Below are 54,142 nucleotides of genomic sequence, written 5' to 3'. Positions count from 1 at the left end.
GGGCGGCGACGACCGACCGTACGTCCTGGGCGGTGAAGCGGTGGCCCTTGGCGTGCGAGCCGTCGCGCAGGGAGGAGTCGGTGATCCGGACGTCCAGGGTGTCGGAGTACGTCTTCACAGGTGGAGGCCCTTCGCGAACTCCTCGCCGACCTTGGTGGCGGCGGCGGTCATGATGTCGAGGTTCCCGGCGTAGGGCGGCAGGTAGTCGCCCGCGCCCTCCACCTCCAGGAAGACCGCCACCCGCGCGTGTCCGCCGGTCGCGGGCGAGGGGTCGTCGAACTGCGGCTCGGCGCGCAGCCGGTAGCCGGGCACGTACGCGGCGACGTCCTCGGCGACCTGCTTGACGGAGGCGCTCACGGCCTCGCGGTCGGCGTCCTCGGGGATGGCGCAGAAGACGGTGTCGCGCATGACGACGGGCGGCTCGGCCGGGTTGAGGATGATGATCGCCTTGCCGCGGGCGGCGCCGCCGATCTCCTCGATGCCCCGGGAGGTGGTACGGGTGAACTCGTCGATGTTGGCGCGGGTGCCGGGCCCGGCCGACACGGAGGCCACCGAGGCGACGATCTCCGCGTAGGCCACCGGGACCACGCGGGAGACGGCGTGGACGACGGGGATGGTGGCCTGGCCGCCGCAGGTGATCATGTTGACGTTGGCCGCGTCGAGGTGGGCGGTCAGGTTCGCGGGCGGGACGACGGCCGGGCCGACGGCGGCGGGGGTCAGGTCGACGGCCTTGATGCCGAGTGCGGCGTAGCGCGGGGCGTTGGCCCGGTGCACGTACGCCGAGGTGGCCTCGAAGACCAGGTCGGGGAGTTCGGCGCGCTCCAGGAGCCGGTCGACGCCCTCGTGGGTGACGTCGAGTCCGGCCCGGCGGGCGCGGGCGAGGCCCTCGCTGTCCGGGTCGACGCCGACCATCCAGCGGGGTTCGACGTACGGGGAGCGCAGCAGTTTGTAGAGCAGGTCGGTGCCGATGTTGCCGGAGCCGACGATGGCTGCGGTGGCTTTCTTCGTCACGTGCGGGTACACCTCAGCAGAAGGAGAGGGAGACCGGGCCGAGCCCGGTGAAGTCGGCGGTGTAGGTCCGCCCGGCGGTCACGTCGACGGCGCGGGTGCAGGACCCGGGCAGGATCAGGTGCCCCTTGCGCAGCGGTACGCCGAAGCGGGCGACGGTACGGGCCAGCCAGGCGACGGCCGTGGTGGGATCGCCCAGGACGGCGTCGGAGCGGCCGGTGGCGAGGACCTCGGAACCGGTGGTGAGGCGGGCCTCGACGGCCCTCAGGTCGAGCTCGCGGGGGTCGCGGCCCTCGCCGATGACGTAGCCGGCCGAGGAGGCGTTGTCGGCGATGGTGTCCGCGATGGTGATCCGCCAGTCCGCGATGCGGCTGTCGATCAGTTCCAGGGCGGGGACGACGCGCTCCGTGGCGGCGAGCACGTCGGCCCCGGTGCATCCCTCCCCCGGCAGGTCGTCGCCGAGCACGAAGCCGACCTCGACCTCGATGCGGGGCGCGCAGTAGGCGGCGGCCGGGACGGGGGTGTCCGGGCGCAGCTCCATGGTGTCGAGGAGGTGCCCGTAGTCGGGCTCGTCGACGCCCATCATGGCCTGCATGACCGGGGACGACAGTCCGACCTTGTGGCCGGTGACGCGGGCGCCGTCGGCCAGGGACCGTTCGATGTTGATCAGCTGGATCCCGTACGCGTCCTCGGCGTCGATCCCCGCGAACAGCTCGGTCAGCGGCCGTACGGGGACCCGCTCGCGCTCCGCCGCGCGCAGCAGTGCGGCGGCCTCGCGCCGGAGCCGGTCGTCGAGCATGGGGGCCTCCCGGCTGCGGTGGTGTGTGGTGCCGCAGACGGTAGGCGGGGGCCGGGCGGGGGCGGGAGGCCGTTGTCCCGCTGAGCGGGAAAGCGGTGGGGGCGGGGACCGCGGGGGTACGCACCGGAATCCGCCCCGCCGCCGCACCGTCTCGGTCATTTCCCTCCGGCGGCGGCGACGGTGCCTTGCGGACTGCGGCGGGCCGTGAGGGAATCACCACGATTCCATCGACTCCCGGACAAGGAGCACGAACATGGTTTCCCGGATAGGCGTGTTACGGCACACAGTGGTGCGGCGGGGGGCGGTGGCTCTGGCCGCCGCCGGCCTCGCCCTGGCCGGTACGGCCGTCGCCGCCCCCGCCCAGGCGGCAGCCCCGGTCTGCGAGGGGACCAAGGTCGACACCCTGGACTACGCGACCGGCTCCACCTACCTGTACTACAGCGCGGCGACGGGCCGGAACTGCGCCTACACCGTCCCGAAGAGCGGCAGCGGGACCGCCCAGCTGATGTTCGTCGGCCTGACCCGCGCGAGCGACAACACGGTCGTCTCCGACGTCGGCGACTACAAGTACCACGCCGGTCCCGTCTACCTGGACGCCCGTGGCACCTGCGTGCAGTTCAACGGGCAGGTCCGCTCGGTGTCCGCGAACTCCGGCTGGGGCCACTGCGACAACCTGAACGCGGTCGCACGATGAGCGGGGTCCGACGGCGCCGCGTCGCCTCGGCGGTGGGGGCGCTCGCCCTGACCGCCGCCGCGACCCTCGCGGCCACGGGAACGGCCCACGCGGCCGGGTACAACGGCAAGTGCGGCGCCGGGTACGCGCTCGTCGAGTCCGCGAACATCGGCTCGGTGGGCACGGTCCACCTCACGTGGAACCCCTCGACCGGCAAGAACTGCGTGGTGACGGTCCGCAACAGCGCCGGCCCGGCCGTCTATATGGAGGCGTGGGTGACCCGCCTGGCCACCGGGGGCGGCGGTATCGACAACGGCTCCTACACCTCGTACGCGGGCCCGGTGTACATCGACGGCCGCAAGACCTGTATCGCCTTCGGCGGCTCAATCGGCAACGAGGACGTCACGCGGGGCCCCGGCCACTGCAGTTGAGCAACCGTGGGGTGGGCGGGGTCGCCCCCGCCCACCCCACGCACTACAGGGCCCCGACGAAGGCGGCGAAGGCGTCCCGCCCGACGGTGAACACGGGGCCGCCGGGGTTCTTCGAGTCCCGCACGGCTACGCGGCAGGGCTGGGGGGAGACCTCTACGCACTCGCCGCCGGTGTTACCGCTGCGGCTGGCCTTGACCCAGGTGGCACGGCCGAGAGGGGCGCACTCGACGCAGTCGCCACCGCTGGAGCCGCTGTACGACGACTTACGCCAGCTCGTCAGGTCCAGGTCGGTCTCCATAGCGTTCCTCCATTACCCGTGCGATCAGCTCCGCCGAACTTCCGGGCGGCAGCGCCTCGGCCTGGAGGCGAGCGTATCCGACCGAACGTTCCCTGATCACTTGCGGATTGGCCGTCATATGGCCCGAGTCGTAGCTCTCGCTGTAGTGCAGGTCCGGGTCGTCATCGAACCGCAGAAGGTTGAACGAACCCATCATCCCGGCGTGCTGGCCAGCAGCAAAGGGAAGCACCTGGACGTTGATCCACCGCCGGTCCCGCAGCTCCAGCAGGTAGGCCAGTTGCTCCCGCATGACCTCCGGTCCGCCGATCTCGCGGTGGAGGACCGCCTCGTCCAGCACCACCCACAGCACAGGCGGATTGCCGCGCTTCAGTATGCGCTGCCGGTCCATCCGCGCCGCCACCACGGTGTCCAGCGTGTCCGGGTGATCGATGCTGAGCACCGCCCGCGCGTAGCCGGGGGTCTGCAACAGCCCGTAGACCAGCTGACACTGGTACGTGGAAATGTACTCCGCCTTCGCTTCCATCTCCGCGTACGCCTGGAACCAGGTCGGGAGCTGACTCCTCAGAACCAGACCCACCAACCGGGAGAAGACGCCACCCGTCCCGAGCGCAGCATCAATCCGCTCCGAGAAGTCCCTCGTCGGGACCTTCCTCGCCGTCTCGATCTGCCCGATCAGGGACCCCGTACAGAAGACGATGCCGCCCAGGTCCTCCTGCTTCAGCTTCGCCTCCTCGCGCAGGCGCCTCAGTTCGGAGCCGTAGTAGTCCAGCGGCGAGGCGCTGGGGTCGAGGTCGCGGATGTTGACCACGAGGCGGTCACCCCCAAGTTCGGTCCGGTCTGTAGCCGAGCGTAACCACGCGACCGCGTACCGGTACCCGGAATCGGGCAATCCGCACAGCGGAGGGAGCGGGGCCCGTCGCACGTCGGTCCCGTCCCCTCCGCCGCGGGGGCTACGCCTTCGGCGTGGGGCAGGTCGCCCAGGCGAGGTGGTACAGGGTGTTCACGCTGGCGTCGGTGGAGTCCATCGCCATGAAGCTGGTGGCGTTGGGGCTGGAGGTGCCCGGGTTGACCCGGAGCTCGGTGTTGATGTTGAAGTTCCGCTTCTCTCCGCACGGGGCCCAGACGAGGTCCGCGTACTCCGTCTTGTCCGTCGACTGCCAGTTGTCGTTGAACGGGCCGCTGAACGTGTGGGTCCGCTGGGCCGTCTGCGGCATGCCCTGGAAGTAGTAGCTGGCCCGCTCCACGCCGGTCGCGCCGGGCTGGAGGTAGCCGAAGCCGCGGTAGTCGGCCTGGACGATGGCGTAGGTGAAGCCGTTCGGCACGTGGACGCGCAGGTTGAGCTGGCAGTTCTTGCGGAAGGCCGTCGGCGGGGCGCCGGGCCCGATCTGGGCCGTGTACTCGCTGTAGGTGACGGTGAAGGCCGTGTTGTCGGGGGCGACGGCGACCTGGGCGGTGCCCTCGCGGCAGCCGGAGCCGTTGACGGTGGCGAGTTCGATCACGATCTTGTCGGGCGGGACGGTGATGGACGCCTGGGCCTGGGCCGGGGCCCCGGTGACGATCAGGGCGGCGGCCGCGCCGCCGACGAACAGGGTGCGGGAGCGGGAATGCGACATCGTTGTCACTCCTTCTGCTTACGCGCAACGCGCTGTCAGGCGGCGGGACATTCCTTCCACTCGAAGTGGTAGACGGTGTTCACGCTCCCGTCCGTGGAGTCCATGCTCATGAAGCTCAGGGCCTGGGGGCTCGACGAGCCGGCGTACACGCGCAGCTCGGTGTTGACGTTGAGGTTGCGGGTCTCGCCGCAGGGGGCCCAGACCAGGTCGGTGTAGCCGGTTTGGTCGCTGGCCTGCCAGTTGTCCCCGTAGGGGCCGTTGAACTGGTGGGTGGTGCGGGCGGTCTGCGAGGCGCCCTGGAAGTAGTAGCCGGCGCGCTCCTGGCCGAAGGCCCCGCGCTGGAGGCTGGCGAAGCCGCGGTAGTCGGCGCGGGCGATGGCGTACGTGTAGCCCTGGGGGACGTGGACCCGCAGGGCGAGCTGGCAGTTCTTGCGGAAGTCGGTGCCGCCGGAGCCGGCTCCGGTCTGGGCGAGGTAGTCGCTGTAGGTGACGGTGAAGGCGGTGTTGTCGGGGGACGCGGCGACGCTGGTGGTCCCGGCGGGGCAGCCCGAGCCGTTGGCTCCGGCCACCTCCACGGTGACGTGTCCGGGCGGCACCGTGGGGGTGTCGGCCTGGGCGGGGGCGGGAGCGGCGACGGCCGCCAGGGCGACGGCGGCGGCCCCGAAGGTGAGTCTGCGAAGGCGCATGTCTGCTTCTCCGTCCGTAGGAGCGGGATTGGGCGTGGACATGCCATCACAGCAGGAGGGGTTCGGGAGGGGCGCGTACCGGACAAGCGGCCGGGGGCCGGGCCGGGCGCGCGGCCCCTGGCCGGAACCCGCAAGTCCGCAACTGCCCGCGACCGCGCCCCATCAGCCCGGCTCCCCCACCGCCCGGCCCGGCGGATCCGGGCCGGGCGCCGCGCCTGCCCGAAAACCGGTGGAAGGGAGCCGCCGTGCGCCCGTACCGTGCTGCCGGACCACATCGCCCAGGCAAGGACGGCCCGTTGTACACCGTGTGAGACCCCCCGAGTGCTGATTCGTCGCGCGTCGCGCCATTTGCGCCGCGCTGCTTCCTGCTGCGGTCTTCTCACTGAAAATCGGTGTACCCCTGTGCTCAACAACTGGGTCGTCATGCCCACATGCCTGCCGCTCGTCCTGCGCCGCTGCCACGCGTGCGCGTCCGACCGCTTCCGGGCGAACGGAAAGTTCCGCGTCAACGCGCACCACAAGCTCCTCGACGTCTGGCTCCTCGTGCTCTGCACCGGATGCGGGGAGACGGCGAAGCTCACGGTCCTGGAGCGGGCGAACGTACGCTCGATCCGGCCCGAACTGCTGGACCGGTTGCACGACAACGACCCCGGTCTGGCGGCCGAGCTGCTCCAGGATCCGGTCCTGCGGCGGCGCAATCGCATCGCCCTCGACTGGGACGGCGCCTGGCGCCTCGACACCGGCGGGTCGGACCACCTGGACCGCGAGGTGATCGACGTGTCCGTCCGCTTCGCGGCTCGGATCCCCGTCCGGCCGCTGCGGCTGATCGCCGAAGGCTGCGGTCTTTCGCGGGCGGAGACGGAGAGGCTGGCCGAGGAGGGCAGGCTCGTCTCGGCGGTCCGGCTGGGCAGCAGGCTCTCCGGCGACTTCACCTTCACGCTCAAGCGCTGAGTCCTCCCTGGACGCGGGGCCCGGCCGGCGAGATCCGCCGGTCGGGCCCCGCGCCCGGCCGGGTGCTAGCGCGGGTACCAGACGGCCCCGGCGACCGCTCCGCCGAAGGTGGTGACGAGGGTGAGCAGGCGGTACGGGACGTGCTCGACGGTCAGATGGAGTCCCCGGATCCGGATCTCCAGGAACGGGCGCGGCTGGGCGTCCGCAGTGGCTAGGGTGCGCGGCATGAGGTGGTTCTCCTTGTCCTCGGGCCCGTTGGCGGGCCGTTGGGACAAGAGAACGTTCCTGGCGTCGTGTTGGCGACGCCGCAAGCCCGTGTTGCGCGACGGTGCGCAAGTTGCGCGCCTCGCAAGAGGGGAAAGTGCATGTCAGAGCAGCCTTCGAGCCCGAGTGGGGCGCCGCGGTCGTTGCAGAGGTTGGGTTCCCTGAAGGGGCTCAATCCCGAGGAGGCGGCGTTCGCGCAGCACCTGCGCGATCTGCGCGAGGACCTGGGGATGTCCTCCACGGAAATCGTGCAGTGGCTCAAGGAGAACGCGCCCGAGGCCCGGGTGGACGCGAGCCGGCTCTCCCGCTTCCTGAGCGGTGCGAGCCTGCCGCAGCCGCCCTTGCTGCCGGCCCTGCACCGGCTGCTGGCCGAACGCGGGGCCGTGGATCCCGAGCGGGTCCGGGAGGGGTGGAACCTGCTGTACGCGGCCGCCCAGACCAAGGGGCCGCTGATCGCGCGGGAGTACAAGGAGCAGGCCCTGCGGATCGCGCTGGAGGAGGAACGCGTCCGGACGGCGCAGGAGCTGGCCTCGCTTCGCGAGGAGATCACCCACGAGCGGGAGCGTCGGGAGGCGCTCGAAGGAAGCCTCTCCGAGGTCTTCGACCAGCCGTCCGGAACCCACCAGCAGGTGCGGGACCTGGAGGAGGAACTGGAGGACGTCTCGCGCCGGATCGAGGAGCTGGAGGATCTGGTGGGCCAGCACGAGGCCCTGCTCCGCCTCCAGCGGGCCGACGCCGAGCGGGCCGGGCGGGCCCTGAGGGAGACCACCGCCGAGATCGAGGTGTGGCAGCGAACCGGAGGGATCCCCTGGACGGACGACCCCGCGGCGATCGCGCGCGCGGTCGCCGCGTTCCGCGACGAGGGCGAGGACGAACAGGCCGACCGGCTGCTCAGCCTCGCGGCCAGGGATCTGCCGGTCACGGCCCTCCCGGAGCTGTACGCCGCGTTCGCGAAGATCAGCCGCCCCCTCGAACCGAACCGGTTGAGCCACGCCATCAGCATGCAGCGCAAGGCGAAGGACCTCCTCGAACTCACCTGGCCCATCGCCCGGGACCCCAAGAGCGATGTGCCGCCGACGCTCACCCCGTGGGCGAGTCAAGTGCTCCTGGCGGCGGGCCGGTGGGCTCCGGCCCGGGAACTGATCCTCCTGACCCGGCTCCTCGCGGAAACCGGCCGCGGCGACCACAGGCAGCACCTGATCGCGGGCCTGCGCCAGCGCAAGGAGGATCTGGACGAGATCGCCGCCTCGGAGGAGTTCCACCCGAGCGACCTGCCCCAGACGACGACCCCGGCCCCGAGGACGGACCCGGACCCGGACCCGGCCGGCCCCAAGCGCCGCTGGTTCCGTACCTGAGCCGGTCGGCCCGCGCCGGAAATCCCGCCGCTCCAGGGCCGGTTGACCCCTAGCATGACCCACCATGTCTACTAACGAACGAATGATCGAACTGGCCCTGGACCGGATCAGCGCGGGCTACGTCTTCCCGGAGAAGGCCGCGCTCATCGTGGACGCGATCCGGGGCCGGCTCGCGGCGGGTGCGTACGAGGGGCTGGACGGCCCGGTGCTGTGCGAGACGGTGACGGCGCACCTCCAGGAGGCGTGTCCGGACAGGCATCTGCGGCTGCTGTGGACGGACGTTCCGCAGTCGCTGGAGCCGGCGGACGACGACGGCGGGCAGGCCGCCTTCCTCGCGCTGCTCCGGACGGAGAACCACGGGATCAGCCGCGTCGAGCACCTGGAGGGGAACGTCGGGCTCATCGACCTGCGGCGCATCACGACCGCCGCCGAGGGCGCGGGCATGATCGGAGCGGCCATGCAGCTGGTCGCGCACAGCTCCGCGCTCGTCCTGGACCTGAGGGCGTGCAGCGGCGGGTCGGCGGAGGGGGCGGCGATGTGGTGCAGCTACTTCTTCCCGGACGACCAGGTGCACCTGAACGACATCTACGACCGGCGCACCGACTCGACCCGCCAGTTCTGGACGACCGCGCACCTGCCCGCGCCGCGCTACGCGGGCCGCCCGGTGTACGTGCTCACGAGCGCGGCCACGTTCTCCGGGGGCGAGGACGTGGCGTACACCCTTCAGGCGCACGGACGGGCCACCGTCGTCGGCGGGACGACCCGGGGCGGCGCCCATCCGACGGAGCGCCACCCGGTGGCCGAGCACGTCCTGGTGACCGTGCCTACGAGCCGTGCGATCAGTACGGTCACCGGTACCAACTGGGAGGGCGTCGGGGTGGTTCCCGACGTCGAGGTCCCGGCGGAGCAGGCCCTCGACGTGGCGCTCAAGGCCGCGCTGCGGCGGGCGGAGGCGGACGCCGGGCCCCGCTGACCCGGGGCCCGGTGGCCCGGGCCGCGCGGGGGCGCGGCCCGGCCGCCGTGCCGGCTACTGCGCCCCGTACACCGTTCCCGGGGGCTGCGACGCCGCGAGGAGTTTCAGGGTGGCTTCGCCCGCCTCGGCCGGGGTCCAGCGGGTGGCACGGTCGGCGGTGGGGCCGGGGCGCCAGCCCTCCATGACCGTGATGCGGCCGCCCTCCGCCTCGAAGACGCGACCCGTGACCCCGGCCGAGGCGTCCGAGCCGAGCCAGACCACCAGCGGGGAGACGTTCTCCGGGGCCATGGCGTCGAAGGCGCCTTCGGCCGGTGCCGCCATGGTCTCGGCGAAGGTCTGCTCCGTCATGCGGGTGCGGGCCGCCGGGGCGATGGCGTTGACCTGGACCCCGTAGCGGCCCATCTCGGCGGCGGCGACCAGGGTCAGGCCGAGGATCCCGGCCTTGGCGGCGCTGTAGTTGCCCTGGCCCACCGAGCCCAGCAGGCCGGCGCCCGAGGAGGTGTTGACCACCCGGGCGGAGACCCGGCGGCCCGCCTTCGCCTCGGCGCGCCACCAGGCGGCGGCGTGCTTCAGCGGCAGGAAGTGGCCCTTGAGGTGGACCCGCATCACGGCGTCCCAGTCGTCCTCGTCGAGGTTGACGAGCATCCGGTCGCGCAGGAACCCGGCGTTGTTGACCAGGGTGTCCAGGCGGCCGAAGGAGGAGACCGCGCACTCCACCAGGGAGGCCGCGCCCGCGACGGTGGCGATGTCCCCGCCGTGCGGCACGGCCTCCCCGCCCGCCGCCCTGATCTCCTCGGCCACCAGGGCCGCCGGGCTGTCGGGGCCGGGCTGCCCGTCAAGGCCCACCCCGAGGTCGTTGACGACGACCCGGGCGCCCTGCGCGGCGAAGGCCAGGGCGTGCGCCCGGCCCAGGCCGCGGCCCGCGCCCGTCACGACGACCACCCGTCCGTCGGCCATGCCCGCCACCCCCGCCGTACCCGCAGCATCCGCCATCCCCGCCGTACCCGTCGTACGCGCCATCTCAGTTCTCCTTGTTGACAGTTGCCGCATCCAGAAACGCCGGGCGCTCCCCGCCCCCGTGCACCAGCAGGCTCGCCCCGCTGACGTATCCCGCCCGGTCGGAGGCGAGGAACACCGCCGCCTCCCCCACGTCCGAGGGCTCGGCGAGCCGGCCCAGGGGGACGGTCGCGCCGACCGCCGCGATGCCCGCCTCGTCCCCGTAGTGCAGGTGGGCGAGCTCGGTGCGCACCATGCCCAGGACCAGGGAGTTGACCCGTACCTCGGGCGCCCACTCGACGGCCATGGAGCGGGCCAGGTTCTCCAGCCCCGCCTTGGCCGCGCCGTAGGCGGCGGTGCCCGGCGAGGGGCGGGTGCCGCTGACGCTGCCGATCATCAGGACCGAGCCGCGGGAGGCCCGCAGCCAGGGGTGGGCGGCGAGCGAGGCGGTCAGCGGGGCGATGAGGTTGAGCTCCAGGACGCGGGCGTGCCGCTCGGCCCCGCCCTCGCCGAGGAGCCGGTACGGGGTGCCGCCCGCGTTGTTCACCAGGCAGTCGAGCCGCCCGAAGCGGTCGGCGACGGAGGCGAAGAACTCCGTCACGGCGCCGGGGTCGCGCAGGTCGACGGGGGTGAAGACGGCTTCCCGCCCGCCCGCCGCGACCGCTTCCTCCGGCGGTCTGCGGGCGCAGACCGCCACCTCCGCGCCCGCCGCGAGGAACGCCCGCGCGATCCCGGCGCCGACGCCCCGGGTTCCGCCGGTGACGACGATGACCCTCCCCTTGAGCTCCATCGGCTGCTACCTTCCTCACCTAACAAATGTTTGGTGGAAAGGTAGCTGATCCGCTCATGAGTGTCTCCACCTCCAGCCCCGGCAAGGGCATATCACTCGTCACAGTCGACTTCCCGCCCGTCAACGCCCTCCCCGTAAAGGGCTGGTACGACCTCGCCGACGCCCTGCGCGCCGCGGGCCGCGACCCCGAGGTCCGCTGCGTGGTTCTGGCCGCCGAGGGCCGCGGCTTCAACGCGGGCGTCGACATCAAGGAGGTGCAGCGCGACACCGGGCACGGCGCCCTCATCGGCGCCAACCGCGGCTGCTACGAGGCCTTCGCCGCCGTCTACGAGTGCGAGGTGCCGGTCGTCGCGGCCGTGAACGGCTTCTGCCTCGGCGGCGGCATCGGGCTGGTCGGCAACGCCGACGCGATCGTCGCCTCCGAGGACGCCGTCTTCGGACTGCCGGAGCTCGACCGCGGCGCCCTCGGCGCGGCCACCCACCTCGCCCGGCTCGTCCCGCAGCACCTGATGCGCGCCCTCTACTACACCTCGCGCACCGCCACCGCCGCAGAACTGCACGCGCACGGCTCGGTCTGGAGGGTGGTCCCGCCCGCGGAGCTGCGGGCCGCCGCCCTGGAACTGGCCGCCGAGATCGCACGGAAGGACGGCTACCTGATCCGGCTGGCCAAGGCCGCCATCAACGGCATCGACCCCGTCGACGTCCGGCGCAGCTACCGCTTCGAGCAGGGCTTCACCTTCGAGGCCAACCTCAGCGGGGTCGCCGACCGGGTCCGCGACACCTTCGGGAAAGACGCCTCCGGAAAGGACGGGAGCACCCCGTGACCGACAAGACCATGACCCCCGACGAGGTGGTCGGCAGGCTGCGCAGCGGCATGACCCTGGGCATCGGCGGCTGGGGCTCGCGGCGCAAGCCGATGGCCCTGGTCAGAGCGCTGCTCCGGTCCGAGATCACCGATCTGACCGTGATCTCGTACGGCGGCCCCGATGTCGGCCTCCTCGCCGCCGCGGGCCGTGTCCGCAGGCTCGTCGCCCCCTTCGCCACCCTGGACTCGATCCCGCTGGAGCCGCACTTCCGGGCCGCCCGCGAGAGCGGCGCGTTCGCCCTCACCGAGTACGACGAGGCCATGTTCATGTGGGGCCTGCACGCCGCCGCGAACCGGCTCCCCTTCCTGCCCGTCCGGGCCGGCCTCGGCTCCGACGTGATGCGGGTCAACCCGGAGCTGCGCACCGTCACCTCCCCCTACGCCGACGGCGAGGAGTTCGTCGCCGTCCCCGCCCTGCGCATGGACGCGGCCCTGGTCCACCTCAACCGCGCCGACCGCCTCGGCAACGCCCAGTACCTGGGCCCGGACCCCTACTTCGACGACCTGTTCTGCGAGGCCGCCGACACCGCGTACGTCTCCTGCGAACAGATCGTGGAGAGCGCCGAGCTCACCAAGTCCGGCCCCCCGCAGTCCCTCCTGGTCAGCCGGCACTCGGTCACCGGGGTCGTGGAGACCCCGAACGGCGCGCACTTCACCTCCTGCGTCCCCGACTACGACCGCGACGAGGCCTTCCAGAAGCTCTACGCCACCACCCCCTGGTCCGAGTTCGCCGCCCGCTTCCTGTCCGGTCCGGGCGAGCACGACTACCAGACCGCCGTCCGCACCTGGCACGAGGAGCAGCAGTGACCAGCCCGATCACCCCGGTCAGCCGTTCGGAGTACTGCGTGGTGGCCTGCGCCGAGGCCTGGCGCGACAACGGCGAGGTGCTCGCCAGCCCGATGGGCCTGGTCCCCTCCTTCGGGGCCCGGCTCGCCAAGCGCACCTTCTCCCCCGACCTGCTGCTCACCGACGGCGAGGCGATGCTGGTCGCTCTGGACGGCACGCCCGAGGGCTGGCTCCCGTACCGCAGGCACCTGACGATGGTCACCGGCGGGCGGCGGCACGTGATGATGGGCGCCAGCCAGATCGACCGGTACGGGAACCAGAACATCTCCTGCATCGGCGGCTGGGAGCGGCCCTCCCGCCAGCTGCTGGGGGTGCGCGGGGCTCCGGTGAACACCCTGAACAACCCGGTGAGCTACTGGGTGCCGCGGCACTCCCCGCGGGTCTTCGTCGAGCGCGTCGACATGGTCAGCGGCGTCGGCTACGACCGCGCCGAGGCCGCCGGGGTCACCCGCTTCCACCGCCTGCCCCGGGTGGTCAGCGACCTCGGCGTCTTCGACTTCACCGGCCCCGGCCACACGATGCGCCTGGTCTCCCTCCACCCGGGGGTCACCCTCGACGCGGTCAGGGAGGCGACCGGCTTCGAGCTGGCGGTCGCCGACGGGGTCCCGTACACCCGGGAACCGACGGAGCGGGAGCTGCGGCTGATCCGCGAGGTCATCGACCCCAAGGGCCTGCGCGACCGGGAAGTGCGGGTCTGACATGGGGGAAGGGACCGGCGGGGTCGAAGTGCCCGCCCTGGAGACGGCGTTCACCAAGCTGGTCGGGGTCCGCCACCCGATCGTCCAGACCGGCATGGGGTGGGTGGCCGGGCCGCGGCTGGTGTCGGGGGCGGCGAACGCGGGGGCCCTGGGCATCCTGGCGTCGGCGACGATGACCCTGGAGCAGCTGCGGGCGGCCGTCCACGAGGTCAAGTCCCGTACGGACGCCCCCTTCGGGGTCAACCTGCGCGCGGACGCCGGGGACGCCGCCGAGCGCGCGCAGCTGATCATCGACGAGGGCGTGCGGGTGGCCTCCTTCGCGCTGGCCCCGTCGAAGGAGCTGATCTCCCGGCTCAAGGACGCGGGCTTGGTGGTGATCCCCTCCATCGGGGCGCGCCGGCACGCCGAGAAGGTCGCGGCCTGGGGCGCGGACGCGGTGATCGTGCAGGGCGGGGAGGGCGGCGGGCACACCGGGGACGTGGCCACGACGGTGCTGCTGCCGCAGGTGGTCGACGCGGTGGACGTCCCGGTGGTCGCGGCGGGCGGCTTCCACGACGGCCGCGGCCTGGTGGCGGCCCTGGCGTACGGGGCGGCGGGCGTCGCCATGGGCACCCGGTTCCTGCTGACCTCCGACTCGACCGTCCCGGACGCCGTCAAGGCGGAGTACCTGAAGGCGACGGTCAAGGACGTCACCGTCACCACCGCCGTGGACGGGCTCCCGCACCGGATGCTGCGCACGGAGCTGGTCGACGCGCTGGAACGGGCCGGGCGCACGAGGGCGCTGGCGCGGGCCGTGCGGCACGCGGCGGGGTTCCGGAAGCTGTCGGGCCTGTCCTGGTCGCGGATGGTGCGCGACGGCCTGGCCATGAAACACGGCAAGGACCTGTCCTGGAGCCAGGTCCTGCTCGCCGCCAACACCCCCATGCTCCTGAAGGCGTCCATGGTCGAGGGCCGTACGGACCTCGGTGTCATGGCATCCGGCCAGGTCGCGGGGGTGATCGAGGATCTGCCGTCGTGTGCGGAGCTCGTCGGCCGCGTCATGGCCGAGGCGCACGCGGTACTGCACACGCTCCGCGCCCTGCCACCGGCAGGGTGATCCCCCTTCTCCTCCACGGGAGTCGTCCCCATGAGCCGTGCCCGAATCCGTCTGGCGTCCACGGCGGCCGCCGTCGCACTCGCCGCCGTCGTCGCCCTTCCCGCCGCGGTACCCGCCGTCGCGGCACCCGGAGCGGGGGCCGCGGCCCTCCACCCCCTCCGGCAGCAGGCAACGGCGATCCGTCAGATCCCCCTCCAGGGCGCCGTCAACGTCCGTGACGTCGGCGGCTACCGCACGTACACCGGCGGCCAGGTCCGCCAGGGGCTGGTCTACCGCTCCGACGCACTGGGCAAGCTGACCCCGGCGGACATCACCACCGTCGCGGGTCTGGGCCTCACGAAGGCCGTCGACTTCCGCATCCCCATGGAGGTCCAGTACGACGGCGCCGACCGGCTGCCGCCCGGGCTGTCCGCCACCTCCCGCCCGGTCAGCGACCTGGGCCTGTACGCCACCCTGGTCGGCGCGATCGCCACCGGCGATCCCGTCCGGCAGGAGCAGATCCTGGGCGGCGGCCGGGCCGAGGCCTACATGCGGGACATCTACCGCACCTTCGTGAGCAGCCCCGAGAACCGGGCACAGTTCGCGGCGACGCTCCGGGAGATCGCGGACTCCGGCCAGGGCCCGCTGCTGTACCACTGCACGTCCGGCAAGGACCGCACCGGCTGGATGAGCTACGTGCTGCTGCGCGCGCTGGGCGTGCCGGAGGCGACGGCCGGGAGCGACTACCTGGCCTCGAACACCTTCCGGGGGGCCTACGACGCCCAGGTCCGGGCGGGCCTCAAGCAGTCGGGCCGGATGCAGAACCCCGACCTGCTGATCCCTCTCCAGGAGGTCCGCCAGGACTACCTGGACGCGGCGACCGCGCAGCTGGCGGCCGACTACGGCGGCTTCTACGGCTACCTGACGGACGGCCTGGGCCTGGACCTGCGGACGCTGGCGAAGCTCCAGGCCAAGATGGTCCGCTAGGCCGTGTTTTGGATCGGGGTTCCGGTCCACGCCCCGCGCCGTGATGATCATGGCGTGGGGCGAGGGACCTCTCTGATGAACAGTGGTCGGTGCTGCAGTCGTTGCTGGTCACAGCTGCTCAGCGGGGTGACAGCCCGCAATTCGAGCCGGTCCTCGAAGCGATCCGGGTACCCAAGCCGGGTGGTGGCCATCCCAGGCACAAACCACTACGGGTGCGTGGTGACAAGGCGTACTCTTCGCGCGCCAACCGTGCCTACCTGCGCAGACGCGGGATCGGCTGCACCATCGCCGAGCCGGCTGACCAGGTCCGCAACCGCAAGCGCCGCGGTCGTGCAGGGGGCCGGCCGCCGGCCTTCGACCGGGAGGACTACAAGGCCCGCCACGCGGTCGAGTGCGGGATCAGCCGGCTCAAGCAGCACCGGGCGGTGGCGACTCGATACGTCAAGCTCGCGCCTAGCTCGCGCCCGCCGCCTTCCATGTGTTCACGGTGGCGATCAGGGCGGGTTCGGGAGTAACAACGGAGTCCCGTGCCGAGCCAGGTCAGGCCACGGCGGGTAGTTCGGTGCGGGTGCGCTGGATGAGGTCGGCCACCTCAGGGTGGTTCTTCCAGGGGGCGAGGGCGCGGGTGACGTCGTGGAGGTAGCTGTGGGCTCGGCTGGAGTGGACGTTGCTGAGGATGGTCAGGGAGATGTTCGCAGCGGCGAGGCCTGGTTCGAGGTCGCGGGCCTGGAGGTGGCTGTTGGCGAGTACGGCCATGCGGATGCCGGTGGCGCGTGTGAAGCGGTCCGCTGGCATGGGCTGGGCGAGCTTGCTCCAGGCGAAGGCCCCTGCGGGGTCGGCGAGGTCGCGGTGCACTTCGGTGGCGTCCGTGGCGAGCCGGACGTGGGTCATGTAGGCGAGCCGTTCAGGGTCATGGCTGCCGAGGCGGATGGAGTCCAGCAGTTCCTGCGTCCGCCCGAGTGCGGCTTTCGCGGCTCGGTTGTTTGGGTCGCGGGCGAAATCCAACCCCATGGCAGGGGCACCTCCCAGGCGTGACGGTTGCTGCAGAGCTCACGCCACAGCAGCCAGCGCGCCCGTCGCCGGTACGGCACGGACGACGCGAAGGAGCCGGGCGGTGCGTGACGCACCTCCCGGCTCCTTCTGGTGTCGCTGCGGGTCAGACCGCCCGGCGGCGGCCCTGGCCGCCGGTGCCGACGCGGCTGCGCGCGGAGGCCGCGGCCGCGCCGCCGCCGGAGGAACCACCGGAGGTACGGCGGCCCTGACCGGCGGAGCCGGCGGTCGAGCCGGAGCCCTGGCCGCCCTGGCCGCGGCGGGACCGCTCGGAACCGGCGGAGGGGGCCTGCCCGGACGCGCCGGAGCCGGTGCGGGGCCCGCGGCCGCCGGACGCGGGGGCGCCGCCCGTGGCGGAGCCGGTGCGCGGACCGCCGGAGCGGCGGCGCGCGGAGCCCGAGCCGGAGCCGGAGCGCTGCTTCGGCGGGGTCGCGACCGGCACCTCCAGCACCACGGGGATGCCCGAGGGCTCCCGGGCGCCGGTCAGGCGGGACAGCTCCTCGTCGGAGGACTTGATCTGCGCGGTGCGCGGGGTGATCCCGGCGTCCGACATCAGGCGGGTCATGTCGCGCTTCTGGTCGGGCAGGACCAGGGTGACGACGCTGCCGGACTCGCCGGCGCGGGCGGTACGGCCGCCGCGGTGCAGGTAGTCCTTGTGGTCGGTGGGCGGGTCCACGTTGACGACGAGGTCGAGGTCGTCGATGTGGATGCCGCGCGCGGCCACGTTGGTGGCGACCAGCGCGGTGACCTCGCCCGTCTTGAACCAGTCGAGGGTGCGGTTGCGCTGCGGCTGCGAGCGTCCACCGTGCAGGCCGGAGGCGCGGACGCCGTCGGCCAGCAGCTTCTTGACCATGCGGTCCACGCCGCGCTTGGTGTCGACGAACATGATCACCCGGCCGTCGCGTGCGGCTATGCGGGTGGCCACTGCCTTCTTGTCGGTCTCGTCCATGACGTACAGGACGTGGTGCTCCATCGTGCTGACCGCGCCGGCGGACGGGTCGACGGAGAAGGCCACCGGGTCGGTGAGGAACATCTTGACGAGCTTGTCGATGTTCTTGTCGAGGGTCGCCGAGAACAGCATGGTCTGGCCGCCGGGCTCGACCTGCTTGAGCAGGGCGGTGACCTGCGGCATGAAGCCCATGTCGGTCATCTGGTCGGCCTCGTCGAGGACCGTGACGGCGACCTGGGAGAGGTCGGCGTCGCCTCGGTCGATGAGGTCCTTGAGGCGGCCGGGGGTGGCGACGAGCACCTCGGCGCCGCGGCGCAGGGCGCCGGACTGCCGGTTGATCGACATGCCGCCGACGACGGTGGCGATGCGCAGGTTGACGGCCGTGGCGTAGGGGGCCAGGGCGTCGGTGACCTGCTGCGCGAGCTCGCGGGTCGGTACGAGGACCAGCGCGAGCGGCGCCTTCGGCTGCGCGCGGCGGCCGGCGGTGCGGGAGAGCAGGGCCAGGCCGAAGGCCAGCGTCTTGCCGGAGCCGGTGCGGCCGCGGCCGAGCAGGTCACGGCCGACGAGGGAGTTCGGCAGCGTGGCGGCCTGGATGGGGAACGGCTCGGTCACACCCTGGGCGGCGAGGGTCTTCAGCAGCGCCTCGGGCATGCCCATGTCCTCGAACGCGGCCACCGGCGGGAGGGCCGGGGTCAGCGGTTCGGGCATGGTGAATTCTTGCGGCCGGGCAACGGGGGCGGACTTCTGCCGCCCCGCGCCAGCCTTCGGACGTCCCTGGGCCGCACCTCGGCCCCGGGTGGGGCGGCGGCTGGGTCGTGCGGAGCTGGAGCTGGTCATGCGGAAAAAGCCCTCCTGAAACCGGCAGGTGCGAAACAGCGGTCGAAACAGCAGACAAGCCGGGGCCCGCACCTCGCGGCGCGGACCCCGGCATGCTGAAGAACTTAGGCGGGGAGGATGTTCTCCGCCTGGGGGCCCTTCTGGCCCTGCGTGACGTCGAAGGTCACGCGCTGACCCTCGGTGAGCTCACGGAAGCCCTGGGTGGCGATGTTCGAGTAGTGGGCGAAGACGTCCGGGCCGCCACCGTCCTGCTCGATGAAGCCGAAGCCCTTTTCCGAGTTGAACCACTTCACGGTACCGTTAGCCATTTGAATCTCCTGAATAGGCGGCAAGGGCCCCATCCGGAGATTCCGGTAAAAACAATTAAAGCGCCTGTCGGAGCATTCCCGTCAGGCGCACATAAAGTTCATGGGTACCACAACTGCAACGCCTCAAAGCTAGCACACCTCGCCGGGGGAGCGCCTCCGTCGCCGCGGAACCTTCTGGCGACGGCGGGCGGATCTTGGTTCACTGCGCGCATGACAGCGATCAGGGAGCCCTGGGGGCTCAGTGTGCTCGGCGCGGGCAGTGTGACCGCGGAACCCCGTTTCGCCGAGATCGACCTGGCGGTGGACGCCCTCGCGGCGACGCCGAAGGAGTCCTACGCCGAGGCGGCCAGGGTGGTGACGCAGCTGCGCGCCGCCCTGCGGGAGCACGGCATACCGGACGCCGACGTCTCCGGCTCCCGGCTGCGCCTGACGTCGCAGCACTCCGGCTACGGCGTGGACCGGGTCTTCAAGGGGTACGGCTGCGAGGCGACGTACACGGTGCGGACACACACCCTCGACGGGCTCGAAGTGCTGGTCGACGACCTGGTCACCGCGGGCGTGAACCGGGTCGACGACGTGCGCTTCGAGGTGGAGGACAAGCCCGCGATGCGCGACGAGGCGCGGCGGCAGGCCGTCGCGGCCGCCCGCCGCAAGGCCGGGGTCTACGCCGAGGCCTGCGGGGTCCGGCTGGGTGCCGTGATCCACATCCAGGACGTGGACCCGGAATCGGTGGGCGGGCACAGTCACGGGCGGCGTACGGGCGGGGACCCGGAGTACGACGGGGCGCTCGCCCCGGGATCGGTCCGGGTCGAGGCGGCCGTGCTGCTCGGGTTCGCGCTGCTGCCGTAGCGGGGGCGGGCCCGGGCCTCACGGCCCCGGCCCCCCGGTTCCCGGCCCCTGGCGGGCGTCAGAGGCGTTCGATGATGGTGACGTTGGCCTGGCCGCCGCCCTCGCACATGGTCTGGAGGCCGAAGCGGCCGCCCGTGCGCTCCAGTTCGTGCAGGAGGGTGGTCATCAGCTTGACGCCCGTCGCGCCCAGCGGGTGGCCCAGGGCGATGGCGCCGCCGTTGACGTTCACCCGGTCGGGGTCGGCTCCCGTCTCCTTCAGCCAGGCCAGGACCACCGGGGCGAAGGCCTCGTTGATCTCCACCAGGTCGATGTCGGAGAGGGTCAGGCCCGTCTTCTTCAGGGCGTGCGCGGTCGCGGGGATCGGGGCCGACAGCATCCGGATCGGGTCCTCGCCGCGGACGGACAGGTGATGGACGCGGGCCCGGGGGGTGAGGCCGTGTTCGGCGACCGCCCGCTCGGAGGCGATCAGCATCGCCGCCGCCCCGTCGGAGACCTGGGAGGAGACGGCCGCGGTGATGGTGCCGCCCTCGACGACGGGCCGCAGGCCGGCCATCTTCTCCAGGCTGGTGTCCCGGCGCGGGCCCTCGTCCACGCGCACGTCCCCGTAGGCGACGGTCTCGCGCTCGAAGCGGCCCTCGTCGATGGCCCGCAGGGCCCGCCGGTGGGAGCGCAGGGCGAACTCCTCCATGTCGCGCCGGGAGATCCCCCACTTCTCGGCGATCAGCTGCGCCCCGTGGAACTGGTTGACGGGGGCGTCCCCGTAGCGGGCGCGCCAGCCCGCCGATCCCGCGTAGGGGCCCTCGGTGAATCCCAGGGGTTCGGCGGCCTGCCGGGAGGCGAAGGCGATGGGGATCATCGACATGTTCTGGGTGCCGCCCGCGACCACCAGGTCCTGGGTGCCGGACAGGACGCCCTGCGCCGCGAAGTGGACGGCCTGCTGGGAGGAGCCGCACTGGCGGTCGACGGTGACGCCCGGCACCTCCTCGGGCAGTCCGGCCGCCAGCCAGGCGGTGCGCGCGATGTCACCGGCCTGCGGGCCGACGGTGTCGAGGCAGCCGAAGACCACGTCCTCGACGGCGGCCGGGTCGATCCCGGTCCGCTCGACCAGCGCCTTCAGGACGTGGGCGCCGAGGTCGGCGGGGTGCACGGCGGACAGGCCGCCGCCCCTTCGGCCCACGGGGGTGCGTACGGCGTCGACTATGTAGGCCTCGGGCATCGGGACTCCTCCGGTGGTTTACGTGCGTACGGCGATCCCGTCCAGCACCATCGACAGGTACTGGCGGGCGATCTCCTCGGGGCTGTGCTGTCCGCCGGGCCGGTACCAGGAGGCGGCGACCCACACCGTGTCGCGGACGAAGCGGTAGGTGAGGCGGATGTCGAGGTCGGCCCGGAAGACCCGGGCGGCGACCCCGCGCTCCAGCGTGCCGAGCCACGCCTTCTCGAACTTGACCTGCGAGTCGGAGAGGTAGTGGAAGCGGGGCTGGGCGGACAGGGTCCGCGCTTCCTTCTGGTAGATGGCGACGGCGGCACGGTGCCGGTCGATCTCCCGGAAGGACTCGGTGACGAGGGCCTCGATGGTCTCCCTGGGGCCGAGGCCGGCGGCCAGGACGGTGTCGTAGCCCGCCCACAGCTCGTTCAGGAAGGCCGAGAGGATCTCGTCGAGCATCGATTCCTTGGAATCGAAGTGGTAGTAGAGGCTGCCGGCGAGCATCCCGGCGGCGTCGGCGATCTTGCGGACGGTGGTCGCGTTGTAGCCCTGGGCCGCGAAGACCTCGGCTGCGGTGTCGAGGAGTTCGCGTCGGCGCTCGGGTGAGGCCGTCACCTGCGGCTTCTTCTTGTTCGTTGGCACGGGCCCATTCTGCGGCTACGCGTGCTGGCTGCTGACCGAGACCGTCTCGCCCGTCATGTAGGACGAGTATCCGCAGGCCAGGAAGACGATGACGTTGGCGATCTCCCAGGGCTCGGCGTACCGGCCGAAGGCCTCGCGGGCGGTGAGTTCGGTGAGCAGCTCCTCGCTGGTGACCTTCACCAGGTGGGGGTGCATGGCCAGGCTGGGCGCGACCGCGTTGACCCGTACGCCGAAGCCCGCGGCCTCCAGCGCCGCGCAGCGGGTCAGGGCCATCACCCCGGCCTTGGCGGCGGCGTAGTGGGCCTGGCCGGTCTGTGCGCGCCAGCCGATGACGGAGGCGTTGTTGACGACGACCCCGCCGCGGCCGGCGGCCTTGAGGGAGCGCAGGGCGGCGCGGGTGCAGCGGAAGGTGCCGTTCAGGGTGACGTCGAGGACGCGGGACCATTGTTCGTCGGTCATGTCGACGAGGTCGGCGGTGCCGCCGAGCCCGGCGTTGTTGACGATGACGTCGAGGCCGCCGTGGAGCTCCTCGGCGCGGGCGAAGAGGGCCTGGACCTGGTCCTCGTCGGTGACGTCGCAGGGCAGGGAGGAGACGCGGTCCGCGCCGAACTCGGCGGCGAGGGCCTGCTCGGTCTCCTTCAGCCGGCGGGCGTGGGCGTCGCCGATGAGGATGCGGGCGCCCTCCTCCAGGAAGCGGCGGGCGGTGGCGCCGCCGATGCCGGCCCCGGCGGCGGCGGTGATGACGGCGGTGCGGCCCGCCAGCAGGTCGTGGGCGGGGACGTACGCGGGCGCGGTCATGTCCGTGCCTCCTTGGGAAGGCCGAGGATCCGCTCGGCGACGATGGTGCGCTGGATCTCGTCGGAGCCCGCGTAGATCGTGTCGGCGCGGGAGAAGAGGAAGAGCCTCTGCCAGTCGTCGAGGTCGTACGGGTCCCCGTGCGCTCCGGCCGCGAGGAGGGAGGCGGCGCCGCGCACGTCCATGGCGAGTTCGCCGAGGTCGCGGTGCCAGCGGGCCCAGTACAGCTTGGCCAGGGAGGGTGCGGTGCCGGGGCTCAGGGCGGTGGCGCGCATGGTCTCCAGGCCGATCCAGGCGCGGACGAGGCGGTCGCGGACCAGGGGGTCGGCGAGGGCGCCGTTGCGTGCGGCCAGTGCGGCGAGGTTCTCCAGTTCGCGGCGGAAGCCGACCTGCTGGCCGAGGGTGGAGACGCCGCGCTCGTAGCCGAGGGTGGCCATGGCGACGGCCCAGCCGTCGCCGGGTGCGCCGACGACGTGGGCGGCGTCGGTGCGGGCGCCGTCGAAGAAGACCTCGTTGAACTCGGAGGTGCCGGTGAGCTGGACGATGGGCCGGATCTCGATTCCGGGCCGGTCCAGGGGGACCAGGAGGTAGGACAGGCCGGCGTGGCGCCGGGAGCCGGGGGTGGTGCGGGCGAGGACGAAGCACCACTGGGACTCGTGGGCGAGGGAGGTCCAGATCTTCTGGCCGTCCACCACCCACTCCCCCTCGTGCAGCCGGGCGCGGGTGCGGACGCCTGCGAGGTCGGAGCCGGCGTCGGGCTCGCTGTAGCCCTGGCACCACAGCTCGCGCACCTCCCGGATGGCCGGGAGGAAACGGGCCTTCTGCTCCTCGGTGCCGTGGGCGATGAGGGTGGGGCCGAGGAGCTGTTCGCCGATGTGGCCCACGCGGGCGGGGGCGTCGGCGAGGGCGTACTCCTCGTGGAAGGCGATCTGCTCCTCGGTGCTCGCGCCGCGGCCCCCGTAGCGCTCGGGCCAGCCGAGGCAGGTCCAGCCGTGGGCGGCCATGTGGCGTTCCCAGGCGAGGCGTTCGGCGAACGCCTCGTGTTCGCGGCCCGGTCCGCCGCGGCCCTTGAGGGCGGCGAACTCACCGGTGAGGTGGGCCCGTAGCCAACTCCGAACCCCGGTGCGGAACTCCTCGACGCTGCTCATGGCCGTACGTTAACCTACCAAACACTTGTTAGGGAAGGATGTCCGCATGCCCGACGCCACCGACGCCACACCGGTGCTGTACGAGCGGCGCGGCCCCGTCGCGTACGTGACGATGAACCGCCCCCGCTACCGCAACGCGCAGAACAGCGCGATGACCTACGCCCTGGACGACGCCTTCTACCGGGCCTCCGACGACCCGGGGGTGAAGGTGGTGGTGCTGGCCGGGGCCGGGGAACACTTCTCCGCGGGCCACGACATCGGCACCCCGCAGCGCGACGCGCACCTGCCCTTCGAACGGCGGGCCGGCCTGTGGTGGGACCACTCGGCCCGGCCGGGCGCCGAGTCCCGCTTCGCCCGGGAGTCGGAGGTCTACCTGGGGATGTGCCGGCGCTGGCGGGAACTGCCCAAGCCGGTGATCGCCTCCGTGCGGGGGGCCTGCGTGGCGGGCGGCCTGATGCTGGCCTGGGTGTGCGACCTGATCGTGGCGAGCGAGGACGCCTTCTTCGCGGATCCGGTGGTGCGGATGGGCATCCCCGGGGTCGAGTACTTCGCGCACCCGTGGGCGATGCCCCCGCGGATCGCGAAGGAGTTCCTCTACACCGGCGACCGGATGCCCGCCCGGCGGGCGTACGAGGTCGGGATGGTCAACCGGGTCGTGGCCCCGGCCGAACTGGCCGCCGAGACCGCCCGGCTGGCCCTGCGGATCGCCGAGATGCCCCCCTTCGGGCTGGCCCTGACCAAACGGGCCGTCAACCAGGCCGAGGACCTCCAGGGGATGCACGGCGGCATGGACTCGGTCTTCGGACTGCACCACCTGGCGCACGCCCACAACGCCGAGACGGCGGCGGACTCGCTCGGCGGCATGGACGTGGCCGCCATGAAGGAGGCGAACGGCTGATGGACCTGACCGAGACGGCGGAGGTGGCGGCCTTCCGGGCCGAGGCGCGGGCCTGGCTGACCGCACACGTACCGCGGCGGCCCCTCCCCTCGCTGGAGACCGCGCAGGGCTTCGAGGCCCACCGGGAGTGGGAGGCGCGGATGGCCGCGGACCGCTGGTCGGTGGTGTCCTGGCCCGAGGAGTACGGCGGCCGGGGCGTGGACCTCGAACGGTGGCTGGTCTTCGAGGAGGAGTACTGGGCGGCGGGCGCGCCGGGCCGGGTCTCGCAGAACGGCATCAACCTCCTCGCCCCGACCCTCTTCGACCACGCGAGCCCCGCCCAGCGGGCCCGGGTGCTGCCCTCCATGGCGAGCGGCGAGGTGATCTGGGCGCAGGCCTGGTCCGAGCCGGAGTCGGGCTCCGACCTGGCCTCGCTGAGGTCCCGGGCCGAGCGCACGGAGGGCGGCTGGCTGCTGTCGGGGCAGAAGACCTGGTCCTCGCGGGCCGCGTTCGCGGACCGGGCCTTCGGCATCTTCCGCACGGATCCCGGTGCGGACCGGCCCCACCGGGGGCTCACGTACCTGATGTTCGGCCTGCGGGAGCCGGGGGTGACGGTGCGGCCCATCGGCCGGCTCGACGGCAAGCCCGCCTTCGCCGAACTCTTCCTCGACCGGGTCTTCGTACCCGACGAGGACGTGATCGGGGAGCCGGGCCAGGGCTGGCGGATCGCGATGGCGACGACGGGCAACGAGCGCGGGCTGACCCTGCGCTCCCCAGGCCGGTTCCTGGCCGCCGCCGACCGGCTCCTGGCCCTGTGGCGGGAGCGGGGCGACCCGGCGGACACGGCCCTGCGCGACCGGGTCGCGGACGCGGTGGTCGGCGCGCGCGCCTACGAGCTGTTCACCCGGGCCGGCGCCTCCCGCTTCGCGGCGGGCACCGCGATCGGCGCCGAGTCCAGCCTGAACAAGGTGTTCTGGTCCGAGTACGACATGGCCCTGCACGAGACGGCCCTGGACCTGCTGGGCCCGGAGGCCGAGCTGGCGGACGGCGAGTGGGCCGAGCCGTGGGTCTTCTCCCTGGCCGGGCCGATCTACGCGGGCACCAACGAGATCCAGCGCGACATCATCGCCGAGCGGCTGCTCGGCCTCCCGAAGGGCCGCCGCTGATGCGATTCCTGCCGACCCCCGAACAGGACGACTTCACCCGTACGCTGCGCTCCCTGCTCGGCGCCGCCGAGGTGCCCGCGGCCGTACGGGCCTGGGCCGCCGGGGACCACGGACGGGGGCTCGCCCTGTGGTCGCGGCTCGCGGACACGGGGCTGTTCGCGCTGGCCGTGCCGGAGGCGTACGAGGGGCTGGGCCCGCTCCCGGTGGAACTGGCCCTCGGCTTCGTGGAGCTGGGCCGGGCCGGCGTCCCGGGGCCGGCCGTGGAGAGCGCGGCGGTCTCGGCGCTGCTGGCCCGCCTGGGGGACGAGGCACTGGCGAAACGCTTCCTCCCGGGGCTGGCGGCGGGTACGGCCCCGGCCACGCTGACCCTGCCGGGCGGCTCCCCGTACGCCCTGGACGCGGACGCGGCCACCTGGCACTTCACCGTCTCGGCGGCGGGGGAACTGCGCCTGGCCCCGGCCGGTACCACCGTCGCCCCGCTGGCCTCCCTCGACCCGGCCCGCAGGCTCGGGGCCCCGGCGGACGGCGGGGAACTCCTCGCGGCGGGCCCGGCCGTCACGGCCGCCGCGGAGGCGGCCCTGCGGTGGGCGCGGCTGCTGACGGCGGCCCAGTGCCTGGGCGTCGGCGAGGCTCTGCTCGGGCGGACCGTCGAATACGTGAAGCAGCGCACCCAGTTCGGGACGCCGATCGGCTCCTTCCAGGCGGTCAGGCACCGGCTGGCGGACACCCTGCTGGGCCTGGAGTTCACCCGGCCGCTGCTGTGGGCGGCGGCGCTGTCCCTGGAGCCGGGCGAGGTCGCGGCGGCGAAGCTCACCGCGGGCGGGGCGGCGTACGCGGCCGCGCTGACCGCGCTGCAGCTGCACGGGGCCGTCGGCTACACCGAGGAGCTGGACCTGTCGCTGTGGCTGCGCAAGGCCCGGCCGCTGCGGGACGCCTGGGGCACGCCCGCCCAGTGCCGGGCGCAGGTGCTTCAGTCCCGGGAGCGGTAGTACGTCACCACCACGGTGTTCACCAGCACCAGGCCGGCGAACCACGCGGCCTGCGTGCGCATCCCCAGCCCGAGGAGGGCGAGGGCCGCGGACCCGAACACGACGGCCTTCACCGCGAGTACGGCCGGCAGCGGGACCCGGTAGCGGGCGCGCGGCGCGGCGAAGGCCCCCCACAGGGCGGCCGCGGCGCCCGCCACCACCGCCCCGATCAGCGCGCCGACGACGAGGCGGCCGCCCCAGTCGTAGCCCCAGATGGCGAGCGCGAGGAGGGCGGCGACCTCCAGGACGAACGCGAGGAGTTCGTTGGCATGCCGGAACGCGCGGTGGGCCGCGGAGGCTGCCGTCATCACGGGTTCCGGGCGAGGTGCAGGGCGACGGTGTAGGGCTCCTCCACCGTCCCGTCCGGGAAGAGCCCCTCCAGCCGGGCGCGCTCGGCGTCCATGAACGCGCGGGTGCCCGCCTCGCCGAGCAGCAGGAAGGCCGAGTGGCTGGAGAGGTTGGCGAGGTGGGCGTCGAGGGGGATCCGGCGCGACCAGGCGACGGTGCGGGTGGCGAATCCGGAGCCGATGCCCTGCGGGAGGGTACGGAACCGGGTGTCGCCGTCCGCCTCGAAGAACGCGCGGATCCGCGCGCCCTGTTCGGCGACCCAGGGGACGGACTCGTCTGTGTCGTTCCACCAGATGGCGAGCGCGCCGCCGGGCCGCAGGACGCGGCGGGCCTCCGGGACGGCGCGGGCGGGGTCGGTCCAGTGCCAGGCCTGGGCGTACGTGACGAGGTCGAAGGCGCCGGTGGACAGGGGCAGTCGGTCCCCGTCGCCGCGGACGACCGGGATGCCCGGGTGCGCCCGCCGGAACTCCGCGGCCATCCCGTCCCCGGGCTCGACGGCGACCACCTCGGCCCCGCGCCGGCGCATCGGTCCGGTCCCGAGGCCGGTCCCGGCCCCCACGTCGGCCACCCGGGCCCCGGCGAGCGGCCGGCCGGACAGCTCCTCGACGGCGTCGTACAGCGCTTCGGGATACCCGGGGCGATGGGCCGCGTAGAGCGCGGCGGCCGCGTCGAAGGAACGGGCGCGTGTCGTCATGCGCCCATTGTTTGCGATCCCCCTCCCCCTGACCAGCCCTTTCCTCCCGCCCGCGAGCAGCCGGAGCCCGTGCGGGGTTCCGGTTCCCGGGTACGGATCAGGGGTCTTTCCATGACGGATCGGGTGATGCACGATTTTCCCGACTTTGTAATCACATTGCCCGTCGTTTACGGTGTCGGAGGCGCGGGACGAACCGCGTCCGGATTCGCGGGAGGTGATCAGCGTGCCTATTGGCAGTAGTCCCATGGCGTATACGCCACCGATCCCGCTCGACGCGCTGCGCTAGTCGCGCCTCTTTATCTCCATCCGACTTATCCCGATCCGACACCGCATCGGCGCGCCTCGGCACGCCCGCCGGTGTCCGGGGTGCGCGGGTCGATATGCGCCGCGTCCCCCGAATTTCTCAGCGAACACATTCACCAGACGTCTACCGCCGAATCACGTCCGCGATCCGCCGGATCATGACGGGCGCGCACCGAGTGCCGTCCGGGACGTGCCGTGACGGAAGGAATGCCATGACCAACATGACGCCGACAACCCCCGACAACACCCTCATGCCGGCCGAAACGGTGGAGGAGCACGCCCAGAAGGTGGATCTGCTCCGCGAGATCAACAGGGAGATCCGCGGGCTGAACCAGGAAATGGAAGACATCCGGGAAATCACCGAGGACCAGCTGAAGGTCACCGTGGAAACCCGGAGGGTGAGCGCCTGGACGGCGATAGCCGTCGTACCCGGCGCCCTGGCGTCGCTCTACGGCTCCAATTTCGAGCACATGCCCGAGCTGCAGTTCAAGTACGGCTGGCCGATTTTCCTCGCCGCGCTGGCGTCCACCGCACTGGCCACCTACTTCGCGGTCAAGCGCAAGGGCTGGCTGTAGGCGGCCCGCCGCCGACCGAAGGAAGGGCAATCACATGTCGGACCATTCCATGCGCCACGGCCCGGCCGGGCTCACGCCGAAAGACCTCGACGCGTACTCGAACGAAGAACTGCGCGAATTCCTCCAGGGAGTCCGCCGGTACCGGAAGGAATTGGTACTGCTCCACCGGAAGTCGGTGGATCTCTACGAGGGGAGCAGGGTCGCCCGGAAGGTGAGCTCGTGGCTCGTGGTGTTCATGATCCCCACGCTGCTGGGCGGCATCTACTCGGCCAACTTCCACCAGCCCGAGACCGCGCTCGTCTGGGCCTGGCCCGCCTTCCTCGCCGCGGTCGCGGGCTCGGGGATCGCCATCTTCACCCACCTGCGGCGCAGGGGCTGCATCTAGCGGAAGCAAGGATCCATGACCCGCAACACAGGGCGGGGCGGCGCGGGGGGCCGCCCCCGCCCCCGCCGCACCGCACGCATCGCCGTCCCCTCGCTCCTCCTCGCCGTGGCCCTGCTCTTCCCGCGGCTGCTGCCCAACAGACCGGGCAACCTCGGCAGTCTGGCCGAGACGGCCCTGCCGTGGTTCGCCGTCGCGATAGCGGTCCTCCTCCTGTGGGCGGCGGCGCGTGGCACACGGGCGGGGATGGCGGCGGCCCTGGTGCCCCTCGCGGCCTGGTGCTACCTCTTCGTCCCCACCCTGACGGCGCCGCCCCGCGCGGGGCTCGGCGACTTCAAGGCCCTGTCCTTCAACGTCGGCGGGGCCCGCACCACCCCCGAGGCCGTCGCCCGGGAGGTGATCGCCACCGGCGCCGATCTCGTCGCCCTGGAGAAGGTCCCCCTGGGGGCCGTCCCCGCGTACGAGAAGGCACTCGCCGCGGCGTACCCCCACCACACCACCCGCAACACCCTCGGCCTGTGGTCACGCCACCCGCTGCGCGAGGTGGAGGCACTGGATCTGGGCGGCCCCTGGCCACACGCGATCCGGGCCGTCGCCGGCACCCCCGGCGGGGACACCGCCGTCTACACGGTGCGCCTGCCCTCCGTACGGGTCCGGGCGGCCGAGGGCTTCGCCATCGGGCCCCGCGACGCGGCCGCTGCCCATTTGGCCGACCGCATCGCCAGGGATCCGGCCCCCCGCATGATGCTGCTCGGCGACCTCAACGGCAGCCTGGACGACCGGGGCCTGGCCCCGCTCACCCGGCAGCTGGAGCCCGCACAGGAACACGCGGGCAAGGGCTTCGGGTTCACCTGGCCCGCCCCCTTCCCCGTGGTCCGGATCGACCACGTGCTCCTGCGCGGCCTGGAGGCCACCACCGCCAGCGTCCTGCCCGACCTGGGCAGCGACCACCGGCCCGTCCTCACCGAGGTGAGACGCACGGCCTGACGGGGGTCCGCCCCACGCGGGCCGGTCCGTCGCCGTCGGGGGCCATACGCTCCCGCCGGACTCGTGGACCGGATCCGGCGGACGTACCGTGGACGGGAAGAAGCGACGCGGACGTCCGGCCGCTTCCACGACGGGGCCGCCGCTCACCGGGGATCCTCCCGACGGCCGCCCGTCGTGTCCGTGGCGCCCGCCCCCGGCGGAACCGGACCGGGCGGCGCCGCCGCCCCTCACCGTCCCCGGCGCACCGAGCCCTCGCGCACCTCACGGAGTCCCGGGGGCTCCTCGCCGACCCCTTCCGATGGAGGGCCCTTCCCATGCGGACCACCACACGAATACGCCGTCTCTGCGCCGCCGCCTGCGCGGCTCCCCTGCTGGTACTCGCCGGAGCCGCCGCCGGAGCCGCGACCGCCGCCGCCCCCGCCGCCGTGACCGCCACACCGGGCGAGATCCTGCAGCTGGTCAACGCCGAGCGCGCCAAGGCCGGCTGCCCCGCCCTGAAGGAGAACGCGCAACTCGCCAAGGCCGCCCAGACCTTCGCGGACGACGCCGCCAAGAACAACCTGACCTCCCACACCGGTTCCGACGGCTCCTCCGCCCAACAGCGGATCAAGGACGCGGGCTACGAGGCGCGCATGTACGGGGAGAACATGTTCAACGGCAGCACCGACGCCGAGGCCGCCGTGGACTGGTGGACGGGCAGCGCGAGCCACCACGCCACCATGATCAACTGCGCGTTCGTCGACACCGGTGTCGGCGTCAGCGGCAATTACGCGGTGCAGGTCTTCGCGACGCCGTCCTGACGCCGTTCCCGCCCTGCGCCGCGGACGGCCTATCCGCGGCGCAGGGAGAGGCGCATGAGGGTGGCCGTCTGGAAGAGGAGGAGGACGGCGGTGGCCGCCCGGGCGGCCCACCGGTCGGGCCCGGCCCCCGGCCCTTCGTACGCCGCCCAGGCCGCCGCACCCGCCAGGGCCACGCCCACCGCCACGGCGGCGACGAGGAAGCGTCCAGCGAACTCCGCCGACGTGCCCTGGGGGACGGCGGAGCCGAGGACGAACACCCCGAGCAGGACCGGGATCCAGGGTGCTCCGGAGTCGCGCAGCAGGAAGGCGGCGCCCGCCTCCACGGCGAGGAGCAGGCAGGCGCGCAGGAGGAAGCCAGGCATGGACACATCATGCCGGGGAATCCGGTGCGCGCCCGCCCCCGGCCCGCATGGGATCCACCGCAAGGGCGGGGTCGTGGTACAGAGGTCGTTGCACCCCCCTGCAAGGGGGAACACGCCGGTTCGAATCCGGCCGCCCCGCCCCCTCTTCCCTCTACGGCGTCGCCGCCAGCCAGGCCGCCGCGCCCGCGAGCGCCGCCCGTCCGGCCGGCAGCGGCAGGCCCAGGAAGCCGTGGAAGACCCCCGGGTAGAGGCGGACCTCGCAGTCGGCCCCCGCCTCCCCCAGCCGGCGGGCGTACGCCAGCCCCTCGTCCCGCAGCAGGTCGCAGTCGGCGAGGAGGACCAGCGTGCGCGGCAGTGCGGCCAGCGCCTCCCGGCCGGCCCGCAGCGGCGAGACGTGCGGGTGCGCGGGATCGCCCCCGTACCGGCCCCAGTACCAGGCCATGTGCGCGGCGGTGTGGAAGTGGTCCCGGCCGTACGTGGTCACCGACGCGGAGCCCATCGAGGCGTCCAGCGGCGGGTACGCCAGCAGTTGCCCGGCTGCCAGTCCGGGTGCGCGCAGCGCGGTGACGGCGGCCAGGTTGCCGCCGCTGGAGTCCCCCGCGACCACCACCCGCCCCGGGTCGCAGCCCAGCGCCCCGGCTTCGGCCCGCGCCCACAGCAGGACGGTGAGGGCGTCGTCGCAGGCGGCGGGCCAGGGGTGTTCGGGGGCCAGCCGGTAGTCGGCGGAGACGACCACCGCCCCGGAGGCGGCGGCCAGCTTCCGGCAGAGGGCGTCGTGCGTGTCCAGCCCGCACATCACCCAGCCGCCGCCGTGGAAGTACACGGCGAGCGGCCGGCCGGCGGCTCCCGGCGCGGGGTCGTAGATCCGCACCGGGACCCCGCCCGCGTCGGCGTCGCGCACCGAGGCGACCTCGGGTCCGGGCGGGCCGGGCACGGCCGCCGCCCGCAGGGCGTTCACGTCCCCGGGTCCGGGGAAGGCCGCCGCCATCGCGTCGCACAGCCCCCGCGCGGCGGGGGAGAGTCGCCCGCTCATCCGGCCGTCATCCCCCCGTCGACCGCGAACTCGGTTCCCGTCACGTACGAGGAGGCGTCCGAGCACAGGAACAGCACCAGCTCCCCGACCTCCCGGGGCCGCCCCATCCGGCCCAGCGGCACGTGCGACCAGTCCCTTCCGGCGACCGCATCGGCCACCATCGGGGTGTCGATGGCCCCCGGGTGGACGGAGTTGACCCGGATCCCGTCCCCGGCCAGGTCGAGCGCGGCGGACCGGGTCAGCCCGCGCAGGGCGAACTTGGTGGACCCGTAGGCCGCGTTGCCCGGTATGCCGACCAGGCCCGCCGTGGAGGAGATGTTGACGATCGAGCCGCCGCCGGCCGCCCGCAGCACGGGCGCGACGGCCTGGATGCCGAGGAAGGGCCCGAGCAGGTTGACCCGCAGCAGTTCCTCGAAGCCCTGCGCGCTCTGCTCCTCCACGTGCGCGGTGCGCCACAGGGCGGCGTTGTTGACGAGCGCCGAGACGGTCCCGAAGGCGGCCACGGCCTCCCGCACCACCCGCGCCCAACCGTCCGCGTCGGCCACGTCGTGCCGTACGGGGAGCGCGCGGTCCCCCAGCGCGGCGGCGACCGCCCGTACCTCCTCCTCGCGGACGTCGGTGACGACGACCCGCGCTCCGGCCTCCGCGCACAGCCGGGCCTCCTCGGCGCCCTGGCCGCGCCCGGCGCCGGTGATCACGACGACCTTCCCGTCGAGGGAGATCACGGCTCAGCCCTCCAGTTCCAGGGCGCGGAAGTGCGGTATGACCTTCTCGCCCCACTGGCGGATGGTCTCCATGCAGGCCTCCTGCGGGACGGTGCCCATCTGGATCAGGCACATGACCTCGTCGACGCCGATCTCGCGCAGCTGCTCGACGTAGGCGATGGCCGTCCCGGCGCTGCCGTAGGCGTGGTCGGCGTTGTAGGTGCCGGTGTCGACCGGGCGGGCGGGGATGTTCGCCTCGTGCAGCCGGGCGACGAGCTCCTCGCGGCCCCGGTCGAGGGCGCCCACGTGGTCCTCGTCCTCGGCGTAGCCCGTCGGGGCGGGCGCGTTGCCGTACCAGTGGGCGATGGACTCGGCGAAGAAGCGCTGCCCGCGCGTGCCCAGGCGCAGCGCGCGCTCGGCGTCGTCGAGGACGATCGTGGGGCAGAGGGCGGAAAGGTGGTCGTTGACCCGGTCCGAGACGAGGCGCTCGCCGGTGCGGGTGGCGATGGCCTCGTCGTAGACCTTGCGCATGGCGCGGACGTCATCGGCGCCGGCGAAGCCCATCACCAGCGCTCCGATGCCCAGTTCGGCGGCGAGCTTGAGGGTGTCGTGCTTGGAGCAGGCCATGAACAGGGGCGGGTGCGGGTCCTGCACCGGGCGGGGCAGGACCGCGCCGGGGCCGATGTCGAGCGACCCGTGCCATTCGAACTCCGGCTCCCGCCAGGCGGCGGAGAAGATCCGCAGCGCCTCCTCCATCTGCGGATAGGTGTCCTCGGGGTTCACCCCGTACATGGACATCTCCTGGCGGGTGGCCCCTCGCCCGGCGCCGATGTCGACGCGGCCGCCGGAGAGCACGTCGAGCATGGCGGCCCGCTCGGCGACGCGCACCGGGTGCTGGTAGGCGAAGGGCATGGTGACCACGCCGTGGCCGATACGGATCTTCCGCGTCCGGGCGGCGACCCAGGTCAGGAAGATCTCGGAGGCACTCATGTGCGCGTACCGGGTCAGGGAGTGGTGTTCCACGGCCCAGATCCGGTCGAAGCCCATCTCCTCGGCGAACACGGCCTGTTCGACGCAGTCGTGGATGACCTGGCGTTCGCGTTCGGGGGTGGGGTCGACGAGCTGCGCCTCGAAGATCATCGAGAACTTCACGGTGCGGTCCCTCCATCCAGCTGTGGGGCGGGTACGGGCAGGTATTTCTATTAGGAATACTTCTAGCAGTCATACCGTGCAGGGGGAAGGGCATCGCGGGGACCGGCCATAGACTGCGCTGCGTGGCAGACGAGACGAACGCGCGCACGCTCCCGGCGACCAGCTGGGCGGTGCTCGGCCTGCTCTCCTTCGGTGAGGAGCTGTCGGGCTACGACCTGAAGAAGTGGTCGGACTGGTCGCTGCGCTTCTTCTACTGGAGCCCGTCCTTCAGCCAGATCTACAGCGAGCTCAAGCGGCTGGAGAAAGCCGGCTACGCCTCCTCGCGGATGGTCGCCCAGGACACCGGCACCCGCGACAAGCGCGTGTACCGGATCACCGACGAGGGCATGGCCGCCGTACGGGAATGGGCGCGCGAGGCGCCGGTCGACCCCCCGGTCCTCAAGCACGGGCCGATGCTGCGGCTGTGGCTGGGCCACCTGCTGGAGCCGGAGCAGATGCGTGACGTCCTGCTCCAGCACCAGGAGTTCGCGGAACGGATGCGCCGCCGCGCGGTGGCGGACGTGGAGGGCGCCCAGGACGAGGCCGCATGGGCCTACCCCACGCTCACCCTCAAGTGGGCGGAGCGGTACTACGCCTCCGAGCGCGACCTGGCCGCCGCCATGCTCGCGGACATCGAGGCGCTCGCCCCGGCCCCGGCACCGGAGTCCGGCACCCGCCCGTAGGCGCGCCGGAAGTAGAGCAGCGGCGCGCCGTCACGGTGCACCGCCGCGGCGGTGACGCGGCCGAGCGCGATGGCGTGGTCGCCGCCGTCCAGCACGTCCTCCAGGACGCACTCGACGGTGGCGAGCACCCCGTCGAGCAGCGGCGCCCCGGCCGCGCCCGCGCGCCAGGGGACGCCGGCGAACTTGTCGCCGCCCGTCACGGCGAAGCGGCGGCACAGCTCCAGCTGGTCGGCCGCCAGGACGTTGACGGCGAAGGCGCCCGCGGCCCGGATCCCCGGCCAGGTGGTGGAGGTGCGGGCCGGACAGAAGCAGACCAGCGGCGGGTCCAGGGAGACGGAAGAGAAGGACTGCACGGCCATCCCGACGGGGCGGCCGTCGCTCCCGCGCGCCGTGATGACGGCGACGCCGGTGCAGAAGCCCGACAGGACCGACTTCAGGTCGGCGGGGGCAGGGGTGTGGGTCGACACGGGAAACCTCCGGGGAAGTTATTCCTACTAGGTATATGCCTAACCGAAACAGCTGTGATTGGATACCGCCCACGCTCGCTCGTCAAGTAGGGAGGGTTCGTGACCAGCCCCCGCCAGACCCCGCAAGTGCCCCCGCCCCGGCCGCCGTTGGCTCCCCCACCGGCGCCGCCCGCCACCCTCGCCCTGCTCCCCGCGTACGCCGCCGCCGCGTACGGCGACCGTGAGGCGCTCGCCGACGGAGAGGTCCGCTGGACCTTCGCCGAACTGGCCGCCGAGATCGCCTCCTCCGCCCGCGCCGCCATCGCCCACGGCATCCGCCCCGGCGACCGGGTGGCCCTCTGGGCCCCGAACGGCCACCGGTGGGTCACCGCCGCCCTGGGCGCGGTCGGCGCGGGCGCCGTGCTCGTCCCGGTCAACACCCGCTACAAGCCCGCCGAGGCCGCCGACGTCATCCGCCGCAGCGGAGCCCGCGTGCTGTTCACCGAGCGCGGCTTCCTCGGCACCGACTACGCCCGCGACCTGCACGCCTCCGGAGAGGACCTCGGAGCCCTGGCCTCCACCGTGATCCTGCGCGGCGGACACGGGGAGGAGTCCTGGGAGGCGTACCTGAGCGCCGGACGGTCCGTGTCCGAGGCGGAGCGCGCCGACCGCGCCGACCGCGTCCGCCCCGACGACATCTGCGACGTCCTCTACACCTCCGGCACCACGGGCCGCTCCAAGGGGGTCACGAGCACCCACGCCCGGACCCTGCGGCTCTACGCCTCCTGGTCGGAGCTGGTCACCCTGCGCCCGGGCGACCGGTACCTGCTGGTCAACCCGTTCTTCCACACCTTCGGCTACAAGGCCGGCGTGCTCGCCTGCCTGCTGCGCGGGGTCACGATGCTCCCCGAGGCCCGGTACGACACGGACCGCATCCTGCGGCGCATGGCCGAGGAACGGGTCACCTGCCTGATGGGGCCGCCCACCGTCTTCCACGGCCTGCTGCGCCACCCGGACCGCGGCGCCCACGACCTCTCCGCGCTGCGGCTGGCCGGCACCGGCGCCGCCTCCGTACCCGCCTCCCTCGTCGAGGAGATCCGCGGCGGACTGGGCGCGCCCGACGTGTTCACCGCCTACGGACTGACCGAGTGCGGCGGGGTCGTCTCCGTCTGCCCCACCGACGCCGACGCCGACACGCTCGCCCGCACCGTCGGCCCGCCCCTGCCCGGCACCGAGGTGCGGATCACCGGCCCGCTGGGCGCGGTGCTGCCCGCCGGGGAACCCGGCGAGGTGCAGGTCCGCGGCTACCACGTCACCCCCGGCTACCTGGACGACCCGGCGGCCACCGCCGACGCGATCCTGCCCGGCGGCTGGCTGCGCACCGGGGACGTCGGCGTGCTGGACGGCCGCGGCTACCTCGCCATCACCGACCGGCTCAAGGACATGTACGTGGTCGGCGGGTTCAACGCCTACCCGGCGGAGGTCGAGAACGTGCTGGTGACCCACCCCGCGGTGGTGGACGCCGCCGTGGTCGGGGCCCCCGACGAACGGCTCGGCGAGGTGGGCGTCGCCTACCTGGTCACCAGCGCCCCGGTCACCGCCGGGGAACTGACCGCCTGGGCCCGGGAGCGGCTGGCCAACTTCAAGGTGCCCCGGCGGTTCACGGTGGTCGGGGAACTCCCGCGCAACGCGGGCGGCAAGCTGCTGAAGGAACGGCTGCGCCGCGCGGCCCGGGGGGAGTCGGCATGAGCGGCGGCCCGGACCTGGGGACCACCCCGGAACAGGACGAACTGCGCGACGCCGTCAGGGCGGTGCTCGCCCGGCACCCCGGCCACGCGGCCTGGGGCCCGCTGACGGAGCAGGTGGGCGTGGCCGCGCTGGCGGTCCCCCCGGAGTACGGCGGGCTGGGCTGCGGGCCCGCCGAGACCGGGGTGGTGATGGCGGAGCTGGGCCGGGCGCTGAGCCCCGTGCCGTACCTGGGCTCGGCGGTGCTGACCGTGCAGGTGCTGCTCGCGTCCGGGGACCGGGAGGCCTGCGCGCGGCACCTGCCGGGGCTGGCGGACGGGTCGGCGGTGGGGGCGCTCGCCTGGGCGGAGGGCCCGGACGACGGCTCCGGGACCGCGGCCGGGACCGGGAGGGGCGGGTGGGAGGACGGGGACCTCGTCACCCGGGCCGAGCCCGCCGGATCCGGCTGGCTGCTCACCGGCACCAAGCGCTACGTCCTGGCCGGCCCCGGGCGGCCCGGCCCGCTGCTGGCCTTCGCCCGGTCCCGGAACACCGGCCGCCTCGGCCTGTTCGAACTCGACGGCCCGCCGGATGGGTTCGCCGTACGGTCCACCATGGACCCGACCCGCCCGCTGGCCGTCCTGTCCCTCGACCGGACGCCGGCCCGGCTGCTCTCCCCCGACGGCGGGGCCGTCCTCGCCCGGGTCCGTGACCTGGCCTGCACCGCGCTCGCCGCCGAACAGGCTGGGGCCGCCGGACGGGCCCTGGAGGTGACGGTCCGCCACGCGAAGGAACGTACCCAGTTCGGCCGCCCCATCGGCTCCTTCCAGGCCGTCAAGCACCGGCTCGCCGACCTGTACACCGCCGTGCAGACGGCCCGCGCGCTCGCCCGCGCCGCGGCCGCCTCCGACGCCGCGCCGCAGCTGGCCGCCGCCGCCAAGTCGGCCTGCTCCGAGGCGTACGCGTACGTCGCGGGCGAGATGATCCAGCTGCACGGCGGGATCGGCATCACCTGGGAGCACGAGGCGCACACCTTCTTCAAACGCGCCCACGGCTCGGCGCAGCTCTTCGGCCCGCCCGCCGCCCACCGGGAACGGCTGGCCGCACACCTGGGGTACGCCCCGGCCCGCTGACGTACCCTCGGGCCCATGACGGGCAGCGCCATGGACCTCCGCGCGGTGGAAGCAGCCGCTCCGGCACTCGTGAACCTCTACAAGAGCGCCGGGGTGTCGCTGCGCAAGAACGGACTGGACGGCGGCCGGGCCGCCGTCTACCTGGTGCTGGACTACTCCGGATCGATGCGCCCCTACTACGCGGACGGCACCGTGCAGGCCCTCGCCGACCGGGTGCTGGGCCTGTCCGCGCACCTCGACGCCGACGGCCGGATCCCGGTCGTCTTCTTCTCCACCGAGGTGCACGCGGTGGAGGAGGTCCGCCTCGGCGGGCACGAGGGGCGGGTCACCGCCATAGCCGCCGGCCTCGGCCACATGGGGAAGACCTCGTACGACGCGGCCATGGACGCGGTCATCGACCACTACCAGGACTCGGGAACGCAGGAACCGGCGCTGGTCGTCTTCCAGACCGACGGCGGCCCCCTCAGCAAGCCCGCCGCGGAGCGGTACCTATGCAAGGCCGCCCGGCTGCCGCTGTTCTGGCAGTTCGTCGGCTTCGGGAACACCCGCAGCAGCCAGTTCGACTTCCTGCGCCGGCTGGACGAACTGCCCGTCCCGGCCCTGCGGGCGGTGGACAACGCCGGCTACTTCCACGCGGGCCCCGACCCGCGGACCGTCCCGGACGCGGTGCTCTACGACCGGCTCCTCGGGGAGTTCCCGGCGTGGCTGCGGGCGGCCCGCGCGGCGGGGATCGTGCGCGCCTGAGCGGCGGGCGGCGGGGGCAGCGCTTTGATGGGGCTATGACGACGAACAACTGGGCAGCGTTCGAGAAGGCGGAACCCGAGTTCGCGGCGGCCGTGCGGGCCCGCTTCGCGCAGTACCCGCACCACGTCCTGGGCACCCTGCGCAAGGACGGCTCGCCCCGCCTGAGCGGGCTGAACGTCGACTTCCGCGGCGGGGAGCTGTGGCTCGGCATGATGCCGGGCTCGCTGAAGGCCCTCGACCTCCAGCGCGATCCGCGGTTCGCCCTGCACACCAACCCGGGAGCCGGCGAGGACATGCCCGACGGGGACGTGCGGATCTCCGGGCGGGCGGTGGAGATCGTGGACCCGCCGGAGCTGCACCGCTACGCCGAGGAGACGGAGTCCCCGCACCCCTTCCACCTCTTCCACGCCGACCTGACGGAGGTCGTGCGGACCGGGGTGGAGGGCGAGGAGCTGGTGGTGCGGACGTGGACCCCGGCGCACGGGCTGCACACCCTGCGCCGGGGCAACGACGACGAACCCGCCCGGGAGGACCCGGTCAGCTGAACGGCAGACCCGCGAGCGGCCCGCGCACCGGACCGCCGGCCGCCGGCAGTCCGCCGACCGGTCCGAGGGCGGCCGGGTCCACGTCCACCCAGTTCCGGTCGATGTTGATCGTCACCCCGCCGAACGAGGCGTCGTGGTCCCCGCGGAACTGGTGGGCCCGGCGCGGACCGGCCCACTGCGCGGTGTGCTCGGGCAGGCCCATGTCGGCGTCGGTGACGGAGGCCGCCAGGTTCCAGCGGGCCACCCACAGCACGTCCGGCATGGCCTGTGGGGCCTGCTGGTAATGGGCGCTCAGCGCCCTGGCCCCGGAGCTCGCGGAGACGTACGCCGCCGCCCGGTAGCCCAGCTCGTGCAGACGGACCGTCCAGGCGGTGAGGTACGCGACGACGGGGGCGTCCCAGGTGGCCCGGTCGGTGTAGTTCTCCAGGTCGTTGTAGAGCACCGTGCCCGCGTCCAGGCCGAGCGAGCGGGCCGCGTCCGCGGCGCCGTCGGCCGCCTCCCGGCCCTGGTCGTTGGCCTCGGAGGGGTCGGTGGACAGGCCGGTGCTGGAGCTGTTCCAGGGCTGCGGCCCCACCCAGATCGGCATCAGGTGCCAGCCGGCCGCGGCCTGCTTGCGGACCCAGCCCGCCGTCAGCTGCGGCTGGGCGCAGGCGCGGGCCCGGCCGCCGATGTAGATGCCGACCGCGCCGAAGGGGGAGTCGGCATGCCAGGCGTCCATCGCCCGCTGGGTCGGGGCGGTGCAGGCGTCGAAGCCGGTGCCGGTGAAGGCCTGCTGGGTGGCGCGGGGCGCCGCCGCCGGGCCCGCGGCGGTGATCACCGGCGCGGTGGCGGGGGCCGGTGCGCCCTCCGGCGCGGCGGCCCGGGCCAGCAGGCCCCGTACGGCGGCCGGGTCCTCCCCGTAGGAGAGGGTGGCCATCACCCCGGTCCCGCGCAGGGCGTAGCGCAGCTCGCGGCTGTCGGCGTCGGCGGGCGGCAGCGCGGTGCCGGCGTCGACGGGGAAGGTGGGGATGTCGGCGCGGGGCGGGGCGCCGTCGATGGGCTCCAGGTGCAGGGTGTCGGCGCGGTGGGCGACGGCCCGGCCCGAGGCGCATTCGGCCTGGGTGCCGGCGTGCCCGAGGTAGAGCGCGGGGCGGTCCAGGCGCAGGCAGGCACCGGGGTGGCGGTCGAGGTCGACGACGTGCCAGCCGGCGGGGAGGGTGAGGTGCAGCCCCTGGTAGTCGACGGTCCGCCCGCCATCGGCGCCCGCGGCGGCGACGGCGGGCGACAGGGGGGCGACGGGCAGCAGCAGGGCGGCGCCGAGCAGGCACCGCAGCAGCGTTCGGGAGGGCATGGCGCCCACACTTACCAGACCCCGGACCCCTCAACTGCGTTTCCTCGCGGGCCGGATGCTCCGTCCGGCCTACCGCGCCCGGGCCCCCGCCGCCCCCGGGCGGGCCGCACCGACTGACCCCCACGCAGCCGGTGCCGCCCCTCCCCCGAGCCCGGACCCCGTCCGGTGCTCCCCCCGGGCCCGGGCTCCCCCCGCGTGCGGGGGCCACCCCAACGAGTGGTCCCCCGGGCGCGGCACCCCCGGACGGGCTCGTGCCGCCGGGTCTCACGCCGGGCAGTTGGCCGTCGTGGTCGGCGGCATGAACACGGCGTACAGGACCAGGTCCCCCGAGACCTCCACCTCGGTGCCCCTGAACCCGAGGGTCGAGTCCCCGACGTTCAGGCGGTCCGGGAGAGCCTTGTCCTCCACAGGCTCCCCGAGGTGCAGGACGGTGATCGTCCCCCTGCACGCGCCCACGTCCGGGGGCCGGCTGCCCTCCAGGAAGCCGTTGTCCGGGCCGACCGTGAACTCCCGGTCCTCGATCGGCTCGTAGCTGTACAGGAGCCCGAAGATCCGCCCGGTCACGGGGTCCTTGTTCACCTTGTTCGTCATCACCACCCAGAACCGGGCCACGGACACCTTCTGCGCCTCGCACGGCCGGTGCAGGGCGTCCGGGTGGAAGTACACGCCGTCGTACTCGGCGGCCAGGCCGTGCTTCTGCCCGTAGGTCTGCCCCTCCAGGCCCCTGAGATAGGCGGCCCGGGCGGCCTCGTCCATGTCGGCGGTCGCCTTGCAGGTGGGCGTGGGAGTCGGGGTGGGCGTCGGCGACGGGCTCGCGGACGGGGTCGGGGTCGGGCTCGGCGTAGGGCTCGGGGACGGGGTCGCGGCAGGGCTCGTCGTCCCCGTCCTCGTGCCGCCCGACGGACCGGGTGCCGCGCCCGCCGACCGGCCGGAACAGCCGACGGCGGCGGTGAGCAGACAGGCCGCCAGCACGGGCACGGCGAACCCTCGTGATCGGTTCATGGGCATCCCCCCGGACGCGTGAGAACGGGTCGCTCCCGAGCGTGACAGGGCGGGGCGGCGGGCACATCCGTAGGACCACCTACGTAAGTGCGTACCGCTCGCTACGCTTCTTCTTCTCGCCGGCCACAGGGGGGCTTCATCGTGACCAGGACCGGACCGGTGGGCCGGGAGGCCGAACTGCGGCTCCTCGACGAGGTGCTCGCCGGGCGGGGAACGGACGGCCCGCGCGTGGTGGACCTGACCGGCGCCGCGGGCATCGGCAAGAGCCGGCTGCTGACGGAACTGTGCTTACGGGCCCGGTCGCGCGGCATGAGCGTCCTGCGCGGCCGGGCCACCGAGTACGAACGGCACACCCCCTACGGGCTGTTCACCGACGCCTTCGCCGACCTGGACCCGGAGCTGCTGCGCCCCGGCACGGGCTCCGCGGCCGACCTCGCCGCGGCGGCGGCGCCCGTACTGCGGGGCATCGGGGACGGGGGCTTCGGCGAAGGGGATCCCGCGCCCGGGGACCCCGGCGGCGACCGGGCCGACGGCAGCGACCGGGCCGACGGCCACCGCGACGGCGGCCACCGCGCCGAGCCCGACGCCCCGTACACCGACCGCTTCGCCGTGCACCGGGCCACCGCCCGCCTGCTCGCCGCCCTCAGCCGCACCGGGTCGGGGCTGCTCATCGCCCTCGACGACCTCCACTGGGCGGATCCCGCCTCCCTGGAACTCCTCGACCACCTCGTCCGGCACCCGCCGCACGCCCCCGTCCTCACCGCCGTCGCCCGGCGCGACCGCCAGACCTCGGCCTCGCTCACCGCCGCCCTGACCCGCGGAGTGGACACCGGCGCGGTGCTCCGGCTCGGCCTGGGCCCGCTGCCCGAGCGGGACTGCGTCGAGCGGCTCGCCCCCGGGCTGCGACCGGAGCGGGCCGCCCGGCTCTACGCGGCCAGCGGGGGCAACCCGCTGTACTTCCTGACCCTGCTCCAGGCCCAGGAACCCGGCGCCGGGGCTCGTTCCCCGCTCGGCGGACTCGGCTCGCTGCTGATGGACGAACTGACCCCGCTGACCCCGGCGCAGCGCCGCACCGTCGAAGCCGTGGCCGTGCTCGGCGACCACGCCACCCCCGCGCTGCTGGCGGAACTCGCCGCGGGCCCCGCCGGGGAACTCGACGCCACCCTGCGGGCGCTGGCCCTGCGCGACCTGGCGCGGCCCGGCCCTGCCGGGAGCTGGACCCTGCGCCACCCGGTGCTGCGCACGGTCGTCCACGAGAACGCCGACCACCGGCGCCGCATCCGCATGCACCGCACCGCCGCCGAGGCACTGGCCCGCGCCGGGGCCCCGGCGCCCGTCCGGGCCCACCACGTCGAGCAGGCTCTCACCGGCTGGGACCCGGCCGGTGCCGCCGTACTGCTGGAGGCGGCCGCACTCGCCTCGGCCACGGCGCCCGCGAGCTCCGCGCACTGGCTCGCGGCCGTCCTGCGGGTACTGCCGGACGGGCCCCGGTACGCCGGGCAGCGCCTCGCCCTGATGCTGGACCGGGCCCGCGCCCTGAGCGTCTGCGGCGAACTGCGGGCGGGACGCGACCTGCTGGCCGAAGTGATCGACGCGGTACCGCCGGACGACGAGAGCGGACTGCGCCCGGCCGCGGTCACCCTGTGCGCCTCGCTGGAGCGCCACCTCGGCCGGTACGGGCGGGCCGAGGCGCTGCTGCGCCGGGAACTGTCGCGCAGCCCCGCCCCGCCGCCTTCCGACCTGCTGGCCCTCGGCATCGAACTCGGTTCCTCCGCCCCGCACTCGACCCCGTACCCCGCGGTCCGCACGGATGTCCTGCGCACCCGCGAGCTGGCCCGTCGGCTGGGCGACGCGGCCGCCGAGGCGGACGCGCTGGCCCTGATGGCACTGGGCGAGGCCTACGAGGGCGGGCTCGACGCCGCCGCGCGGTACGCCGACCGGGCCGACGCCCTGCTGGAGACCCTCACCGACCGCGACCTGGCCCTGCGGGGGGAGTCCCGGGCCCGGCTCAGCGCCGCCTCGTTCTATCTGGAGCGCTACGGGGAGGCGCAGCGGCACGCCGACCGGGGACTGGCGCTCGCCCGCCGGGTCGGCCCCCCGCACATCCTGTCCCACCTGTTGCAGTGCAAGGCCAACGCGCTGATGAGCACCTGCCGGCTGCACCCGGCGCTGGAGCTCGTCGAGGAGGCCGAGACCATCGCGCGCGGGATCGGCAACCCGGACCTGCTGGCCCTCGCGCTCACCAACAAGGCCCAGGTGCTGCTCGCCTCCCTGCCGCCGGGGGACCCCGAGTCGCTCGCCGTCGCCGAGGAGGCGGCGGCCGTCGCGGGCCCGCGCACCAGCTGGTGGGCCTCTCTGGCCTGGTGCGTGCTCGGGTACGCGGCCCTGTTCGCCGGGAAGCCCGAGCGGGCCCGCACGGCCGTGCTCCGAGCGGCCCGCCCCGACCTGTCGGGGCTCCAGCCGTCGATGCGCCCGCTGTTCCTGGAGGCCCTGGTGACGGCCAACGTCGCGGGCGGCGACCTCGAATCCGCCGACGGCTGGGCCGCCCTGGCCACCGCGGACGCGCAGCGGCTCGGGCTGCCCACGCAGCGGGCCTCGGCCCTGCGCAGCACCGCGCAGGTCCTGGCCGCCCGGGGCAGGACCGCCGAGGCGGCCGAGGCGTACGCGGACTCGGCGCGGGAGGCGGCCCGCTCCGGGGCCACCCTGTGGGAGGCCCAGTCCCTGCTGCTCGGCGCCTCCGTGGCGGCGGACGGCCCGGCGGAGGCGATGTGGCACCGGGGCCGCGGCCTGGCGGAGTCGGGCGGCGCCCGCCTCCTGACGGGTCTGGCGGACCTGATCCGCCCGTCAACGCCCGCCGCTCCCGCTCCCGCTCCCCCGCTGCCCGGCCTCACCCCCCGGGAACGCGAGATCGCCGCCCTGGTCGCCGAGGGCCTCACGACGGCGTCCATCGCGGCCCGCCTGCACCTGAGCCCGCGCACGGTGGACACCCACCTGTCCCACATCTACCGCAAGACGGGCCTCACCACCCGCTCCGCCCTGGCGGCCCTCACGGCCCGCACGACGCAGGCTCCTTGACCCGCCCGGTCCGGCGGACGAAGCGGAGACGGAAGCCCCGACCGGGACCCGGCCCCCTTCACCCTGACCTGCCCCACGGGCGACCCGGCGAGCATCACCGTCCCCCTCGGCCCCGGCCTGTCCGGCGGCTTCGGCGCCGTGGTCACCGCCTCCTCCCCGTCCATACGCTGGGGCGCCGTGGTGGTCCAGCCCGAGTAACCGCCCCACTGGCCGCCCGCCCCTCCCCACGGAACCCCGTGCAGAACCGCGTTCAAAGCAGGATGGGTTCACTCTTTGGCGTCGCATACCGTGGGAGCCAATGGAGCACGCAGAACGTCCGGGAGGCAGCGTGAGCGGCAGTGAGTGGACCAGCGCGTCAATGCCGTACCTGGCCCCACGCGCGTCCGGCGCCACCGATGCGTGGACAGAAGAGGCCCGGGCTGCGGGCCGGCGGGGAAGCCAGCGCATCGTCCACGCCGGGGAGGTCCCGGCGCCGCCTGCCGTCGCGGCCCTCCTCGGCGTCGGGGACGGGGACGCCGTCGTCGTACGCCGCCGGATCATCGAACTCGACGGCGAACCGACCGAACTGACGGACACCTACTACCCCGCGGCCATCGCGTCGGGCACCCCTCTGTCCGCCCCGGGAAAGATCCGCGGCGGCGCCGTGACCCTGCTCGCCGCCTTCGGGCACACCGGCGTACGGGTCGTCGAGAACGTGACGGCCAGGATGCCGGGCGACGAGGAATGCGATCACCTGCGCCTCGGACCGGGCGAACCGGTACTCCAGCTCTCCCGCACCACCTACGACGCGGAGGACCGGCCGATCCAGGCAGACGTGATGGTCATGCCCGCCAACCGCCGGCAGCTGCGCTACGAGATCAGGATCGGATGACCGTACCCAACCCCGAAACCGAAGGGCTGCTGCCCGGTGACCTTCCGGTCCTGCGCACCCTCCGCACGGTGTACGGGGACGGCGGCCGCCCCGTGGAGGTCACCGTCATGGTGAAGGCCGGACACCTCTACGAGCTCCGGTACGAGTCCGCCCCCGAGTAGCCCGCCCCCGGAAACGCCACCGCGCCCGCCATCCCTGGTCGGGGACATGGCGGGCGCGGTGTCAGAATTCCGCACGTCGTTGTACGGACCGTATGAGGGGTCCCGCCCCGGAGGGGGCGGGGGCGACGGTGGTTACACCGTCAGGGAGCGGTCCGTCGGCTTGACCGGGTACGGGAGGGCGCTGCTGCCGGTCAGGAAGCGGTCCACGCCGCGGGCGGCCGAGCGGCCCTCCGCGATGGCCCAGACGATCAGCGACTGGCCGCGGCCCGCGTCACCGGCGACGAAGACGCCGTCGACGTTGGTCGCGTAGGAGGCGTCGCGGTCGATGTTGCCGCGCGCGTCCAGCTCCAGCCCGAACTGCTGGACCAGGCCGTTCTCCTGGTCGGTGCCCGTAAAGCCCATCGCCAGGGTGACCAGCTGCGCGGGGAGGACGCGCTCGGTGCCCGGCTTCTGGACGAGCTTGCCGTCCTCGAAGGCGACCTCGACCAGGTGGAGGGACTGGACGTTGCCGTCCTCGTCGCCCTCGAAGTGGGTGGTGGAGACGGAGTAGACCCGCTCGCCGCCCTCCTCGTGGGCCGAGGTGACCTTGTAGAGCATGGGGAACGTCGGCCAGGGCTGGTTGGCGTTCCGGTCCTCGCCCGGCTTCGGCATGATCTCCAGCTGGGTGACCGAGGCCGCGCCCTGGCGGTGGGCGGTGCCGACGCAGTCCGCGCCGGTGTCGCCGCCGCCGATGACGATCACGTGCTTGCCCTCGGCGGTGATCGGCGGGGCCAGGAAGTCGCCTTCCTGGACCTTGTTCGCGAGGGGGAGGTACTCCATCGCGAGGTGGATGCCGTTGAGCTCACGGCCGGGGACCGGCAGGTCGCGGGAGACGGTGGCGCCCGCCGCGATCACGACCGCGTCGAACCGCTTGCGCAGGTCGCCGGCGGTGATGTCGCGGCCGACCTCGATGCCCGTGCGGAACTTGGTGCCTTCCGCGCGCATCTGCTCGATGCGGCGGTTGATGTGCACCTTCTCCATCTTGAACTCGGGGATGCCGTAGCGCAGCAGCCCGCCGATGCGGTCGGCGCGCTCGTACACCACCACGGTGTGGCCGGCCCGCGTCAGCTGCTGGGCGGCGGCCAGACCGGCGGGGCCGGAGCCGATGACGGCGGCGGTCTTGCCGGACAGGCGCTCGGGCGCCTGCGGGGTGACGTCGCCGTTGTCCCAGGCCTTGTCGATGATCGAGACTTCGACGTTCTTGATGGTGACGGCCGGCTGGTTGATGCCGAGCACGCACGCCGACTCACAGGGAGCCGGGCACAGACGGCCCGTGAACTCCGGGAAGTTGTTCGTCGCGTGCAGCCGCTCCGACGCCGCCGCCCAGTCCTCGCGGTACGCGTAGTCGTTCCACTCGGGGATCAGGTTCCCGAGCGGGCAGCCGTTGTGACAGAACGGGATGCCGCAGTCCATGCAGCGCCCGGCCTGCTTGCTGATGATCGGGAGCAGCGAGCCCGGGACGTAGACCTCGTTCCAGTCCTTCAGCCGGTCGGCGACGGGACGGGAACAGGCGGTCTCGCGGGGGGTGGTGAGGAAGCCCTTCGGGTCAGCCATGGGTCGCCGCCTCCATCATCTTCTCCGTGGTCTCGGACTCCGAGAGTCCGGCCAGCTCGGCGGCGTCCTTGGCGGCGAGCACTGCCTTGTACGTGGTGGGGATGATCTTGCTGAAGCGGTCCACCGCGGCGTCCCAGTCAGCCAGGAGCTTCGCGGCCACGGTCGAGCCGGTCTCCTCCTCGTGGCGGCGCACCACATCGTGCAGCCACTGCTTGTCGGCGTCGGAGAGGTCGGTCTCGACCGCCTCAGCGTTGCCGGCGTTGACGTGGTGGAGGTCGAGGTCGATGACGTACGCGACGCCGCCCGACATGCCCGCCGCGAAGTTGCGGCCGGTCTCGCCCAGGACGACCGCCCGGCCGCCGGTCATGTACTCGCAGCCGTGGTCGCCCACGCCCTCCGAGACGACCAGCGCGCCGGAGTTGCGGACGCAGAAGCGTTCGCCGGTGCGGCCGCGCAGGAACATCTCGCCGCCGGTGGCACCGTAGCCGATGGTGTTGCCGGCGATGGTGGAGTACTCGGCGAGGTGGTCGGCGCCACGGTCCGGGCGGACGACGATCCGGCCGCCGGACAGGCCCTTGCCGACGTAGTCGTTGGCGTCGCCCTCCAGGCGGAGAGTGATGCCCTTCGGCAGGAAGGCTCCGAAGGACTGGCCGGCGCTGCCGGTGAAGGTGAGGTCGATGGTGTTGTCGGGCAGGCCCGCACCGCCGAACTTCTTCGTGACCTCGTGGCCGAGCATGGTGCCGACGGTCCGGTTGATGTTGCGGATCGCGACCTGGGCGCGGACCGGCTGGGCGGCCTCCGCGGTCTCGGCGGCGAGCGCGTCGGCCGCGAGCTTGATCAGCTCGTTGTCGAGGGCCTTCTCCAGACCGTGGTCCTGCTCGATCAGGGCGTGGCGGACCGCGCCCTCGGGCAGCTCCGGCACGTAGAAGAGGGGTGCGAGGTCGAGCCCCTGCGCCTTCCAGTGCGTGACGGCCTTGCTGGTGTCGAGGAGCTCGGCGTGACCGACGGCCTCCTCGATCGTGCGGAAGCCCAGCTCGGCGAGGATCTCGCGCACCTCCTCCGCGATGAACTCGAAGAAGTTGACGACGAACTCGGGCTTGCCGGAGAAGCGGTCGCGCAGGACCGGGTTCTGGGTGGCGATGCCGACCGGGCAGGTGTCCAGGTGGCAGACGCGCATCATGACGCAGCCGGAGACGACGAGCGGCGCGGTCGCGAAACCGAACTCCTCGGCGCCGAGCAGCGCGGCGATGACCACGTCGCGGCCGGTCTTGAGCTGGCCGTCCGTCTGGACCACGATGCGGTCGCGCAGCCCGTTGAGCAGCAGGGTCTGCTGGGTCTCGGCGAGGCCGAGCTCCCAGGGGCCGCCCGCGTGCTTGAGCGAGGTGAGCGGGGAGGCGCCCGTTCCGCCGTCGTGGCCGGAGATGAGGACGACGTCCGCGTGGGCCTTGGAGACACCGGCGGCCACGGTCCCGACGCCGACCTCGGACACGAGCTTCACGTGGATGCGCGCGGCCGGGTTGGCGTTCTTGAGGTCGTGGATCAGCTGGGCCAGGTCCTCGATGGAGTAGATGTCGTGGTGCGGCGGCGGGGAGATGAGCCCCACGCCCGGCGTCGAGTGACGCGTCTTGGCGACCCACGGGTAGACCTTGTGGCCGGGCAGCTGGCCGCCCTCGCCGGGCTTGGCGCCCTGCGCCATCTTGATCTGGATGTCGTCCGCGTTGACCAGGTACTCGGAGGTGACGCCGAAGCGGCCGGAGGCGACCTGCTTGATCGACGAACGCCGCGCCGGGTCGTACAGGCGGTCCGGGTCCTCGCCGCCCTCACCGGTGTTGGACTTGGCGCCCAGCTGGTTCATGGCGATGGCGAGGGTCTCGTGCGCCTCCTTGGAGATGGAGCCGTACGACATGGCGCCGGTGGAGAAGCGCTTGACGATCTCGGAGACCGGCTCGACCTCGTCGAGGGGGATCGAGGGGCGGTCCGGGGCGAAGCCGAACAGGCCGCGGAGCGTCATCAGGCGCTCGGACTGCTCGTTCACCCGGTCGGTGTACTGCCGGAAGATGTCGTACCGGCGGTTGCGGGTGGCGTGCTGGAGGCGGAAGACCGTCTCCGGGTCGAAGAGGTGCGGCTCGCCCTCGCGGCGCCACTGGTACTCGCCGCCGATCTCCAGCGCGCGGTGCGTGGCCGCGATGCCGGAGGCCGGGTACGCCTTGGCGTGGCGGGCGGCCACCTCCTTGGCGATGACGTCCAGGCCTGCGCCGCCGATCTTGGTGGCGGTGCCGCTGAAGTAGGTGCCGACGAACTCCTCGTCGAGGCCGACGGCCTCGAACACCTGGGCGCCGCGGTAGGAGGCGACCGTGGAGATGCCCATCTTGGACATGACCTTCAGGACGCCCTTGCCGAGCGCGTAGATCAGGTTCTTGATGGCCCGCTCCGGCTCCAGGCCGGACAGGAAGGTGCCCGCGCGCAGCAGGTCCTCGACGGACTCCATCGCCAGGTACGGGTTGACCGCGGCCGCGCCGTAGCCGATGAGCAGCGCGACGTGGTGGACCTCGCGGACGTCACCGGCCTCGACCAGCAGGCCCACCTGGGTGCGCTGCTTGGTGGCGATGAGGTGGTGGTGCACCACGGAGGTGAGCAGCAGCGACGGGATCGGCGCGTGCTCGGCGTCCGAGTGGCGGTCCGACAGGACGATCAGGCGGGCGCCGGCCTCGATGGCCGCGTCGGCCTCGGCGCGGATCTCCTCGATCCGCGCGGCGAGCGCCTGGCCGCCGCCCGAGACCCGGTACAGGCCCGAGAGGGTGGCCGCCTTCATGCCCGGCATGTCGCCGTCGGCGTTGACGTGTATGAGCTTGGCCAGCTCGTCGTTGTCGATCACCGGGAAGGGCAGGGTGACGCTGCGGCAGGACGCGGCGGTCGGCTCCAGCAGGTTGCCCTGGGGGCCCAGCGAGGACAGCAGCGAGGTGACGAGCTCCTCGCGGATGGCGTCCAGCGGCGGGTTGGTGACCTGCGCGAAGAGCTGGGTGAAGTAGTCGAAGAGCAGCCGGGGGCGCTCGGACAGGGCCGCGATCGGCGAGTCCGTGCCCATGGAGCCGAGCGGCTCGCCGCCCGTACGGGCCATGGGCGCGAGGATGACGCGCAGCTCTTCCTCGGTGTAGCCGAAGGTCTGCTGGCGACGGGTGACCGAGGCGTGGGTGTGGACGATGTGCTCGCGCTCGGGCAGGTCCGTCAGCTCGATCTCGCCGGTCTCCAGCCATTCGGCGTAGGGGGCGGCGGCGGCCAGCTCGTTCTTGATCTCGTCGTCCTCGATGATCCGCTTCTGGGCGGTGTCGACGAGGAACATCTTGCCGGGCTGCAGGCGGCCCTTGCGGACGACCCTGGCCGGGTCGATGTCGAGGACGCCGACCTCGGAGCCGAGGACGACGAGGCCGTCGTCGGTGACCCAGTAGCGGCCGGGGCGCAGACCGTTGCGGTCGAGGACCGCGCCGACCTGGGTGCCGTCGGTGAAGGTGACGCAGGCCGGTCCGTCCCAGGGCTCCATCATCGTGGAGTGGTACTGGTAGAACGCGCGGCGGGCCGGGGCCATGGAGGTGTGGTTCTCCCACGCCTCCGGGATCATCATCAGCACGCTGTGCGGCAGCGACCGGCCGCCGAGGTGGAGCAGCTCCAGGACCTCGTCGAAGGAGGCCGAGTCGGAGGCGTCCGGGGTACAGATCGGGAAGATGCGGTCCAGGGCGCCGTCGCCGAAGGCGCCGGAGGCCAGCTGGGACTCGCGGGCCTTCATCCAGTTCCGGTTGCCCTTGACCGTGTTGATCTCGCCGTTGTGCGCGACGAAGCGGTACGGGTGGGCGAGCGGCCAGGACGGGAAGGTGTTCGTCGAGAACCGGGAGTGGACCAGGGCGAGCGTCGACGCGAAGCGGCGGTCGGAGAGGTCCGGGAAGAAGGGCTCCAGCTGGCCGGTGGTCAGCATGCCCTTGTAGACGATGGTCCGGGCGGAGAGCGACGGGAAGTAGACCCCGGCCTCGCGCTCGGCGCGCTTGCGCAGCACGAAGGCCTTGCGGTCCAGCTCGATGCCGGTCGTCCCGTTGCTCACGAACAGCTGCGAGAAGGCCGGCATGGTGGCGCGGGCGCCGTTTCCGAGCAGGTCGGGGGTGACCGGGACCTCGCGCCAGCCGAGGACCGTGAGGTTCTCCTCGGCGGCGATGGCCTCGATCCGCTCCACGGCGACGGCCTGTGCGGTGCCGTCGGCGGGGAGGAAGGCGATGCCGACGGCGTACGCGCCGGCCTCGGGGAGCTCGAAGCCGGCGACCTCGCGCAGGAAGGCGTCCGGCACCTGGGACAGGATTCCGGCGCCGTCGCCCGAGTCCGGCTCGGATCCGGTGGCGCCGCGGTGCTCAAGGTTCCGCAGTACGGTCAGCGCCTGCTCGACGAGAGTGTGGGTCGCCTCGCCGGTGAGGTTCGCCACGAATCCGACGCCACAGGCGTCCTTCTCGTTGCGCGGGTCGTACATGCCCTGCTGGGCGGGGCGACCGTCCATGGGCGACCAGGCGGTGGTGCTGGGGCCGGTCGCGGAGTGCGTGGATGCGGAACGCATCGGCTCTCCCGTCGTCGTCGTGGCATATGTGCATAGCCGAGGGACGACGTTGGCCCTCTGCGAAATTTCGTGCAGGTTACATGATGACGGCAATCCCGAGAAGCGGATATGGCGTTCCAACATGCGGACTTCGCACGAGGCAGGAAAGAAGGACCTTCGCTGGGCTGCGGGGGCTCCTACATGGACTTCTGTGGACACAACACGGGGCGAAGGTCCCGGCGTGAGGCGGGCATCGTTGCCCGTGCGCTCTGGTCTGATGCCCCGCGGTCACGGAATCGAAACCGCCGGGTAACGGACTACTTATGTTGCGTACCGCATAGTGTCTCACTCTCGCGACGGTTAGCCTACGACGCCACCGATCCAGGTTCCCAGGATGTACGTCACACCGGCGGCCGCACCACCCAGGAGCAGCTGGCGGGCTCCGCTGTACCACCAGGACCGGGCGGTGACCCGCGCGACGACCGCGCCGCAGGCGAAGAGTCCGACGAGCGCGAGCAGCACGGCCGGCCACAGGGCGGTCGCCCCGAGCAGGTACGGCAGCAGGGGCAGCAGCGCGCCCAGCGCGAAGGACCCGAAGGACGAGACGGCGGCGACGAGCGGCGAGGGCAGGTCGTCCGGGTCTATCCCGAGCTCCTCGCGGGCGTGGATCTCCAGCGCCTGCTCCGGGTCGCGGGAGAGCTGCATGGCGACCTCGCGGGCGAGGGCGGGCTCGACGCCGCGCGAGACGTAGAGCTCGGCGAGCTCCTCCATCTCGTCGACGGGGTGCTTGCGCAGCTGCTGGCGCTCCACGTCCAGCTCGGCGAGGACCAGCTCGCGCTGCGAGGCGACGGAGGTGTACTCCCCGGCCGCCATCGAGAAGGCGCCGGCCGCGAGGCCCGCCAGACCGGTGATGACGATGGTCTGCGGGGCGACGGCGCCGCCGGCCACGCCGGTCATCAGCGCGAGGTTGGAGACGAGGCCGTCCATGGCGCCGAACACGGCGGGCCGCAGCCATCCGCCGTTGACGTCGCGGTGGGTGTGGTTGTCGCGGTGGGCGGTGTGCAGCGGCGCTTCGATGTCGATGATGGACATGCGTCGAATCTCCCCTTTTCGTACGAGTGGGTACGCGAAGGCAACGCGCAGCCGTGCCCACCATCCGGGCACCCCCCTGAACACCTCGAAACTACGCACGATTTCTGCCGCTCGCCAGCAAGGAAGGCCGTACTTACCTGGGGTTTCACGGGTCGGCGACCGGGTGACGGCGACGTTCGCGGGGTGTTTCGCGGCGAGCGACAAACCTCATGCCGTGGCACAAATCCCCCAAGGGCTCATCATGAGTCCCATCAAGTGGAGAGGCGCGCCATGGAGCTGATCGCATCCCTTCCGCAGGCCCATCCGCAGGTCGTCCTCGAACGGGCCAGGGGCGCTCTTCTCGGCCTCGCGGTGGGCGATGCGCTGGGCGCCCCCGCGGAGAACATGAAGCCGTCGGAGATCCGGGCGAAGTGGGGCCGCATCGAGGGCTTCGTCTCGGACGACCCGGCGGGCACGGACGACACGGAGTACGCCATCTTCTCGGGCCTGCTGCTGGCCCGGCACGGCTCGGCGCTCACCGTCGCGCACGTCGAACGGGCCTGGCACCACTGGATCGCGGACCTGGACGAGGGCCCCTTCCGCGGGGCCGGCTTCTCGGAGCGCGGCACCCTGGAGAACCTCCGGCGGGGCCTGGCCGCGCCCATCTCGGCGCAACACCGCCACGCCTGGAGCGACGGCCTCGCCATGCGGGCGGCCCCGTTCGGGGTGTTCGCGGCGGGCCGCCCGGCGGAGGCCGCCCGGCTCGTCGCCATCGACGGCTCGGTCAGCCACGACGGCGAGGGCATCTACGGGGGCCAGGCCGTGGCCGCCGGCGTCGCGGCGGCGATGGCCGGCGGCTCCCCCGCCTCCGTGGTCTCGGCGGCCCTGTCGGTCATCCCGTCCGACTCCTGGACGGCCCGCTCCCTGCGGCGCGCCGTCACCGCCGCCCCGCGCGGGGAGCGGGCGGTGCGCTCGGCGGTGGTCATCGGGGGCTACCCGTGGACGGACCTCGCCCCGGAGGCGGTGGGCCTGGCGTTCGGGGCCTTCGCCGCCTGCGCGGGCGACTTCTCCGCCTCCGTCCTGACCGCCGTCAACATGGGCCGGGACGCCGACACCACCGCCGCCGTGGCCGGCTCCCTGGCCGGGGCCCTGTCCGGCGCGGCCGCGATCCCCGCCGCCTGGGCATCGGCCATCGGCCCGGTCCGGGGCAGTTGCCTCCCCTCGATGCGGGGCTACCACGTCCTGGACATCGCGGACCTCCTCACCCCGGAAACCGAGCCGCCCCGATGACCCACACTCCGGACGCCCCTCCGGCTCCGCCCCTGCCCACCGCTCCGGCCCCGGGAACGCCCCCTGCTCCGGCTCCGGGGACGGGCGCGACCCCGGGCACGGGCACGGGCGCGGGCGCGGGCGCGGAGGCGCCCGTTACGGGCGCGGGCGCGGCCCCGGACACGGGCTCGGTTCCGGATCCGGCAGTGGGGAGCGGAGGAGGGGGTGGGGTGGCCGTTGGGCGCGTGGTCCCGGGCGGGGCCGGGGGACCGGCCCCGGAGTTCGTGCGGGTCCGGGCGTGGGGTGCCGCCCCCCCGCGCCCCGCGCCGCCGCCCCCCCCCGCCCCCACCCCCCCCCCATCGGAACACCAAAACACATAAA

At 73.2% G+C, this 54,142-nt stretch carries 56 protein-coding genes, 1 tRNA gene and 2 pseudogenes (1 of these 59 cut by a window edge); 30 read left to right on the top strand and 29 right to left on the bottom strand.

Features of this window, described 5'->3' with window-relative positions:
• The 3 genes in view from dmpG to ACEPPI_RS15580 are tightly spaced (at most 13 nt apart) and all read right to left on the bottom strand, a layout consistent with a single transcriptional unit that may run on beyond the window.
• Positions 1–118, bottom strand: partial view of a 4-hydroxy-2-oxovalerate aldolase gene (gene dmpG / locus ACEPPI_RS15590; RefSeq protein WP_373915815.1) — the 5' portion only. The gene continues 917 nt to the left of window position 1, outside the view; 118 of the gene's 1,035 nt are visible here — the first part of the coding sequence; it begins with the start codon at positions 116–118; its stop codon lies off the left edge, out of view.
• Positions 115–1,011 carry an acetaldehyde dehydrogenase (acetylating) gene (locus ACEPPI_RS15585; protein ID WP_373915814.1) on the bottom strand — a complete coding sequence of 299 codons (897 nt, stop codon included), beginning with the start codon at positions 1,009–1,011 and terminating at the stop codon, positions 115–117. The genes dmpG and ACEPPI_RS15585 overlap by 4 nt, the downstream gene beginning before the upstream one ends.
• A 13-nt stretch (positions 1,012–1,024) precedes the next feature.
• On the bottom strand, positions 1,025–1,807 hold the full coding sequence (locus ACEPPI_RS15580; protein WP_373915813.1) for a 2-keto-4-pentenoate hydratase: 783 nt from the start codon (positions 1,805–1,807) through the stop codon (positions 1,025–1,027).
• 253 nt (positions 1,808–2,060) lie between these two features.
• On the opposite strand from ACEPPI_RS15580, the gene ACEPPI_RS15575 reads away from it, so the two are divergent.
• Positions 2,061–2,501, top strand: a complete 441-nt coding sequence (locus ACEPPI_RS15575; RefSeq protein WP_373915812.1) for a hypothetical protein — start codon at positions 2,061–2,063, stop codon at positions 2,499–2,501.
• A complete protein-coding gene (locus tag ACEPPI_RS15570) occupies positions 2,498–2,911 on the top strand; it encodes a spore-associated protein A (protein WP_373915811.1) in 414 nt (137 codons plus the stop codon). The genes ACEPPI_RS15575 and ACEPPI_RS15570 overlap by 4 nt, the downstream gene beginning before the upstream one ends.
• A 43-nt stretch (positions 2,912–2,954) precedes the next feature.
• Here the strand turns inward: ACEPPI_RS15570 and ACEPPI_RS15565 are convergent, their stop codons facing one another.
• From ACEPPI_RS15565 to ACEPPI_RS15550, 4 genes are all read right to left on the bottom strand, one after another.
• Positions 2,955–3,209, bottom strand: a complete 255-nt coding sequence (locus ACEPPI_RS15565) for a DUF397 domain-containing protein (protein WP_373915810.1) — start codon at positions 3,207–3,209, stop codon at positions 2,955–2,957.
• A complete protein-coding gene (locus ACEPPI_RS15560) occupies positions 3,175–4,017 on the bottom strand; it encodes a helix-turn-helix domain-containing protein (RefSeq protein WP_373915809.1) in 843 nt (280 codons plus the stop codon). Before ACEPPI_RS15560 ends, ACEPPI_RS15565 begins: the two co-directional genes overlap by 35 nt.
• Before the next feature lie 142 nt (positions 4,018–4,159).
• The gene (locus ACEPPI_RS15555; protein WP_373915808.1) at positions 4,160–4,822 is read right to left on the bottom strand and encodes a DUF4360 domain-containing protein; all 663 of its coding nucleotides are present in this window, start codon (positions 4,820–4,822) and stop codon (positions 4,160–4,162) included.
• 35 nt (positions 4,823–4,857) lie between these two features.
• A complete protein-coding gene (locus tag ACEPPI_RS15550; protein ID WP_373915807.1) occupies positions 4,858–5,508 on the bottom strand; it encodes a DUF4360 domain-containing protein in 651 nt (216 codons plus the stop codon).
• A 402-nt stretch (positions 5,509–5,910) separates the two neighbouring features.
• Here ACEPPI_RS15550 and ACEPPI_RS15545 point away from each other — a divergent pair, with 402 nt between their 5' ends.
• The gene (locus tag ACEPPI_RS15545) at positions 5,911–6,459 is read left to right on the top strand and encodes a DUF1062 domain-containing protein (RefSeq protein WP_373915806.1); all 549 of its coding nucleotides are present in this window, start codon (positions 5,911–5,913) and stop codon (positions 6,457–6,459) included.
• Positions 6,460–6,524: 65 nt separating this feature from the next.
• Here the strand turns inward: ACEPPI_RS15545 and ACEPPI_RS15540 are convergent, their stop codons facing one another.
• Positions 6,525–6,734, bottom strand: coding sequence for a hypothetical protein (locus ACEPPI_RS15540; protein WP_373915805.1), 210 nt, complete (start codon positions 6,732–6,734; stop codon positions 6,525–6,527).
• A gap of 141 nt (positions 6,735–6,875) precedes the next feature.
• Here ACEPPI_RS15540 and ACEPPI_RS15535 point away from each other — a divergent pair, with 141 nt between their 5' ends.
• Both ACEPPI_RS15535 and ACEPPI_RS15530 read left to right on the top strand, forming a co-directional pair.
• Positions 6,876–8,078 carry a hypothetical protein gene (locus ACEPPI_RS15535; protein ID WP_373915804.1) on the top strand — a complete coding sequence of 401 codons (1,203 nt, stop codon included), beginning with the start codon at positions 6,876–6,878 and terminating at the stop codon, positions 8,076–8,078.
• A 64-nt stretch (positions 8,079–8,142) separates the two neighbouring features.
• Positions 8,143–9,051, top strand: a complete 909-nt coding sequence (locus ACEPPI_RS15530) for a S41 family peptidase (RefSeq protein WP_373915803.1) — start codon at positions 8,143–8,145, stop codon at positions 9,049–9,051.
• A gap of 54 nt (positions 9,052–9,105) precedes the next feature.
• Here ACEPPI_RS15530 and ACEPPI_RS15525 read toward each other — a convergent pair whose 3' ends face one another.
• The gene (locus ACEPPI_RS15525) at positions 9,106–10,044 is read right to left on the bottom strand and encodes an SDR family oxidoreductase (RefSeq protein ID WP_373915830.1); all 939 of its coding nucleotides are present in this window, start codon (positions 10,042–10,044) and stop codon (positions 9,106–9,108) included.
• Between the two features lie 28 nt (positions 10,045–10,072).
• Positions 10,073–10,837, bottom strand: coding sequence for an SDR family oxidoreductase (locus ACEPPI_RS15520; RefSeq protein ID WP_373915802.1), 765 nt, complete (start codon positions 10,835–10,837; stop codon positions 10,073–10,075).
• 56 nt (positions 10,838–10,893) lie between these two features.
• Between ACEPPI_RS15520 and ACEPPI_RS15515 the strand changes: the two genes are divergently transcribed.
• From ACEPPI_RS15515 to ACEPPI_RS15490, 6 genes and pseudogenes are all read left to right on the top strand, one after another.
• The gene (locus tag ACEPPI_RS15515; RefSeq protein ID WP_373915801.1) at positions 10,894–11,661 is read left to right on the top strand and encodes an enoyl-CoA hydratase family protein; all 768 of its coding nucleotides are present in this window, start codon (positions 10,894–10,896) and stop codon (positions 11,659–11,661) included.
• The gene (locus ACEPPI_RS15510; RefSeq protein ID WP_373915800.1) at positions 11,658–12,509 is read left to right on the top strand and encodes a CoA transferase subunit A; all 852 of its coding nucleotides are present in this window, start codon (positions 11,658–11,660) and stop codon (positions 12,507–12,509) included. The genes ACEPPI_RS15515 and ACEPPI_RS15510 overlap by 4 nt, the downstream gene beginning before the upstream one ends.
• Entirely contained in the window at positions 12,506–13,246 is a 741-nt protein-coding gene (locus ACEPPI_RS15505; RefSeq protein WP_373915799.1) for a CoA-transferase subunit beta, read from the top strand. The genes ACEPPI_RS15510 and ACEPPI_RS15505 overlap by 4 nt, the downstream gene beginning before the upstream one ends.
• 37 nt (positions 13,247–13,283) lie before the next feature.
• Positions 13,284–14,342, top strand: a complete 1,059-nt coding sequence (locus ACEPPI_RS15500) for an NAD(P)H-dependent flavin oxidoreductase (RefSeq protein ID WP_373915829.1) — start codon at positions 13,284–13,286, stop codon at positions 14,340–14,342.
• 30 nt (positions 14,343–14,372) lie between these two features.
• Entirely contained in the window at positions 14,373–15,308 is a 936-nt protein-coding gene (locus ACEPPI_RS15495; protein ID WP_373915798.1) for a tyrosine-protein phosphatase, read from the top strand.
• A 98-nt stretch (positions 15,309–15,406) separates the two neighbouring features.
• Positions 15,407–15,823 (top strand): annotated as a pseudogene (locus tag ACEPPI_RS15490) (transposase); the annotation flags it as partial.
• Positions 15,824–15,848: 25 nt separating this feature from the next.
• Here the strand turns inward: ACEPPI_RS15490 and ACEPPI_RS15485 are convergent.
• The 3 genes from ACEPPI_RS15485 to ACEPPI_RS15475 form a co-directional block, all read right to left on the bottom strand.
• Complete coding sequence (locus ACEPPI_RS15485; protein ID WP_373915797.1) at positions 15,849–16,319, bottom strand: hypothetical protein; 471 nt, start codon at positions 16,317–16,319, stop codon at positions 15,849–15,851.
• Between the two features lie 145 nt (positions 16,320–16,464).
• The gene (locus tag ACEPPI_RS15480) at positions 16,465–18,144 is read right to left on the bottom strand and encodes a DEAD/DEAH box helicase (protein ID WP_373915796.1); all 1,680 of its coding nucleotides are present in this window, start codon (positions 18,142–18,144) and stop codon (positions 16,465–16,467) included.
• A gap of 104 nt (positions 18,145–18,248) precedes the next feature.
• Entirely contained in the window at positions 18,249–18,452 is a 204-nt protein-coding gene (locus tag ACEPPI_RS15475) for a cold-shock protein (RefSeq protein ID WP_007263537.1), read from the bottom strand.
• Between the two features lie 210 nt (positions 18,453–18,662).
• Between ACEPPI_RS15475 and ACEPPI_RS15470 the strand changes: the two genes are divergently transcribed.
• Positions 18,663–19,301: an SIMPL domain-containing protein gene (locus ACEPPI_RS15470; RefSeq protein ID WP_373915795.1), complete on the top strand. Its 639-nt coding sequence runs from the start codon at positions 18,663–18,665 to the stop codon at positions 19,299–19,301.
• Between the two features lie 58 nt (positions 19,302–19,359).
• On the opposite strand, the gene ACEPPI_RS15465 is transcribed toward ACEPPI_RS15470, so the two are convergent.
• From ACEPPI_RS15465 to ACEPPI_RS15450, 4 genes are read right to left on the bottom strand one after another with little or no spacing between them, the layout of a single operon-like run.
• On the bottom strand, positions 19,360–20,517 hold the full coding sequence (locus tag ACEPPI_RS15465) for an acetyl-CoA C-acetyltransferase (RefSeq protein ID WP_356214172.1): 1,158 nt from the start codon (positions 20,515–20,517) through the stop codon (positions 19,360–19,362).
• A gap of 18 nt (positions 20,518–20,535) precedes the next feature.
• Complete coding sequence (locus ACEPPI_RS15460) at positions 20,536–21,150, bottom strand: TetR/AcrR family transcriptional regulator (protein WP_030228252.1); 615 nt, start codon at positions 21,148–21,150, stop codon at positions 20,536–20,538.
• Positions 21,151–21,165: 15 nt separating this feature from the next.
• Positions 21,166–21,948 (bottom strand): SDR family oxidoreductase, encoded by a 783-nt coding sequence (locus ACEPPI_RS15455; RefSeq protein WP_373915794.1) that lies wholly within the window; start codon positions 21,946–21,948, stop codon positions 21,166–21,168.
• The gene (locus ACEPPI_RS15450; protein WP_373915793.1) at positions 21,945–23,093 is read right to left on the bottom strand and encodes an acyl-CoA dehydrogenase family protein; all 1,149 of its coding nucleotides are present in this window, start codon (positions 23,091–23,093) and stop codon (positions 21,945–21,947) included. The genes ACEPPI_RS15455 and ACEPPI_RS15450 overlap by 4 nt, the downstream gene beginning before the upstream one ends.
• Before the next feature lie 46 nt (positions 23,094–23,139).
• Between ACEPPI_RS15450 and ACEPPI_RS15445 the strand changes: the two genes are divergently transcribed.
• Genes ACEPPI_RS15445 through ACEPPI_RS15435 form a run of 3 tightly spaced genes read left to right on the top strand, consistent with a single transcriptional unit; the run spans position 23,140 to position 26,125 of the window.
• Positions 23,140–23,991 (top strand): enoyl-CoA hydratase, encoded by an 852-nt coding sequence (locus ACEPPI_RS15445; RefSeq protein WP_373915792.1) that lies wholly within the window; start codon positions 23,140–23,142, stop codon positions 23,989–23,991.
• Positions 23,991–25,136, top strand: coding sequence for an acyl-CoA dehydrogenase family protein (locus ACEPPI_RS15440; protein WP_373915791.1), 1,146 nt, complete (start codon positions 23,991–23,993; stop codon positions 25,134–25,136). Before ACEPPI_RS15445 ends, ACEPPI_RS15440 begins: the two co-directional genes overlap by 1 nt.
• Positions 25,136–26,125, top strand: a complete 990-nt coding sequence (locus tag ACEPPI_RS15435; RefSeq protein ID WP_373915790.1) for an acyl-CoA dehydrogenase family protein — start codon at positions 25,136–25,138, stop codon at positions 26,123–26,125. The genes ACEPPI_RS15440 and ACEPPI_RS15435 overlap by 1 nt, the downstream gene beginning before the upstream one ends.
• Here the strand turns inward: ACEPPI_RS15435 and ACEPPI_RS15430 are convergent.
• Both ACEPPI_RS15430 and ACEPPI_RS15425 read right to left on the bottom strand, forming a co-directional pair.
• Positions 26,107–26,472, bottom strand: coding sequence for a YrdB family protein (locus tag ACEPPI_RS15430; RefSeq protein WP_373915789.1), 366 nt, complete (start codon positions 26,470–26,472; stop codon positions 26,107–26,109). The two genes, ACEPPI_RS15435 and ACEPPI_RS15430, sit on opposite strands and share 19 nt — an antisense overlap.
• Positions 26,472–27,206: a class I SAM-dependent methyltransferase gene (locus ACEPPI_RS15425; RefSeq protein WP_373915788.1), complete on the bottom strand. Its 735-nt coding sequence runs from the start codon at positions 27,204–27,206 to the stop codon at positions 26,472–26,474. The genes ACEPPI_RS15430 and ACEPPI_RS15425 overlap by 1 nt, the downstream gene beginning before the upstream one ends.
• Before the next feature lie 524 nt (positions 27,207–27,730).
• On the opposite strand from ACEPPI_RS15425, the gene ACEPPI_RS15420 reads away from it, so the two are divergent.
• The 4 genes from ACEPPI_RS15420 to ACEPPI_RS15405 all read left to right on the top strand — a co-directional run bounded on the left by ACEPPI_RS15420 (position 27,731) and on the right by ACEPPI_RS15405 (position 30,253).
• Entirely contained in the window at positions 27,731–28,084 is a 354-nt protein-coding gene (locus ACEPPI_RS15420; RefSeq protein WP_373915787.1) for a CorA family divalent cation transporter, read from the top strand.
• Positions 28,085–28,118: 34 nt separating this feature from the next.
• Positions 28,119–28,469, top strand: a complete 351-nt coding sequence (locus ACEPPI_RS15415) for a CorA family divalent cation transporter (RefSeq protein ID WP_373915786.1) — start codon at positions 28,119–28,121, stop codon at positions 28,467–28,469.
• 15 nt (positions 28,470–28,484) lie between these two features.
• Positions 28,485–29,453: an endonuclease/exonuclease/phosphatase family protein gene (locus ACEPPI_RS15410; protein WP_373915785.1), complete on the top strand. Its 969-nt coding sequence runs from the start codon at positions 28,485–28,487 to the stop codon at positions 29,451–29,453.
• Between the two features lie 314 nt (positions 29,454–29,767).
• Positions 29,768–30,253 carry a CAP domain-containing protein gene (locus ACEPPI_RS15405; protein ID WP_373915784.1) on the top strand — a complete coding sequence of 162 codons (486 nt, stop codon included), beginning with the start codon at positions 29,768–29,770 and terminating at the stop codon, positions 30,251–30,253.
• Between the two features lie 29 nt (positions 30,254–30,282).
• On the opposite strand, the gene ACEPPI_RS15400 is transcribed toward ACEPPI_RS15405, so the two are convergent.
• The gene (locus tag ACEPPI_RS15400) at positions 30,283–30,615 is read right to left on the bottom strand and encodes a hypothetical protein (RefSeq protein WP_373915783.1); all 333 of its coding nucleotides are present in this window, start codon (positions 30,613–30,615) and stop codon (positions 30,283–30,285) included.
• Positions 30,616–30,680: 65 nt separating this feature from the next.
• Here ACEPPI_RS15400 and ACEPPI_RS15395 point away from each other — a divergent pair.
• Positions 30,681–30,755 (top strand) — tRNA-Cys (locus ACEPPI_RS15395).
• 11 nt (positions 30,756–30,766) lie between these two features.
• Here ACEPPI_RS15395 and ACEPPI_RS15390 read toward each other — a convergent pair.
• From ACEPPI_RS15390 to ACEPPI_RS15380, 3 genes are read right to left on the bottom strand one after another with little or no spacing between them, the layout of a single operon-like run.
• Complete coding sequence (locus ACEPPI_RS15390; protein ID WP_373915781.1) at positions 30,767–31,648, bottom strand: alpha/beta hydrolase; 882 nt, start codon at positions 31,646–31,648, stop codon at positions 30,767–30,769.
• A complete protein-coding gene (locus ACEPPI_RS15385) occupies positions 31,645–32,373 on the bottom strand; it encodes an SDR family NAD(P)-dependent oxidoreductase (protein WP_373915780.1) in 729 nt (242 codons plus the stop codon). The genes ACEPPI_RS15390 and ACEPPI_RS15385 overlap by 4 nt, the downstream gene beginning before the upstream one ends.
• 3 nt (positions 32,374–32,376) lie before the next feature.
• Positions 32,377–33,504 carry an LLM class flavin-dependent oxidoreductase gene (locus tag ACEPPI_RS15380; protein WP_373915779.1) on the bottom strand — a complete coding sequence of 376 codons (1,128 nt, stop codon included), beginning with the start codon at positions 33,502–33,504 and terminating at the stop codon, positions 32,377–32,379.
• Positions 33,505–33,626: 122 nt separating this feature from the next.
• On the opposite strand from ACEPPI_RS15380, the gene ACEPPI_RS15375 reads away from it, so the two are divergent.
• Positions 33,627–34,226 carry a PadR family transcriptional regulator gene (locus ACEPPI_RS15375; RefSeq protein ID WP_373915778.1) on the top strand — a complete coding sequence of 200 codons (600 nt, stop codon included), beginning with the start codon at positions 33,627–33,629 and terminating at the stop codon, positions 34,224–34,226.
• Here ACEPPI_RS15375 and ACEPPI_RS15370 read toward each other — a convergent pair.
• On the bottom strand, positions 34,133–34,693 hold the full coding sequence (locus ACEPPI_RS15370; RefSeq protein WP_373915777.1) for a flavin reductase family protein: 561 nt from the start codon (positions 34,691–34,693) through the stop codon (positions 34,133–34,135). The two genes, ACEPPI_RS15375 and ACEPPI_RS15370, sit on opposite strands and share 94 nt — an antisense overlap.
• A gap of 99 nt (positions 34,694–34,792) precedes the next feature.
• Between ACEPPI_RS15370 and ACEPPI_RS15365 the strand changes: the two genes are divergently transcribed.
• The 4 genes from ACEPPI_RS15365 to ACEPPI_RS15350 are packed head-to-tail and all read left to right on the top strand — an operon-like array spanning position 34,793 to position 38,819.
• Positions 34,793–36,421: a FadD3 family acyl-CoA ligase gene (locus ACEPPI_RS15365; RefSeq protein WP_373915776.1), complete on the top strand. Its 1,629-nt coding sequence runs from the start codon at positions 34,793–34,795 to the stop codon at positions 36,419–36,421.
• Positions 36,418–37,530 carry an acyl-CoA dehydrogenase family protein gene (locus tag ACEPPI_RS15360; RefSeq protein WP_373915775.1) on the top strand — a complete coding sequence of 371 codons (1,113 nt, stop codon included), beginning with the start codon at positions 36,418–36,420 and terminating at the stop codon, positions 37,528–37,530. The genes ACEPPI_RS15365 and ACEPPI_RS15360 overlap by 4 nt, the downstream gene beginning before the upstream one ends.
• Before the next feature lie 15 nt (positions 37,531–37,545).
• The gene (locus tag ACEPPI_RS15355) at positions 37,546–38,274 is read left to right on the top strand and encodes a VWA domain-containing protein (RefSeq protein ID WP_373915774.1); all 729 of its coding nucleotides are present in this window, start codon (positions 37,546–37,548) and stop codon (positions 38,272–38,274) included.
• A gap of 35 nt (positions 38,275–38,309) precedes the next feature.
• Positions 38,310–38,819 (top strand): pyridoxamine 5'-phosphate oxidase family protein, encoded by a 510-nt coding sequence (locus tag ACEPPI_RS15350; protein ID WP_373915773.1) that lies wholly within the window; start codon positions 38,310–38,312, stop codon positions 38,817–38,819.
• Here the strand turns inward: ACEPPI_RS15350 and ACEPPI_RS15345 are convergent.
• Positions 38,812–40,149, bottom strand: coding sequence for a DUF1906 domain-containing protein (locus ACEPPI_RS15345; protein ID WP_373915772.1), 1,338 nt, complete (start codon positions 40,147–40,149; stop codon positions 38,812–38,814). The two genes, ACEPPI_RS15350 and ACEPPI_RS15345, sit on opposite strands and share 8 nt — an antisense overlap.
• 264 nt (positions 40,150–40,413) lie before the next feature.
• Positions 40,414–40,905 (bottom strand): hypothetical protein, encoded by a 492-nt coding sequence (locus tag ACEPPI_RS15340; RefSeq protein WP_373915771.1) that lies wholly within the window; start codon positions 40,903–40,905, stop codon positions 40,414–40,416.
• A 25-nt stretch (positions 40,906–40,930) separates the two neighbouring features.
• Here ACEPPI_RS15340 and ACEPPI_RS15335 point away from each other — a divergent pair, with 25 nt between their 5' ends.
• The 4 genes and pseudogenes from ACEPPI_RS15335 to ACEPPI_RS15320 form a co-directional block, all read left to right on the top strand.
• Positions 40,931–41,173, top strand: a complete 243-nt coding sequence (locus tag ACEPPI_RS15335; RefSeq protein ID WP_373915770.1) for a hypothetical protein — start codon at positions 40,931–40,933, stop codon at positions 41,171–41,173.
• 119 nt (positions 41,174–41,292) lie between these two features.
• Positions 41,293–44,226 carry an AAA family ATPase gene (locus tag ACEPPI_RS15330; RefSeq protein ID WP_373915769.1) on the top strand — a complete coding sequence of 978 codons (2,934 nt, stop codon included), beginning with the start codon at positions 41,293–41,295 and terminating at the stop codon, positions 44,224–44,226.
• A gap of 328 nt (positions 44,227–44,554) precedes the next feature.
• Positions 44,555–45,097 (top strand): GntR family transcriptional regulator, encoded by a 543-nt coding sequence (locus ACEPPI_RS15325; protein ID WP_373915768.1) that lies wholly within the window; start codon positions 44,555–44,557, stop codon positions 45,095–45,097.
• A gap of 29 nt (positions 45,098–45,126) precedes the next feature.
• Positions 45,127–45,258 (top strand): annotated as a pseudogene (locus ACEPPI_RS15320) (GntR family transcriptional regulator); the annotation flags it as partial.
• Between the two features lie 132 nt (positions 45,259–45,390).
• Here the strand turns inward: ACEPPI_RS15320 and ACEPPI_RS15315 are convergent.
• The 3 genes from ACEPPI_RS15315 to ACEPPI_RS15305 all read right to left on the bottom strand — a co-directional run bounded on the left by ACEPPI_RS15315 (position 45,391) and on the right by ACEPPI_RS15305 (position 52,513).
• Positions 45,391–46,851: a glutamate synthase subunit beta gene (locus tag ACEPPI_RS15315; RefSeq protein WP_373915767.1), complete on the bottom strand. Its 1,461-nt coding sequence runs from the start codon at positions 46,849–46,851 to the stop codon at positions 45,391–45,393.
• Positions 46,844–51,385, bottom strand: coding sequence for a glutamate synthase large subunit (gltB, locus tag ACEPPI_RS15310; RefSeq protein ID WP_373915828.1), 4,542 nt, complete (start codon positions 51,383–51,385; stop codon positions 46,844–46,846). The genes ACEPPI_RS15315 and gltB overlap by 8 nt, the downstream gene beginning before the upstream one ends.
• A 396-nt stretch (positions 51,386–51,781) precedes the next feature.
• Positions 51,782–52,513 (bottom strand): VIT1/CCC1 transporter family protein, encoded by a 732-nt coding sequence (locus ACEPPI_RS15305; RefSeq protein WP_266838522.1) that lies wholly within the window; start codon positions 52,511–52,513, stop codon positions 51,782–51,784.
• 270 nt (positions 52,514–52,783) lie between these two features.
• Between ACEPPI_RS15305 and ACEPPI_RS15300 the strand changes: the two genes are divergently transcribed.
• Positions 52,784–53,782, top strand: a complete 999-nt coding sequence (locus ACEPPI_RS15300; protein WP_266838523.1) for an ADP-ribosylglycohydrolase family protein — start codon at positions 52,784–52,786, stop codon at positions 53,780–53,782.
• Positions 53,783–54,142 lie beyond the last annotated feature (360 nt).

This window comes from Streptomyces sp. AB3(2024), assembly GCF_041862025.1.
Lineage (GTDB): Bacteria > Actinomycetota > Actinomycetes > Streptomycetales > Streptomycetaceae > Streptomyces.
The sequence above is the reverse complement of the archived record's forward strand: the minus strand, read 5'-3'. Positions and strand labels throughout refer to the sequence as shown.

Bases quoted from the DNA above. Each gene is read 5' to 3' on its own strand.
- ACEPPI_RS15580 (WP_373915813.1), bottom strand. From the start codon at position 1,807: ATGCTCGACGACCGGCTCCGGCGCGAGGCCGCCGCACTGCTGCGCGCG.
- ACEPPI_RS15575 (WP_373915812.1), top strand. From the start codon at position 2,061: ATGGTTTCCCGGATAGGCGTGTTACGGCACACAGTGGTGCGGCGGGGG.
- ACEPPI_RS15570 (WP_373915811.1), top strand. From the start codon at position 2,498: ATGAGCGGGGTCCGACGGCGCCGCGTCGCCTCGGCGGTGGGGGCGCTC.
- ACEPPI_RS15565 (WP_373915810.1), bottom strand. From the start codon at position 3,209: ATGGAGACCGACCTGGACCTGACGAGCTGGCGTAAGTCGTCGTACAGC.
- ACEPPI_RS15555 (WP_373915808.1), bottom strand. From the start codon at position 4,822: ATGTCGCATTCCCGCTCCCGCACCCTGTTCGTCGGCGGCGCGGCCGCC.
- ACEPPI_RS15550 (WP_373915807.1), bottom strand. From the start codon at position 5,508: ATGCGCCTTCGCAGACTCACCTTCGGGGCCGCCGCCGTCGCCCTGGCG.
- ACEPPI_RS15530 (WP_373915803.1), top strand. From the start codon at position 8,143: ATGTCTACTAACGAACGAATGATCGAACTGGCCCTGGACCGGATCAGC.
- ACEPPI_RS15525 (WP_373915830.1), bottom strand. From the start codon at position 10,044: ATGGCGGATGCTGCGGGTACGGCGGGGGTGGCGGGCATGGCCGACGGA.
- ACEPPI_RS15520 (WP_373915802.1), bottom strand. From the start codon at position 10,837: ATGGAGCTCAAGGGGAGGGTCATCGTCGTCACCGGCGGAACCCGGGGC.
- ACEPPI_RS15515 (WP_373915801.1), top strand. From the start codon at position 10,894: ATGAGTGTCTCCACCTCCAGCCCCGGCAAGGGCATATCACTCGTCACA.
- ACEPPI_RS15495 (WP_373915798.1), top strand. From the start codon at position 14,373: ATGAGCCGTGCCCGAATCCGTCTGGCGTCCACGGCGGCCGCCGTCGCA.
- ACEPPI_RS15485 (WP_373915797.1), bottom strand. From the start codon at position 16,319: ATGGGGTTGGATTTCGCCCGCGACCCAAACAACCGAGCCGCGAAAGCC.
- ACEPPI_RS15480 (WP_373915796.1), bottom strand. From the start codon at position 18,144: ATGACCAGCTCCAGCTCCGCACGACCCAGCCGCCGCCCCACCCGGGGC.
- ACEPPI_RS15475 (WP_007263537.1), bottom strand. From the start codon at position 18,452: ATGGCTAACGGTACCGTGAAGTGGTTCAACTCGGAAAAGGGCTTCGGC.
- ACEPPI_RS15470 (WP_373915795.1), top strand. From the start codon at position 18,663: ATGACAGCGATCAGGGAGCCCTGGGGGCTCAGTGTGCTCGGCGCGGGC.
- ACEPPI_RS15465 (WP_356214172.1), bottom strand. From the start codon at position 20,517: ATGCCCGAGGCCTACATAGTCGACGCCGTACGCACCCCCGTGGGCCGA.
- ACEPPI_RS15455 (WP_373915794.1), bottom strand. From the start codon at position 21,948: ATGACCGCGCCCGCGTACGTCCCCGCCCACGACCTGCTGGCGGGCCGC.
- ACEPPI_RS15450 (WP_373915793.1), bottom strand. From the start codon at position 23,093: ATGAGCAGCGTCGAGGAGTTCCGCACCGGGGTTCGGAGTTGGCTACGG.
- ACEPPI_RS15445 (WP_373915792.1), top strand. From the start codon at position 23,140: ATGCCCGACGCCACCGACGCCACACCGGTGCTGTACGAGCGGCGCGGC.
- ACEPPI_RS15440 (WP_373915791.1), top strand. From the start codon at position 23,991: ATGGACCTGACCGAGACGGCGGAGGTGGCGGCCTTCCGGGCCGAGGCG.
- ACEPPI_RS15435 (WP_373915790.1), top strand. From the start codon at position 25,136: ATGCGATTCCTGCCGACCCCCGAACAGGACGACTTCACCCGTACGCTG.
- ACEPPI_RS15430 (WP_373915789.1), bottom strand. From the start codon at position 26,472: ATGACGGCAGCCTCCGCGGCCCACCGCGCGTTCCGGCATGCCAACGAA.
- ACEPPI_RS15425 (WP_373915788.1), bottom strand. From the start codon at position 27,206: ATGACGACACGCGCCCGTTCCTTCGACGCGGCCGCCGCGCTCTACGCG.
- ACEPPI_RS15420 (WP_373915787.1), top strand. From the start codon at position 27,731: ATGACGCCGACAACCCCCGACAACACCCTCATGCCGGCCGAAACGGTG.
- ACEPPI_RS15415 (WP_373915786.1), top strand. From the start codon at position 28,119: ATGTCGGACCATTCCATGCGCCACGGCCCGGCCGGGCTCACGCCGAAA.
- ACEPPI_RS15410 (WP_373915785.1), top strand. From the start codon at position 28,485: ATGACCCGCAACACAGGGCGGGGCGGCGCGGGGGGCCGCCCCCGCCCC.
- ACEPPI_RS15405 (WP_373915784.1), top strand. From the start codon at position 29,768: ATGCGGACCACCACACGAATACGCCGTCTCTGCGCCGCCGCCTGCGCG.
- ACEPPI_RS15400 (WP_373915783.1), bottom strand. From the start codon at position 30,615: ATGCCTGGCTTCCTCCTGCGCGCCTGCCTGCTCCTCGCCGTGGAGGCG.
- ACEPPI_RS15390 (WP_373915781.1), bottom strand. From the start codon at position 31,648: ATGAGCGGGCGACTCTCCCCCGCCGCGCGGGGGCTGTGCGACGCGATG.
- ACEPPI_RS15360 (WP_373915775.1), top strand. From the start codon at position 36,418: ATGAGCGGCGGCCCGGACCTGGGGACCACCCCGGAACAGGACGAACTG.
- ACEPPI_RS15355 (WP_373915774.1), top strand. From the start codon at position 37,546: ATGACGGGCAGCGCCATGGACCTCCGCGCGGTGGAAGCAGCCGCTCCG.
- ACEPPI_RS15350 (WP_373915773.1), top strand. From the start codon at position 38,310: ATGACGACGAACAACTGGGCAGCGTTCGAGAAGGCGGAACCCGAGTTC.
- ACEPPI_RS15345 (WP_373915772.1), bottom strand. From the start codon at position 40,149: ATGCCCTCCCGAACGCTGCTGCGGTGCCTGCTCGGCGCCGCCCTGCTG.
- ACEPPI_RS15340 (WP_373915771.1), bottom strand. From the start codon at position 40,905: ATGGACGAGGCCGCCCGGGCCGCCTATCTCAGGGGCCTGGAGGGGCAG.
- ACEPPI_RS15315 (WP_373915767.1), bottom strand. From the start codon at position 46,851: ATGGCTGACCCGAAGGGCTTCCTCACCACCCCCCGCGAGACCGCCTGT.
- gltB (WP_373915828.1), bottom strand. From the start codon at position 51,385: ATGGACGGTCGCCCCGCCCAGCAGGGCATGTACGACCCGCGCAACGAG.
- ACEPPI_RS15305 (WP_266838522.1), bottom strand. From the start codon at position 52,513: ATGTCCATCATCGACATCGAAGCGCCGCTGCACACCGCCCACCGCGAC.
- ACEPPI_RS15300 (WP_266838523.1), top strand. From the start codon at position 52,784: ATGGAGCTGATCGCATCCCTTCCGCAGGCCCATCCGCAGGTCGTCCTC.